Annotated in this window: 34 protein-coding genes, 1 tRNA gene and 1 pseudogene (2 of these 36 only partly in view); 26 read left to right on the top strand and 10 right to left on the bottom strand. The window is 63.9% G+C overall.

All coding sequences use genetic code 11. The features are described from left to right. The 4 genes from LMH93_RS04340 to norR all read right to left on the bottom strand — a co-directional run. A protein-coding gene (locus tag LMH93_RS04340; protein WP_102885859.1) for a type I secretion system permease/ATPase crosses the window boundary here: on the bottom strand, positions 1-1170 show its 5' portion. 999 nt of this gene lie to the left of the window's left edge; only the first 1170 of its 2169 coding nucleotides appear in the window; its start codon is at positions 1168-1170; its stop codon lies off the left edge, out of view. Next, positions 1167-2603 carry a TolC family outer membrane protein gene (locus tag LMH93_RS04345; protein WP_230064859.1) on the bottom strand — a complete coding sequence of 479 codons (1437 nt, stop codon included), beginning with the start codon at positions 2601-2603 and terminating at the stop codon, positions 1167-1169. Before LMH93_RS04345 ends, LMH93_RS04340 begins: the two co-directional genes overlap by 4 nt. Positions 2604-2666: 63 nt before the next feature. Then, the gene (locus LMH93_RS04350) at positions 2667-26747 is read right to left on the bottom strand and encodes a BapA/Bap/LapF family large adhesin (protein WP_230064860.1); all 24081 of its coding nucleotides are present in this window, start codon (positions 26745-26747) and stop codon (positions 2667-2669) included. 190 nt (positions 26748-26937) lie between these two features. Beyond that, positions 26938-28494 (bottom strand): nitric oxide reductase transcriptional regulator NorR, encoded by a 1557-nt coding sequence (gene norR, locus LMH93_RS04355; protein ID WP_003248614.1) that lies wholly within the window; start codon positions 28492-28494, stop codon positions 26938-26940. Between the two features lie 154 nt (positions 28495-28648). Here norR and hmpA point away from each other — a divergent pair, with 154 nt between their 5' ends. The 16 genes from hmpA (at position 28649) to LMH93_RS04435 (ending at position 45469) form a co-directional block, all read left to right on the top strand. Beyond that, the gene (gene hmpA / locus LMH93_RS04360) at positions 28649-29827 is read left to right on the top strand and encodes an NO-inducible flavohemoprotein (protein ID WP_230064861.1); all 1179 of its coding nucleotides are present in this window, start codon (positions 28649-28651) and stop codon (positions 29825-29827) included. Between the two features lie 450 nt (positions 29828-30277). After that, positions 30278-30784: a disulfide bond formation protein B gene (locus LMH93_RS04365; protein WP_003248609.1), complete on the top strand. Its 507-nt coding sequence runs from the start codon at positions 30278-30280 to the stop codon at positions 30782-30784. A gap of 559 nt (positions 30785-31343) precedes the next feature. Then, positions 31344-32285, top strand: coding sequence for a ubiquinol oxidase subunit II (cyoA, locus tag LMH93_RS04370; protein WP_003248605.1), 942 nt, complete (start codon positions 31344-31346; stop codon positions 32283-32285). Positions 32286-32288: 3 nt separating this feature from the next. After that, entirely contained in the window at positions 32289-34307 is a 2019-nt protein-coding gene (gene cyoB / locus LMH93_RS04375) for a cytochrome o ubiquinol oxidase subunit I (RefSeq protein ID WP_003248603.1), read from the top strand. Positions 34308-34310: 3 nt separating this feature from the next. Next, entirely contained in the window at positions 34311-34937 is a 627-nt protein-coding gene (gene cyoC, locus LMH93_RS04380) for a cytochrome o ubiquinol oxidase subunit III (protein WP_012051225.1), read from the top strand. Continuing rightward, positions 34937-35269, top strand: coding sequence for a cytochrome o ubiquinol oxidase subunit IV (gene cyoD / locus LMH93_RS04385; protein WP_003248599.1), 333 nt, complete (start codon positions 34937-34939; stop codon positions 35267-35269). The genes cyoC and cyoD overlap by 1 nt, the downstream gene beginning before the upstream one ends. An 11-nt stretch (positions 35270-35280) precedes the next feature. Further along, positions 35281-36168, top strand: a complete 888-nt coding sequence (gene cyoE, locus LMH93_RS04390) for a heme o synthase (protein WP_003248596.1) — start codon at positions 35281-35283, stop codon at positions 36166-36168. 309 nt (positions 36169-36477) lie between these two features. Further along, positions 36478-37686, top strand: a complete 1209-nt coding sequence (gene alaC, locus LMH93_RS04395; protein WP_014861452.1) for an alanine transaminase — start codon at positions 36478-36480, stop codon at positions 37684-37686. Between the two features lie 114 nt (positions 37687-37800). Continuing rightward, positions 37801-38928, top strand: coding sequence for a hypothetical protein (locus LMH93_RS04400; protein ID WP_230064862.1), 1128 nt, complete (start codon positions 37801-37803; stop codon positions 38926-38928). Between the two features lie 160 nt (positions 38929-39088). Further along, positions 39089-39472, top strand: coding sequence for a YkgJ family cysteine cluster protein (locus tag LMH93_RS04405; protein WP_180688831.1), 384 nt, complete (start codon positions 39089-39091; stop codon positions 39470-39472). A gap of 265 nt (positions 39473-39737) precedes the next feature. Continuing rightward, positions 39738-40301: a GNAT family N-acetyltransferase gene (locus LMH93_RS04410; RefSeq protein ID WP_003248588.1), complete on the top strand. Its 564-nt coding sequence runs from the start codon at positions 39738-39740 to the stop codon at positions 40299-40301. Positions 40302-40357: 56 nt separating this feature from the next. Continuing rightward, entirely contained in the window at positions 40358-40885 is a 528-nt protein-coding gene (locus LMH93_RS04415) for a sigma-70 family RNA polymerase sigma factor (protein ID WP_180688830.1), read from the top strand. Beyond that, positions 40882-41853, top strand: coding sequence for a FecR family protein (locus LMH93_RS04420; protein WP_230064863.1), 972 nt, complete (start codon positions 40882-40884; stop codon positions 41851-41853). Before LMH93_RS04415 ends, LMH93_RS04420 begins: the two co-directional genes overlap by 4 nt. Before the next feature lie 76 nt (positions 41854-41929). Continuing rightward, a complete protein-coding gene (locus tag LMH93_RS04425) occupies positions 41930-44455 on the top strand; it encodes a TonB-dependent siderophore receptor (protein WP_230064864.1) in 2526 nt (841 codons plus the stop codon). A 67-nt stretch (positions 44456-44522) separates the two neighbouring features. Further along, positions 44523-45062, top strand: coding sequence for a hypothetical protein (locus tag LMH93_RS04430; RefSeq protein ID WP_004576355.1), 540 nt, complete (start codon positions 44523-44525; stop codon positions 45060-45062). Between the two features lie 20 nt (positions 45063-45082). After that, a complete protein-coding gene (locus LMH93_RS04435) occupies positions 45083-45469 on the top strand; it encodes a lysozyme inhibitor LprI family protein (RefSeq protein WP_230064865.1) in 387 nt (128 codons plus the stop codon). A gap of 135 nt (positions 45470-45604) precedes the next feature. Here LMH93_RS04435 and mnmH read toward each other — a convergent pair whose 3' ends face one another. Further along, a complete protein-coding gene (mnmH, locus tag LMH93_RS04440) occupies positions 45605-46717 on the bottom strand; it encodes a tRNA 2-selenouridine(34) synthase MnmH (RefSeq protein ID WP_019750484.1) in 1113 nt (370 codons plus the stop codon). Beyond that, a complete protein-coding gene (gene selD / locus LMH93_RS04445; RefSeq protein WP_003248580.1) occupies positions 46717-47751 on the bottom strand; it encodes a selenide, water dikinase SelD in 1035 nt (344 codons plus the stop codon). The genes mnmH and selD overlap by 1 nt, the downstream gene beginning before the upstream one ends. Positions 47752-47877: 126 nt before the next feature. On the opposite strand from selD, the gene LMH93_RS04450 reads away from it, so the two are divergent. From LMH93_RS04450 to phnE, 4 genes are read left to right on the top strand one after another with little or no spacing between them, the layout of a single operon-like run. Further along, entirely contained in the window at positions 47878-48732 is an 855-nt protein-coding gene (locus LMH93_RS04450) for a putative selenate ABC transporter substrate-binding protein (RefSeq protein WP_012051233.1), read from the top strand. Next, positions 48729-49538 (top strand): phosphonate ABC transporter ATP-binding protein, encoded by an 810-nt coding sequence (locus LMH93_RS04455; protein WP_230064866.1) that lies wholly within the window; start codon positions 48729-48731, stop codon positions 49536-49538. Before LMH93_RS04450 ends, LMH93_RS04455 begins: the two co-directional genes overlap by 4 nt. After that, a complete protein-coding gene (locus LMH93_RS04460) occupies positions 49532-50359 on the top strand; it encodes a PhnE/PtxC family ABC transporter permease (protein WP_004576350.1) in 828 nt (275 codons plus the stop codon). Before LMH93_RS04455 ends, LMH93_RS04460 begins: the two co-directional genes overlap by 7 nt. Continuing rightward, complete coding sequence (gene phnE, locus LMH93_RS04465) at positions 50356-51123, top strand: phosphonate ABC transporter, permease protein PhnE (protein ID WP_060546155.1); 768 nt, start codon at positions 50356-50358, stop codon at positions 51121-51123. Before LMH93_RS04460 ends, phnE begins: the two co-directional genes overlap by 4 nt. 36 nt (positions 51124-51159) lie before the next feature. Here the strand turns inward: phnE and LMH93_RS04470 are convergent, their stop codons facing one another. Further along, on the bottom strand, positions 51160-52053 hold the full coding sequence (locus LMH93_RS04470; RefSeq protein ID WP_003248571.1) for a bestrophin family protein: 894 nt from the start codon (positions 52051-52053) through the stop codon (positions 51160-51162). A 223-nt stretch (positions 52054-52276) separates the two neighbouring features. Between LMH93_RS04470 and LMH93_RS04475 the strand changes: the two are divergent. Further along, positions 52277-52569: pseudogene (locus LMH93_RS04475) on the top strand (type II toxin-antitoxin system RelE/ParE family toxin). Next, complete coding sequence (locus LMH93_RS04480) at positions 52566-52862, top strand: addiction module antidote protein (RefSeq protein ID WP_102885857.1); 297 nt, start codon at positions 52566-52568, stop codon at positions 52860-52862. Before LMH93_RS04475 ends, LMH93_RS04480 begins: the two are co-directional and overlap by 4 nt. A gap of 10 nt (positions 52863-52872) precedes the next feature. On the opposite strand, the gene LMH93_RS04485 is transcribed toward LMH93_RS04480, so the two are convergent. The 3 genes from LMH93_RS04485 to LMH93_RS04495 all read right to left on the bottom strand — a co-directional run bounded on the left by LMH93_RS04485 (position 52873) and on the right by LMH93_RS04495 (position 54517). Continuing rightward, positions 52873-53352, bottom strand: a complete 480-nt coding sequence (locus tag LMH93_RS04485) for a GNAT family N-acetyltransferase (protein ID WP_060538648.1) — start codon at positions 53350-53352, stop codon at positions 52873-52875. A gap of 170 nt (positions 53353-53522) precedes the next feature. Beyond that, positions 53523-54170, bottom strand: coding sequence for a trypsin-like peptidase domain-containing protein (locus tag LMH93_RS04490; RefSeq protein ID WP_060538649.1), 648 nt, complete (start codon positions 54168-54170; stop codon positions 53523-53525). A gap of 262 nt (positions 54171-54432) precedes the next feature. Beyond that, positions 54433-54517, bottom strand: a tRNA-Leu gene (locus LMH93_RS04495). 105 nt (positions 54518-54622) lie between these two features. On the opposite strand from LMH93_RS04495, the gene queA reads away from it, so the two are divergent. The 4 genes from queA to secD all read left to right on the top strand — a co-directional run. Continuing rightward, positions 54623-55672 (top strand): tRNA preQ1(34) S-adenosylmethionine ribosyltransferase-isomerase QueA, encoded by a 1050-nt coding sequence (gene queA, locus LMH93_RS04500; protein ID WP_004576301.1) that lies wholly within the window; start codon positions 54623-54625, stop codon positions 55670-55672. Positions 55673-55686: 14 nt separating this feature from the next. Beyond that, positions 55687-56802 carry a tRNA guanosine(34) transglycosylase Tgt gene (gene tgt, locus LMH93_RS04505; protein ID WP_003248558.1) on the top strand — a complete coding sequence of 372 codons (1116 nt, stop codon included), beginning with the start codon at positions 55687-55689 and terminating at the stop codon, positions 56800-56802. A 42-nt stretch (positions 56803-56844) separates the two neighbouring features. Continuing rightward, positions 56845-57180 (top strand): preprotein translocase subunit YajC, encoded by a 336-nt coding sequence (yajC, locus tag LMH93_RS04510; RefSeq protein WP_003248556.1) that lies wholly within the window; start codon positions 56845-56847, stop codon positions 57178-57180. Positions 57181-57243: 63 nt separating this feature from the next. After that, positions 57244-57671, top strand: the 5' end (the start) of a protein-coding gene (gene secD, locus LMH93_RS04515; RefSeq protein ID WP_003248555.1) for a protein translocase subunit SecD. Its footprint extends 1435 nt past the window's final position; the window shows 428 of its 1863 coding nt (coding positions 1-428); the start codon lies at positions 57244-57246; the stop codon falls past the right edge of the window.

The following is a 57671-nucleotide window of genomic DNA, read 5'->3' on the forward strand; positions in this document are numbered from 1 at the left end:
GCGCAGGTTGGTGTGCGCGCAGGCCGCGTTGTACTGGTTCCACTGCCGTTCGAAGCGAGCCTCCGCCTGCAGTGCCTTGATCTCGTCCAGGCCTTGGATACTTTCCACCAGCATGGCGTTGCGCAGCGCCGACTCACGCATCGAGGCATTGGCCAACCGTGCCAGGCGCCGTTGTGCAAGCAACCCGGGCAACACCATGGCCAGCAGCGCGACCAGCGGGATGAACACCAGTACGCCGCCGATCAGCCAGAACACGAACAGGAACAGCAGGAAGAACGGCAGGTCGGCCAGCACCGTGGCGGTGCTGGACGTGATCAGGTCGCGGATCGACTCCAGCTCGCGCAACTGCGAGATGAACGAGCCGGTGGACTTCGGCCGCACCGAGTTGCGCAGGCGCAGGGCATGGCCGTAGACCAGGTCGCTCACCCGCAGGTCGGCGCGCTTGCCGAGCAGATCGGTCACCTTTAGCCGCAGCAGGCGCATGCTGAAGTCGAACACCAGTGCCAACACCACACCGCCAAACAGGACGTAGAGGGTGGGCAGGGATTCAGCCGGTATCACTCGGTCGTACACCTGCATCGAGAACAGCACGCCGGCCAGCGCCAGCACGTTGGCCACCAGTGAAGCGACCATCACCTGCCCATAAGGGCGCAGGTCACGCAGTACGATGCGGGCGAACCAGTGGCGGTCGTAAGGCGCGGTGTAGTCGTCGGTGCGCACATCGCGCAGTGGCCGGGCCGGGCGCAGCAGGGCCACGCGGTTGATACGGCCTTTGAGGGTGTCGCGGGGCAGACGCGAAGTCAGGCCCTGGTCACCGGCGAACACCACTGCCAGGTCGTCCTCTTCGGTCACCGAATCGACCACCGCCAGCTGCCCATCGTCCAGCTCCAGCACCAGCGGCGTGCGCCATTGCCGCAGGCCCTTGGCATCGAAGTGCACGAAGCGCAATGCCAGCCCCGCCTGACGTGCCATGTGGCGGAGGATTTCATTCAACGGGCGGGCATCCTCCGCAGCGGCCAGGCGAATACGCTGGGGTGATACGTCCAGGCGGTAGTGGTGTGCCACCTGCAACATCACCTCAAGCCAGGGGCCAAGGTCTGGCCGGTGGACGGCGGCCTGCTCCGGCGCGGGCGCCTGGTTGGGCAGGGTCACATCGATCGAATCACTCATGGCTGGATCTCCACACCTTGCAGGTTGCGCCCCTCAAGGCCAAAGGCCGTGCGCAGGGCGCCGGTGTTGTACAGGCAGTCGACATCCAGGCGCAGCAGATCGGAGCGGGTGCCGGCAAGTTCGAAGCGTGACTGGTAGATCTCCTGCTCGGCGTTGAGCAGGTCGAGCAGTGGCCGTGTCCCCAGGTCCAGGTACTGACGCCCGTAGAGCATGCGTGCCTCCTGGATGCTGACCTGGCGTGCTTCCAGCGAGGTTAGCCGGCGGCCCAGCCCGGAGGTTTGCGCCATGGCCTCGGCCAGGCCTCGACGCGCTTGCAGGCGTGCGGCGTCTTCGGCGGCGTCGGCGGCGGTCAGCGCGTGGCCGGCGGCGCGGGTACGGGCGCTGATGGAGCCCCCTTGGTAGATGGGGACTTCGACGTTCAGGTAGATGCCCGCCTGGGTGCGGTCCAGCCGTGCGTTATCGCGGTTGTAGTCGTCGTCCAGGTAATGATTGACCTGCGGTTGCAACGACAGGGTAGGGTAGGCCTCCGCCTTTGCCTGGGCCAGCTCGGCCTGGCCCTGTGCGCGCTGGGCCAGGGCCATCAGCACGGCGGGCAGGCGGTCATCACCCTGTGCAGGGCGCTTGCAGGCCTGGTTCAGCTCGGCGGGTGAGCCTTCGGCCAGTGCCGGTGGGATAACGCGGCCCATCAGCGCCGCCAGGGTCGAGCGCCAGCGCTCGTACTGCGACTGGTACTCTTCCAGGGTGGCACGGGCGCTTTCCACGCGGGACTCGGCCTGCACCACGTCGGAACGGGTACTGGCGCCCATGTCGCTGCGCTGGCGCGCCATGCCGGCAATGTCGCCCACGCCGCGAATCTGGTCGCGGGCAATCGTCATCAGTTGCTCGTAGCGGCGGGTTTCGATCCAGGCATAGGCTGTGTCGCGGGCCAGGTCGTCGACCACCAGCAGGATATTGGCCTGGGCGCGGGCGGCGGCAGCCTGGGCCGCGTTGACGGCGCTGTCGACCTTGCCGAAGTCATAGAGCATTTGCTTGAGCGACAGGTTCAGGGCCTGGCTATTGCGGTCGCCGCCATAGCCGGTGTCATAACCGGTGCGCAGGCCACCGGAAATCTGTGGGTAATACCCCGCACGGGCGACGTTGATGCCTTCGCCCTGCTTGTAAAGGTTGCCGATGGCCTCAGCGATGCTCGGGTGCCATTGCGCTGCCTGCAGCACCGCGTCGGTAAGGCTCAGCCGTTCGCCACTGGCGACCGGGGCCATGCCGATGGGGGGCCGGGCGGGCACCGCTTCGGGCGCATCGCGTAGCAGCGACGGCCCGATCTGGCGCAGGTGGGGGTCTATATCATCGGCTGCCTGGGCAACCGGGTGGAAGTTCAGGGCCAGGAGCCCGAAGGCTCCCAGCAACAGCGGTGACAGCGGACTGCTTCGCTTCACATAGTTCCCTTACTGCTGGTCGTCCATGCCGCCGGGTATTTACCCGACGGGTTTACAGCGGCCTCAAACCACATGGATACCGTTCTGTACCCACAGGTGATGGCTTGGATCCTCCTGGGCCGTGTACTGGTTATAGTCGATGCCGTCGGCAGTTTGGTTCCCGACCAGCGTCCAGTTGTCCGTCATGTGAACCGAGTCTTTGTCGTCCCCCTTGATGATCAGTGTGTCGGTACCGGTTTCGGTGATGGCCACCACATCCGCCAGGTTGAGGGTGAGCGCCACCGAACTGGTGTCGTTGAGGTCGAGGATTTCGATGTCGTGTACGCGCCCGGCCAGGTTGCCCAGGTCAATGCTGGCATCACCGCCGCCCCACAGCAGGGTGTCGGTTCCCGAGCCACCGTCGACGCTGGCGAAGTTCTGGTCGACCACCACCAGTGTGTCGTCACCCGCACCACCCTGCAGGGTGATGTGGCCACCCTGGCTGCCATCGAGGTGGTCGTTGCCGTCAGTGCCGGCGATCACATCGGTGGCCGCTGCCAGGCTGGCGAGTGCCGCGGATTCGTTGCCAGTATCGGCCAGCAGCGATGTGGTGGCGGTGAGGCCGGCGGCGCTGTCCACGTTGATGGTGAGGGTTGCGGTGTCGGTCGTGCCGTTCGGGTGGCTTAGCTCGTAGGTGAAGGTGTCGTGCTGGCCCACCACCGCCGAGGTGAGCCCTGCGTTCAGGGTGTAGGTGTAGCTGCCGTCGGCATGCACCAGCAACGTGCCGTAGGTGCCGGCCACGCTTACCCCGTTGTAGCCCGGGATGGTGTAGGTGTTGGCCGCTGTCAGCACGCTCAGCACGGTCAAGGCCGAACCGACATTGTCGTCAGCCAGCAGGTTGCCGGTGGCGGCTGTCGCGCCACTGACCACGAACTCGGTCAGGTACGTTGTAGTGGTGTTCAGGCTGGTGGTGATGGAGCTGAGCAAGCCGATGCCGCCGGCGGTGACACGTACGTGGTAGGTACCGGCGCCCTGGTTCTCGAAGGTATACCCGGCGCCGCCGCCCAGTATGCTGACCAGCGAACCACCTGGCACCGACTGCACCAGCACGTACTGGCCGGTGGCCGGGTTGAGCTTGAGCAGCTCGATGGTGGTGCCGTTGAGCAGGCTCAACAGGTTGGTGGAGTTGACCACCACCTGCAGGTCGGCCGTGGTATTGGCGGCAACCGTGGTGGTGTAGGTGGCCTGGCGGGTACCGATCACTGGCAGGTTCAGCGAGCCTAGCGTACTGCTGCTGGAGTCCACGCGGTTGTCCAGGGTGACCTGGCTGGTACCAACGTCGTTGACTGCGTCGACCACCGTGGCCGGAGCACCGTAGTTGGTGTCGCTCCAGACCTCCGTGGCTTGCGGGCTGTCGATGCGCACGTACAGGTTGGCGGCATCGGACAGGCCGTTAGGGTGCACCAGTTGGTAGCTGAACACGTCCACCTTGCCGACACTGTTCGGGCTGCCGTTCGGCGTGTAGGTGTAGCTGCCGTCCGCACGGATCACCAGGGTGCCGTACTGGCCCTGAACCGTCGTGGCGGTCCCGGCCGAGACGTAGCTGCCGTTTTTGAGCACTTGCAGCACGGCGGCGCTGTCCGGGCCACGAGCATCCACTGCGCCATCGGTACCCACGTCGGTAATGACGTTGCCAGAGGTGGCAATGCCGGTGCCGGTGAATTGGGTCAGGCTGGTGGAGACGATGTCCAGCGTGGTGCTCACTTCGGTGATCAGGCCGATGCCGCCACTGCCCACGGTCAGTCGGTAATCACCGGCTTGCAGCACGCCGATGTCCACCTGCAAGCCGATTGGCAACACGATCAGGTCGAGCAGGCCCTGAGTGTTACCGGTGGCGATGGTCACCCAGTTGCCGCTGGCGTCTTTCACCTGCAGGGTGAAGCTGGTGTTGTTGAGCAATGCCAGCACGCTGTTGGTGGTCAGTGTGAGGGTAGGGTCAGCCGTGGTGCCTGCTGCCACCGTCCAGGTGTAGGTCTTGGAGAACCCCGACAACAGCGTGGTGAAGCTGTCGGTGTAGGTCTTCGTGGCGCTGACCGCTGCCAGGTTGACCGTGGCCGTGGCCAGGTTGTCGCTGGCGATGACCGGCGCGTTGGCATCCACATCCGGTGCAGTGACGTTGACGTTGCCCGACACGTTGCCGCGCGGGTCGCTGAGGGTCACCGAAAGGATCTGGCCGTTGTCCTGAGGCGGGCTCAGGGTCACGGTGAAGGTGCCGTCCGCCTGCACCGTCGCGGTCTGCAGCACGGTACCGCCGGCGCTGCGTACGGTGACGGTGGCACCCACTTCGCCAGTACCGGTGAGGGTACTGCCGTCGGCACTGAACAGCAGGTTGCCGGCAGCCGCAGGCGGGGTCAGGTCCGGTGCGGTCAGTGCAGTGCCCGTGGACACGTTACCGGCGCTGTCGGTGAGGGTGACGCTGAGCGCCTGGTTGTCGATCTGCGCCGCAGTCAGGCTGACCACGAACAGGCCGTTGCTGCCCACCGTTGCGGTACCCAGTACGGTACCGGCGCTGTTGCGCACGGTGACCGTGCTGCCAACCTGGCCAGCACCACTGACCGAGGTGCCGTTGGCGTTGATGGTGGCCAGCGGGGCGGCTGGCGGGGTGGTGTCCGGCGCAGTCAGGCTGGTGCTGGCGGACAGGTTGCCGGCAGCATCGGCCTGGCGTACCACCAGCAGTTGCCCGTCGTTCTGTGGCGAGGTCAAGGTAATGCTGAAGGTGCCGTTGGCTTGTACCACACCGGTACCCACCTGGCCGTTCGGGCCTTGGACGGTAATGGTAGCGCCCGCCTCACCGCTACCGGTAAGCACGGTACCGGTGCCGTTGATGGCGACGTTGGTGGGGGCTGCAGGTGGCTGCAGGTCTGCGGCGGTGTAGCTTGTGCTGCCGGACACATTGCCTGCAGTGTCAGCCTGGCTCACGCCCAGTACCTGGCCGTTGAGCTGCGCGGCGTTCAGGTTGACGGTGAACACGCCACCGCCATTCACCACCGCCGTGCCGAGCACGTTGTTGCCGGCATCACGCACTGTCACCGTGGCACCGGCTTCACCCGTGCCGGTCAGCACCAGGCCATTGACAGACAGGCTGGTCACCACCGGGTTGGTCGGTGGCGTGATGTCGGCCGCTTGCAGGAAGGTCGGCTGCGATTCGCCGCCTATCAGCGCCACCGCTGTCACCGAAATGTGTTCGCCATTGAGCTGGGCTGCGTCCAGCGTCAGGGTGAAGGAGCCGTTCAGGCTTGCGACCCCTGTACCGATCAGGTTGCCTGCAGCGTCGTACACGCGAATGCCCACACCGCTGGGTGCACTGCCTGTCAGGGTCAGGCCGTCGCTGCCCAAGGTCACGTCGGTGGGCGGCACGGGTGGTGCGATCAAGGGTGTGAGGTAGGTCGCGACCGCAGACGTATTGATGCCGTCGGACTGTGTCACTTCCAGGGTTGCGAGCGAGCCCGCCGCCGGCACCAGCGTTATCTGGAAGTTGCCAGCGGCATCCACCACGCCGGTACCGATCACGTCTCCGTCGAGGCTGACGGTAACCGTGGCATTGGCTTCGCCCTTGCCGGTCAGCACGTTGAAGGTGTTGTTGATCGCCAGGTTGGTCACCAGGTCGGGTGGCGAGGTGTCGTTGGTCTGGTAAGGGACAGCCACCGAAGCGTTGCCAGCATCATCCATGGACACCACCGTCAGCAACTGGCCGTTGTTCTGTGCCGGGCTGATCGGCACAGTGAACTGGCCGTTCTCACCCACTTCCACCGTGCCCACGATGTTGTTGTTCGGGCCGCGCACCGTGATGGTGCTGCCGGCTTCTGCCGTACCCGTCATCGACGTACCGGCTGCGTTGAGCAGCAGGTCGGTCGGCTGCACCGGTGGCGTCAGGTCTGGCGCAGTCACTGCCAGCGGTACCGACGGGTTGCCAGTGGCGTCCTGAGCGATGATGGTCAGCGTTTCGCCGTTGATTTGCGGGCGGTTCAGGTCAAGGACGAAGGTGCCGTCCGGCTCCACCGTTACCTGGCCCAGCAGGTCGCCGTTGTTGTTGACCACCGTGACGCGGGTGCCGGCTTCGGCAGTACCGATCACCTGGGTACCGCTGTCGTTGATGATGGCGACCACGGCGGCCGGTGGTGTGGTGTCCACCGCCGTGACCGAACTGATTGGCGAGATGTTGCCAGCTGCATCGGTCAGGGTGACCTGCAGCACCTGGCCATCGAGCTGCGCTGCATCCAGCTCGACGATGAAGTTCCCGTCGGCGCCCACTGTGCCGGTACCCACCTGCGTGATACCGACGTACACGCGCACGGTGGCGCCCACTTCGCCGACACCCCCCAGCTCGTCACCTGCCGCATTGAGCCGCAGCTCGGTTGCTGCCGCTGGCGGTGTGAGGTCCGGCGCTTGCACGTTGACCGGCAGGCTGACGTTGCCGGGGGGATCGGCCTGCAGTACCGACAGTGTCTGGTTGTTGATTTGTGCGGGTGACAGTTCGACGCTGAAGCTGCCATCAGCCAATACGATACCCGTGCCCAGTACGGTACCGGCCGCGTTACTGACGATTACCGTGGCGCCGGCCTCGCCCAGGCCGCTGACCACACTGCCGTCGGCGTTGATCACCACTTGGGTGAGTGGGTCGGGCGGGGTGAAGTCCGGGGTTTGCAGGGTAGCCACTGCCGACACGTTGCCGGCCGCATCGGCCTGGGTGAAGCTGAGCAGCTCGGCGTTGCCCAGTGCCGGGCTCAGCGTGATGGTGAAGTGGCCACTGGTATCGACGGTGGCGCTGCCGATTTCCTCGCCTGCCGGGTTGGTCACGGTCACCCGCGCGCCCACTTCGCCGCGGCCGGTGAGGGTGACACCATCACCGGAAACGGCCAGTTCGCCGGGTGCCGTTGGCGGTGTGGTATCGGGTGCGGTGATGGCGCTGGCAGCAGACTGGTTGCCGGCCGCATCGGTCAGTACCACCTGCACCTGTTGGCCGTTGGCCTGGGGCGATGCGAGGCTGACCTGGAAAGTCCCGTCGGCGCGCACCGTGGCGCTGCCCAGCACCGAACCATCGGCGGCGAGCACACGCACGGCGGCACCCGCTTCGCCGGTACCGTTCAACAAACTGCCACCCCCGGCGAAGGCCAGGTTGCCGGCAGCATCCGGCGCGACGCGGTCAGGGGCTGTCAGGCTGACGCTGTTGGACTCGTTGCCGGCCACATCGGACTGGCTGGCGCTGAGCTGTTCGCCGTTAATCTGCGCGCTGTTCAGGTTGACATTGAAGTTGCCATTGGCATCGACCACGGCAGTGCCCAGGTCGACACCGCCTTCGCCAATCACGGTAACGGTGGCACCTGCTTCACCGCGGCCACTGAGTACCAGGCCGTCGCTGGACAACGCCAGGTTGGTCAGTGGTTGCGGTGCCGTGGTGTCGGGTGCCTGCAGGGTAGAGGGTAGCGATACGCTGCCATCGGGGCCCGTTGCGCTGACCTGCAGCACTTCGCCATTGGCCTGAGCACTGCCGAGATTGACAGTGAACGTGCCGTCGTTGGCGACCGGGCTGCTGCCCAGCAATACGCCGTTGGGGCCGTACACCTTGATTGTGCTGCCCGCCTCGGCGGTGCCGGTCACCGACAGGCCGTCGGCGGCCAGTATCAGGTTGTCCGGTGTGGCCGGTGCCAGCGCACCCGGCGCCGTCACGCTCTGTGCAGGGGAGACGTTCTGTGCGGCATCGGCCTGAACCACGCTCAGGCTTTCACCTGTGATCGCTGCCGGCGACAGGGACACGCTGAAGTGACCGTCGGCGGCCACTGTAGCGTTGCCCAGCACGGTACCGTCCGGCGCCCGTACGGTCACGGTTGCGCCTGCTTCGCCATCGCCTGTCAGGGTGGCGCCATTGGCGGAGACAGCCAGGTTGGTCACGGCGGCCGGCGGCGTGGTGTCGGCTGCAGTGTAAGGTGCGGCCGGCGACACGTTGCCGGCTGCGTCGGTGGCGGTCACCTGCAGCATCTGGCCATTGGTCTGGGCACTGTTCAAGGTGACCTGGAAGGTGCCGTTGCTGCCGGCTACCGCTGTGCCCAGCACGTTGCCGCTGGCATCGCGCACGGTCACGGTGCTGCCGGCTTCGGCGTTACCGGTCAGTTGCAGCCCGCTACCGGACAGCACGAGTGCTGTCGGTGCCGTAGGCGGGGTGAAGTCTGGCGCGGTGACCGCCACGGCGGTGGAGGTGTTGTTGCCCGCGTCGGTCTGCGTAACGCTCAGGTGCTGGGCGTTGAGCTGGGCGCTGTTCAGGGTGAGGGTAAAGCTGCCATTGGCCGCTACCAGGCCGGTGCCGATGATGGTCCCGTCCTGGCCGTGAACGGTGACCGTGGCACCGGCTTCGCCCAGGCCGGTCAGGGTCAGGCCGTTGTTGTTCAGCACCACGTTGGTCAGCGGCGCGGGTGGGGTCAGGTCCGGGGTTGTCACATTGATTGCCGGCGAGGTGTTGCTGGCGGCATCCACTTGCGTCACGCCGATGACCTGGCCGTTGGTTTGCGGCGTGTCGAATGTCACCGTGAAGCGACCGTCAGCGCCCACCGTGGCGGAGCCGAGCAAGGCACCGGCGGCGTTGCGGACCTGTACCGTGGCGCCCGCTTCACCGCTGCCGGAAAGCTGCCGGCCGTCCTGGCTCAACACCGGGTTACTGATGGCCGCTGGCGGCGTGTGGTCTGGCGTGGCCAGGCTGGCCGGGCCGGACACATTGCCCGCGGCATCACTGAGGGTGACCTGTAGCGGGCTACCGGTCACCTGCGCGCTGGGCAGGGTGATCTGGAACAGGCCGCCCTGGTTGACGGTGCCGGTGGCCAGGATGGCGCCGCTGGCGTCGCGCACGGTGACGCTGGCACCGGCTTCGCCCTGGCCGCTGAGCACGGTGGCTGCGCTATTGAGGCTGAGGTTAGTGGCCGCCAGCGGTGCCTGCAGGTCAGGCGCTTGCAGGGTGGCCGCGAGCGAAACGTTACCTGCAGCATCAGCCTGGGTGACGATCAGGTTTTGCCCATTGGCCACGGCCGGCGAGAAGCTGACGCTGAACAGGCCATTGCTGTCGACCGTTGCAGTCCCCAGCAAGGTGCCTTGTACGTCTGTCACGCGCACGGTTGCACCCACCTCGCCTTGGCCGGTCAGCGTACTGCCGGTGGCGTTGAGGTTTACCTGCGTCGGCGCGTCCGGTGCCGTGGTGTCATTGGCCACGATAATGGCCGGCACCGAAGGCTGGCCATCGACGGTAGCCTTGGCACTGACCTGCAAGATCTGGGCGTTGAGCTGGGCGTTCTGGAGGAACACACGGAAGGTACCGTCGCTGCCGACCGTGGCGCTGCCCAGCGTGGTGCCCCCGGAGGTTACGGTAATCAGCGAGCCGACCGTACCCTGGCCGGTCAGCAGGAAACCGTCGGCGCTGATGGCAAGGGCTGAAGGCGTGGCCACTTCGGTACCGGTCGGGCCAGCCAGTGGTATTTCAGGCGATTCGTTACCGGCAGGGTCGATCACCACCACATCGACGGTTTCACCTGATGCCAGCGGTGGGGCGACCGGGATCACGAAGGTGCCGTCCGGCCCTGTAGTTACAGTGCCGCGCACGGTGTCATCCGGGTTGCGGACTTCCACTGTGCTGCCAGGCTCGGCTGTGCCGCCGACCGTGCTGCCATCCGGGCTTACGGTAAGCCCGGTCGCCGGTTCTGGGTTGGTCGTGTCCGGCGCGGTGACAGAGACCGGCGCCGAGTCGTTGTCGGCTGCGTCGGTCACTACCACGGTTACGGTCTGGCCGTTGTTCTGCGGTGTATCCAGCGGCACGCTGAAACTGCCATCCGGGTTGACCGCAACAGTGATCACATTGCCGGCCCCATCGCTCACGGTCACCGAACTGGCGCCAGGTGCGTTACCGGTCACAGCCGTGCCATCGCTGCTGACTGCAACGTCGGTGGGCAGTGCCGGTGGCGTGATGTCAGGCGCAAGGATCTGGCTGGGCTGCGAAATGTTGCCGGCCGCATCGGTCAGCGTCACATCCAGGGCCTGGCCGTCCAACTGGGCGGGCGATAGTGGGACCGTGAAGCTGCCGCCTGCGGGCACGACGACGGTGCCTACCAACGTGCCGTCGGCAAGCTTCACTTCCACCGTGGCGCCAGCTTCACCGGTACCCTGGATGGCACTGCCGCCCGGGGTGATCGTGAGGCCGGCAGGTGCAGCTGGCGCGGTACTGTCGTCAGCGGTGAAAGTGGCCGACGGCGAGGCATTGCCGCCGCCATCGATCAGCACCACCGACAGCACTTCACCGTTGGTCTGGGCCGGGGAGAGTGCCACTTCGAACGTACCGTCTGCATTCACCGGGATGGTGCCTAGCAGGTTGCCTGCGGCATCACGTACCTCTACGGTGCTGCCTGCCTCGCCCTGCCCGCTGAGCAGTGTGCCGGTAGGATCAAGGCCCAGTCCTTGCGCCGGCAGCGGTGCCTCGAAGTCAGGTGCGGTCACGGTGCCAGCGGGCGAGCCGTTGCCGCTGTTGTCCGCCTGAGTGACAGACAGCGTCTGGCCATTGAGCTGTGGCGGGTCGATGGCCACCTGGAAGGAGCCATCGGGCTGGACCGTTGCGGTGCCCAGTACTGTGCCGCCAGTGCCGGTCACGGTCACCTGCGCACCCGGCTCGCCGCTGCCGCTCAGGCTGCTGCCGTCGCCAGCCAGGACCAGACCGGTGGGGCTATCGGGTGCCTGGGTATCCGGTGCCGACACGTCGACTGCCGCCGACAGGTTGCCGGCCGCGTCGCGTTGCTCCACGGTCAGTGCCTGGCCGTTGGTTTGCGGCGTGTCGAGGGTGATTTCGAAAGCGCCACCCGCGCCAACCACCGTGCTGCCCAGCACGCTGCCATCCGGCCCGCGCACGGTCACGGTGGCGCCCGGTTCGCCGTTGCCGGTGATCGTGGTACCGGTGCCGTCGATGGCCGGGTTGGTGACCACTTGCGGCGGGGTAGAGTCGGGGGCGGTGAAGTCCACCGGCCCTGCGCTATTGCCCAGGTTGTCGGTCGCTTCGACGGTCAGGCTTTCGCCATTGCGCTGTGGCGCGTTGAGGGTGACGTCGAAACGGCCGTCGCCGCCCACGGAGGCAGTGCCCAGCACATTGCCGTCGGCGTCACGCACGGTGACGATGGAGCCGCTTTGACCCTGGCCGGTAAGGTGAATGCCAGCGGTATCGATAGCCAGCCCGGAGGGTTGCAGCGGGCCGTCGGTATCGGGCGCGACGATGTTGGCGGTCGAGGTGTTGCCAGCGGGGTCGCGCAGGACCACGTCCAGTTCCTGGCCGTCGGTCTGCGCTGGGTTCAGGACCACGCTGATCACACCGTCGGCACCGACCTGGGCGTTGCCCAGCACAGTGCCGTCGGCGCTGATGACCTGCACGGTGGTGCCCGGTTCGCCGCGACCGGTGAGCAGGCCGCCATCGGCACTCAGTTGCAGTTCACTGGCTTCATTGGGCGGGGTGATATCGGGCGCGGTGATCTGGGTCGGCAGTGAACTGTTGCCAGCTTCGTCAACCGCGACGACATCCAGTGCTTCCCCGTTGGCCTGTGCCGGGGTCAGGCCGATGGTGAAGCTGCCATCCGGGCCGGCCTGGGTGCTGCCCAGGACATTGCCCTGCGCGTCACGCACTTGCACCTGCGTATCTGCCGGTGCGGTACCGGAAACACTGGAGCCGTCACCGGCCAGCACCACGCCGCTCGGGCTTTCGGGCAGCGGTGTATCGGCAACGGTCACGCTGACCCCTGCCGAGGTATTGCCAGCGGCATCGGTCTGCACCAGCACGAGGTTCTCACCTGCGGCCAGCGGTGCCTCCAGGTCAATCACGAAGGTGCCATTTGGCGCCACGGTGCCAGTACCGATGACTGCGCCTTGGGCATCACGCACTTCGACTGTGGCACCAGGCTCACCACGGCCAGACACGGCCAGGCTGCCATCGCCTGCCAGCACGTCAGTGACGATCGCCGGTGCAGTAATGTCCGGGGCCACGTAACTCAGCGGCACCGAGGTATTGCCTGCCGCATCGGTCACGGTGATGGACAAGGTTTCGCCATTGGCCTGGGGCGGGTCGAGGGTCAGGCTGAAGCTGCCATCCGGCTCGGCAATGACGCTACCGATCAGGTTGCCCGAGGCATCTTTGACCTCAATCCGTGCGCCCCCTTCTGCAGTACCGACCAGGCTGTCACCATTACTCAGCACCAGGTCGGTGGGTTGCAGCGGTGCTACCTGGTCGGGCGCCGTCAGCGGGCTAGGTGTAGAGACGTTGCCGGCGGCATCGGTCAGGGTCACTTGCAGGGACGAGCCATCCACCACCGGGGTTGGCAGTTGCACATTGAAGCTGCCATCGGGCTGAACGGTGCCGCTCACCAGCACCTGCCCCTGATCGTTGCGCACCTCCACGGTGGCGCCCGCTTCGCCGCGCCCGGAGACTGTGCGGCCATCGTTACTGATGGCCAGCTCGGTAGCGGGCTCCGGCGGTGTGGTGTCGCCGCCGTTGTCCACGATCGGTGCGGTGACGCTGCCGGCCGTGGAGGCGTTGCCTGCGACATCGGTGGCCGTCACCTGCAACTGCTCGCCTGCCACTTGTGGCGGGGTGAGGCCGATGCTGAAGGCACCGCTGGCCCCCACCACGACACTGCCCAGTACAGTGATGCCATCGGCGGCCAGCACACGGACGGTGCTGCCTGCTTCGGCGCGGCCGCTGACAACGGTACCGTCGCCACTGATTGCCAGATCGCTTGGCGCCACAGGCGCGGTGATGTCTGGTGCGGCGACCTGCACCGGCAACGACGAGGTGCCGTTGTTGTCGATCGCCACCACGTCCAGTAATTCGCCATTGGCCTGGGCCGGTGTGAGCACCACGGTGAAGGTGCCCTCGGCACCCACCACGATGCTACCGACCAGCGTGCCGTTGGCATCATGCACTTCCACGCGGCTACCAGCAGGAGCAGAACCGCTGATGCTGCTGCCATCGGCGGCGACGACCAGTTCGCTCGGGCTGGTCGGGATGACCACCAGTGGCACGTCGTAGGTCAGCGCTTCAGAGGCGTTGCCGCTCGGGTCGGTCTGTACCAGGCTCAGGCGTTCACCCGGCAGTGCAGCCGGATCGAGGTCGATCAGGAAAGTACCGTTCGCGGTCACTGTGCCGGTACCGATCAGCGTGCCATTGGCATCGCGCACCTCGACGGTAGCACCGGCTTCGCCGCGACCGCCCAAGGTCAGGCCGTCGGCGCCGACGACAATGTTGCTGACTACGGCAGGCACGGTGATGTCCGGGGCCTCGAACTGCAGGGGTGAAGAGACATTGCCGGCGGCATCGATCAGACGGATGTCGAGGATTTCGCCATTGGCCTGGGCCGGCGACAGGGTGATGCTGAAACTGCCGGTTTCAGTGACCAGGCCAGTGCCGAGCAAGTTGCCCAAGGCATCGCGTACCTGCACGGTCGCGCCTGGCTCGCCGTTGCCGCTCAGGGTCACGCCGTCGGCCAAGGCCACGCCGCTCGGTTGGGCCGGGGCCTGCAAGTCCGGGGTAACCACCGACGCCGGGGCAGAAGCATTGCCGCTGGCATCGGTCAGCACCACTTGCAGGTTGCTGCCATCTTTCACCGGTGGGTCAAGGGTGATCTGGAAGGTGCCGTCCGGGTTGACCGAGCCGTTGGCCAGTACATTGCCCTGGGCATCGCGCACCTGCACGCTGGCCCCGGCTTCGCCGCGGCCATTGAGCTGGGCCCCGGCCAGGCCGACTACCAAGTTGGTTGCGGCATCCGGTGGTGTGGTGTCGCCACCGTCGATGTCCGGCGCGGTGATGTCGCCGGCCGTGGAGGTGTTGCCGGCGGCGTCGGTGGCGGTGATTTGCAGTACCTCGCCGTTTACCTGTGGCGGGTCGAGGGTGATGCTGAAACTGCCAGTGGCGTCGACCACCACACTACCCAGCACGGTGGTGCCATCGGCGGCCAGCACACGCACGGTGCTGCCCACTTCGGCGCGGCCGGTGACCTCGCTGCCGTTGGCACTGATCGCCAGCTCGCTCGGGGTGACCGGCGGGGTGATGTCTGGCGCAGCGATTTGCACCGGCAGGGACGAAGCGCCGGTGCCATCGATGGCCACCACGTCCAGCAGTTCGCCGTTGGCCTGGGCCGGGTTGAGGATGACGGTGAAGGTGCCACCGGCACCTACCACCACACTGCCGACCAGTGTGCCGTTGGCATCGTGTACTTCCACACGGCTGCCCGTCGGGGCCGTACCAGTGATGCTGGCGCCGTTCGCAGCCACCACCAGGTCGCTTGGGCTGGCTGGGGTCGTGGTTGCCGGGACTTCATATTGCAGGGCTTCAGAGGCGTTGCCGCTCGCATCGGTCTGCACCAGGCTCAATTGCTCGCCCGGTTGCGCGGCTGGGGTGAGGTCGACCAAGAAGGTTCCGTTGGCGCCGACTGTGGCGGTGCCTATGACAGAGCCGTTGGCATCACGTACCTGTACGGTAGCACCGGCCTCGCCACGGCCACTGAGCACCAGGCCATTGGCGCCCACCACGACGTTGCTGACGGCAGCTGGCGGCGTGACGTCCGGTGCAGTGAACGCCAGCGGCGTTGAACTGTTGCCGGCGGCGTCTACCACGCGAATGTCCAGGGCCTCACCATTGGCCTGGGCGGGGAACAGCGTGACGCTGAAGGTGCCGTCTTCGTTGACCAAGCCAGTGCCGATCAGGCTGCCGCTGGCATTGCGCACCTGTACGGTGGCACCGGGCTCGCCGCGGCCGGTAAAGGTCACGCCATCAACCAAGGCCAGCTCGGTTGGCTGCGCTGGGGCCAGCAGGTCTGGCGCGGCGACCGAACCGGGTTGCGAGACATTGCCGGCAGTGTCGGTCAGGGTCACTTGCAGGGTACTGCCATCGGTGATGGCCGGGTTCAAGGTGATGGCGAAGGTACCATCGGGATTGACTGTGCCCGTGGCAACTACGGTGCCTGCGTCATCGCGCACCTGAACGCTGGTACCGGCTTCGCCACGACCGCTGAGTTGGCTGCCGGCAGCACTGATCACCAGGTTGGTCGGGGTCTGCGGTGGCGTTGTGTCGCCGCCATCGATGTCCGGCGCGGTAAGGTTACTGGCGGTGGAGGCGTTGCCTGCCGCGTCGGTGGCCGTCACCTGCAGCACTTCACCGTCTATCTGTGGCGGGTCGAGGGTGATGCTGAAGCTGCCGGTAGCGCCAACTACCACGCTACCCAGCACAGTGGTGCCGTCGGCGGCCAGCACGCGTACGGTGCTGCCCGGTTCGGCACGGCCGGTGACCACGCTGCCGTCGGCATTGATCACCAGTTCGGTCGGTGCGGCAGGGGCGGTGATATCCGGTGCGGTGATTTGGGCGGGCAGCGAGGAAACGCCGCCGTCATCAATGGCGATCACGTCCAGCAGTTCGCCGTTGGCCTGGGGCGGGTCGAGGGTGACGGTGAAGCTGCCGTCGGGGCCCGCCACCACAGTGCCAATCAGCGTGCCGTTGGCGTCATGCACTTCCACACGGGTGCCGGCAGGTGCGGTACCGCTGATGCTGCTGCCGTCTTCGGCGAACACCAGGTCGCTGGGACTGGCAGGCGCAGTGGTGGCCGGGACTTCGAATTGCAGTGCCGAGGAAGCGTTGCCGCTTGGGTCGGTCTGCACCAGGCTCAACTGCTCGCCCGGCTGCGCGGCTGGGGCGAGGTCGATCAGGAAGGTGCCGTTGGCACCCACCACACCCGTGCCGATCACGGTGCCATTGGCATCGCGCACTTCCACAGTGGCACCCGGTTCGCCGCGACCGCTCAGGGCCAGGCCGTCAGCACCAACCGTAATATTGGTTACTGCCTCAGGTGGGGTGATGTCCGGCGCATCGAATTGCAGTGGCGCCGAGGCGTTGCCGGCGGCATCCACCAGACGCACATCGAGCGCTTCACCATTGGCCTGGGCAGGCGACAAGGTGAGGCTGAACAGGCCATCGGCACCGACGACACCGGTGCCAATCAGGCTGCCGGCAGCATCGCGCACTTGCACGGTAGCACCAGGCTCGCCGCGACCGGTGAAGGTGACGCCATCGGCCAAGGCTAGGTCAGTCGGTTGTGCGGGCGGCAGCAAGTCGGCCGAGGTGACCGAGCCCGGTTGGGATACGTTGCCGGCGGCGTCGGTGAGGGTGACTTGTAAGGTGCTGCCATCGTTCACGGCAGGGTCCAGGGCGATGACGAAGGTGCCATCTGCAGCGACGGTGCCAGTCGCAAGGATGTTGCCGGCCGTGTCACGCACCTGCACGGTAGAGCCGGCTTCACCTCGACCGCTGAGCTGGCTACCGGCAACGCCGATCACCAGATTGGTCGGTGCTTCAGGCGGGGTGGTATCGCCGCCATCGATGTCCGGCGCGGTGACCGAGCTGGCAACGGAAGTGTTGCCAGCGGCATCGGTCGCGGTGGCCTGCAGCACTTCGCCGTCAACTTGTGGCGGGTTGAGGTTGAGGCTGAACACGCCGGTCGGGCCGACCACGGCAGTGCCCAGTTCGGTGCCGTCGGCAGCCACGATGCGCACGGTGCTGCCCGGTTCGGCACGGCCGGTGATAACGCTGCCGTCCGCGCTGACCGCCAGTTCGGTTGGGGCGGCAGGGGCGGTGATGTCGGGCGCGTTGATCTGTGCGGGCAGCGAGGAAACGCCGCCGTCATCGATGGCGACCACGTCCAGCAGTTCGCCGTTGGCTTGTGCGGGATTCAGTTCGATGCTGAAGCTGCCATCGGCGTTGGCAATGGCACTGCCAATCAGCGTGCCGTTGGCGTCATGCACCTCCACACGGGTGCCGGCCGGCGCGGTACCGGTGAGGGTGGTGCCATCAGCATCGATGGCCAGATTGCTCGGGCTGTCGGGCGCGGTGGTCAATGGTACGTCGTACTCGGTAGCCACCGAAGCATTACCGCTTGGGTCGGTCTGCACCAGGCTCAACTGCTCGCCCGGCTGTGCGGCTGGGGCGAGGTCGATCAGGAAGGTGCCGTTGGCACCCACCACACCCGTGCCGATCACGGTGCCACTGGCATCACGCACTTCGACAGTGGCACCCGGTTCGCCGCGACCGCTCAGGGCCGTGCCACCTGGGCCGACCAGGATGTCGGTGACCGCATCGGGCGGTGTGATATCCGGGGCTGTGAACTCCAGCGGTATCGAACTGTTGCCGGCGGCATCCACCACGCGAATGTCCAGGGCTTCACCATTGGCCTGGGCGGGTAGCAGCGTGACGCTGAAGGTGCCGTCTTCGTTGACCAAGCCAGTGCCAATCAGGTTGCCGGCAGCATCGCGCACCTGCACGGTAGCACCAGGCTCGCCGCGACCGGTGAAGGTGACGCCATCGGCCAAGGCTAGGTCAGTCGGTTGCGCGGGCGGCAGCAAGTCGGCCGAGGTGACCGAGCCCGGTTGGGATACGTTGCCGGCAGCGTCGGTGAGGGTGACTTGCAAGGTGCTGCCGTCGTTCACGGCAGGGGCCAGGGTGACGATGAAGGTGCCATCTGCAGCGACAGTGCCGGTCGCGAGGATGTTGCCTGCCGCGTCACGTACCTGCACGGTGGAGCCGGCTTCGCCTCGACCGCTGAGCTGGCTGCCGGCAAGGCCGATCACCAGATTGGTCGGCGCTTCAGGCGGGGTGGTATCGCCGCCATCGATGTCCGGTGCGGTGACCGAGCTGGCAACGGAAGTGTTGCCAGCGGCATCGGTCGCGGTGGCCTGCAGCACTTCGCCGTCAACTTGTGGCGGGTTGAGGTTGAGGCTGAACACGCCGGTCGGGCCGACCACGGCAGTGCCCAGTTCGGTGCCGTCGGCAGCCACGATGCGCACGGTGCTGCCCGGTTCGCCACGGCCAGTGATAACGCTGCCGTCCGCGCTGACCGCCAGTTCGGTTGGGGCGGCAGGGGCGGTGATGTCGGGCGCGTTGATCTGTGCGGGCAGCGAGGAAACGCCGCCGTCATCGATGGCGACCACGTCCAGCAGTTCGCCGTTGGCCTGTGGCGGGTCGAGAGTGACGGTGAAGCTGCCGTCGGGGCCAGCCACCACACTGCCAATCAGGGTGCCGTTGGCGTCATGTACTTCCACACGGGTGCCGGCAGGTGCGGTACCGGTGAGGGTGGTGCCATCAGCATTGATGGCCAGATTGCTCGGGCTGTCGGGCGCGGTGGTCAATGGTACGTCGTACTCGGTAGCCACCGAAGCATTACCGCTTGGGTCGGTCTGCACCAGGCTCAACTGCTCGCCCGGCTGTGCGGCTGGGGCGAGGTCGATCAGGAAGGTGCCGTTGGCACCCACCACACCCGTGCCGATCACAGTGCCATTGGCATCACGCACTTCGACAGTGGCACCCGGTTCGCCGCGACCACTCAGGGCCGTGCCACCTGGGCCGACCAGGATGTCGGTGACCGCCTCGGGCGGTGTGATATCCGGGGCTGTGAACTCCAGCGGTATCGAACTGTTGCCGGCGGCATCCACCAGACGCACGTCGAGTGCTTCACCATTGGCCTGGGCAGGCGACAGGGTGAGGCTGAACAGGCCGTCGGCACCGACGACACCGGTGCCAATCACGTTGCCGGCAGCATCGCGCACCTGCACGGTGGCACCGGGCTCGCCGCGACCGGTGAAGGTGACGCCATCGGCCAGGGCCAGGTCAGTCGGTTGTGCGGGCGGCAGCAAGTCGGCCGAGGTGACCGAGCCCGGCTGCGATACGTTGCCAGCGGCGTCGGTGAGGGTGACCTGCAAGGTGCTGCCGTCGTTCACGGCGGGGTCCAGGGTAATGACGAAGGTGCCATCTGCAGCGACGGTGCCGGTCGCGAGGATGTTGCCGGCCGCGTCACGCACCTGCACGGTAGAGCCGGCTTCGCCTCGACCACTGAGTTGGCTGCCGGCAAGGCCGATCACCAGATTGGTCGGTGCTTCAGGCGGGGTGGTATCGCCGCCATCAATGTCCGGCGCGGTGACCGAGTTGGCAACGGAAGTGTTGCCAGCCGCATCGGTTGCGGTGGCCTGCAGCACTTCGCCGTCAACTTGTGGCGGATTGAGGTTGAGGCTGAACACGCCGGTCGGACCGACCACGGCAGTGCCCAGTTCGGTGCCGTCGGCAGCCACGATGCGCACGGTGCTGCCCGGCTCGGCGCGGCCGGTGATAACGCTGCCGTCCGCGCTCACGGCCAGTTCGGTCGGTGCGGCAGGGGCGGTGACATCCGGTGCGGTGATCTGTGCGGGCAGCGAGGAAACGCCGCCGTCATCGATGGCCACCACGTCCAGCAGTTCGCCGTTGGCTTGTGCGGGATTCAGTTCGATACTGAAGCTGCCATCGGCGTTGGCAATGGCACTGCCAATCAGCGTGCCGTTGGCGTCATGCACTTCCACACGGGTGCCAGCAGGTGCGGTACCGGTGAGGGTGGTGCCATCAGCATTGATGGCCAGATTGCTCGGGCTGTCGGGCGCGGTGGTCAGTGGTACGTCGTACTCGGTAGCCACCGAAGCATTACCGCTTGGGTCGGTCTGCACCAGGCTCAACTGCTCGCCTGGCTGTGCGGCCGGATTCAGGTCGATCAGGAAGGTGCCGTTGGCACCGACCACACCTGTGCCGATCACAGTGCCATTGGCATCACGCACTTCCACAGTGGCACCTGGTTCGCCGCGACCGCTCAGGGCCAGGCCGTCAGCACCAACTGTAATATTGGTTACTGCCTCAGGTGGGGTGATGTCCGGCGCATCGAATTGCAGCGGCGCAGAGGCGTTGCCGTCAGCATCCACCAAGCGTACGTCGAGGGCTTCGCCGTTGGCCTGGGCAGGTGACAGGGTGAGGCTGAACAGGCCATCGGCACCGACGACACCGGTGCCAATCAGGCTGCCGGCAGCATCGCGCACTTGCACGGTAGCACCAGGCTCGCCGCGACCGGTGAAGGTGACGCCATCGGCCAAGGCTAGGTCAGTCGGTTGCGCGGGCGGCAGCAAGTCGGCCGAGGTGACCGAGCCCGGTTGGGATACGTTGCCGGCAGCGTCGGTGAGGGTGACTTGCAAGGTGCTGCCGTCGTTCACGGCAGGGGCCAGGGTGACGATGAAGGTGCCATCTGCAGCGACAGTGCCGGTCGCGAGGATGTTGCCTGCCGCGTCACGTACCTGCACGGTGGAGCCGGCTTCGCCTCGACCGCTGAGCTGGCTGCCGGCAAGGCCGATCACCAGATTGGTCGGCGCTTCAGGCGGGGTGGTATCGCCGCCATCGATGTCCGGTGCGGTGACCGAGCTGGCAACGGAAGTGTTGCCAGCGGCATCGGTCGCGGTGGCCTGCAGCACTTCGCCGTCAACTTGTGGCGGGTTGAGGTTGAGGCTGAACACGCCGGTCGGGCCGACCACGGCAGTGCCCAGTTCGGTGCCGTCGGCAGCCACGATGCGCACGGTGCTGCCCGGCTCGGCGCGGCCGGTGATAACGCTGCCGTCCGCGCTGACCGCCAGTTCGGTTGGGGCGGCAGGGGCGGTGATATCCGGTGCGGTGATCTGGGTAGGCAGCGAGGAAAGGCCGCCGTCATCGATGGCGACCACGTCCAGCAGTTCGCCATTGGACTGGGCCGGGTCGAGGGTTACGGTGAAGCTGCCGTCGGGGCCAGCCACCACACTGCCAATCAGCGTGCCGTTGGCGTCATGCACTTCCACACGGGTGCCAGCAGGTGCGGTACCGGTGAGGGTGGTGCCATCAGCATTGATGGCCAGATTGCTCGGGCTGTCGGGCGCTGTGGTCAGTGGTACGTCGTACTCGGTAGCCACCGAAGCATTACCGCTTGGGTCGGTCTGCACCAGGCTCAACTGCTCGCCTGGCTGTGCGGCCGGATTCAGGTCGATCAGGAAGGTGCCGTTGGCACCGACCACACCTGTGCCGATCACAGTGCCATTGGCATCACGCACTTCCACAGTGGCACCTGGTTCGCCGCGACCGCTCAGGGCCAGGCCGTCAGCACCAACTGTAATATTGGTTACTGCCTCAGGTGGGGTGATGTCCGGCGCATCGAATTGCAGCGGCGCAGAGGCGTTGCCGTCAGCATCCACCAAGCGCACGTCGAGTGCTTCGCCGTTGGCTTGGGCCGGCGACAGGGTGAGGCTGAACAGGCCGTCGGCACCTACGACACCAGTACCGATGACAGTACCGCCGGCATCGCGCACCTGCACGGTGGCACCGGGCTCGCCGCGACCGGTGAAGGTGACACCATCGGCCAGGGCCAGGTCAGTCGGTTGCGCGGGCGGCAGCAAGTCGGCCGAAGTGACCGAGCCCGGCTGTGATACGTTGCCGGCGGCGTCGGTGAGGGTGACTTGCAAGGTGCTGCCGTCGTTCACGGCAGGGTCCAGGGTGACGGTGAAGGTGCCATCTGCAGCGACGGTGCCAGTCGCGAGGATGTTGCCGGCCGCGTCACGCACCTGCACCGTAGAGCCGGCTTCGCCTCGACCACTGAGTTGGCTGCCAACAAGACCGATCACCAAGTCAGTCGGGGCTGCCGGTGGCGTGGTATCGATCCCGTCGATATCCGGTGCGGTGACTGCGCTGCTTGGCGATGTGTTGCCAGCGGCATCGGTCGCGGTGGCCTGTAGCACTTCGCCGTCAACTTGTGGCGGGTTTAGGTTGAGGCTGAACACGCCGGTCGGGCCGACCACGGCAGTGCCCAGTTCGGTGCCGTCGGCAGCCAGGACACGTACGGTGCTACCCGGTTCGGCACGGCCGGTGATCACGCTGCCGTCCGCGCTCACGGCCAGTTCGGTCGGTGCGGCAGGGGCGGTGATGTCGGGCGCGGTGATTTGGGCGGGCAGCGAGGAAATGCCGCCGTCATCGATGGCCACCACGTCCAGCAGTTCGCCGTTGGCTTGTGCGGGATTCAGTTCGATGCTGAAGCTGCCATCGGCGCTGGCAATGGCACTGCCAATCAACGTGCCGTTGGCGTCATGCACTTCCACACGGGTGCCGGCCGGCGCGGTACCGGTGAGGGTGGTGCCATCAGCATTGATGGCCAGATTGCTCGGGCTGTCGGGCGCGGTGGTCAATGGTACGTCGTACTCGGTAGCCACCGAAGCATTACCGCTTGGGTCGGTCTGCACCAGGCTCAACTGCTCGCCCGGCTGTGCGGCTGGGGCGAGGTCGATCAGGAAGGTGCCGTTGGCACCCACCACACCCGTGCCGATCACAGTGCCATTGGCATCACGCACTTCGACAGTGGCACCCGGTTCGCCGCGACCGCTCAGGGCCGTGCCACCTGGGCCGACCAGAATGTCGGTGACCGCCTCGGGCGGTGTGATATCCGGGGCTGTGAACTCCAGCGGTATCGAACTGTTGCCGGCGGCATCCACCAGACGCACGTCGAGTGCTTCACCATTGGCCTGGGCAGGCGACAGGGTGAGGCTGAACAGGCCGTCGGCACCGACGACACCGGTGCCAATCAGGTTGCCGGCAGCATCGCGCACCTGCACGGTGGCACCGGGCTCGCCGCGACCGGTGAAGGTGACGCCATCGGCCAGGGCCAGGTCAGTCGGTTGTGCGGGCGGCAGCAAGTCGGCCGAAGTGACCGAGCCCGGCTGGGATACGTTGCCGGCGGCGTCGGTGAGGGTGACTTGCAAGGTGCTGCCGTCGTTCACGGCAGGGTCCAGGGTAATGACGAAGGTGCCATCTGCAGCGACGGTGCCGGTCGCGAGGATGTTGCCGGCCGCGTCACGCACCTGGACGGTGGTGCCCACTTCGCCTCGACCACTGAGCTGGCTGCCGGCAAAGCCGATCACCAGATTGGTCGGGGCTTCAGGCGGGGTGGTGTCGCCGCCATCGATGTCTGGGGCGGTGACCGAGCTGGCAACGGAAGTATTGCCAGCGGCATCGGTCGCCGTGGCTTGCAGCACTTCGCCGTCAACTTGTGGCGGGTTGAGGTTGAGGCTGAACACGCCGGTCGGGCCGACCACGGCAGTGCCCAGTTCGGTGCCGTCGGCAGCCACGATGCGCACGGTGCTGCCCGGTTCGGCACGGCCGGTGATAACGCTGCCGTCCGCGCTCACGGCCAGTTCGGTTGGTGCGGCAGGGGCGGTGATGTCGGGTGCGGTGATCTGTGCGGGCAGCGAGGAAACGCCGCCGTCATCAATGGCGACCACGTCCAGCAGTTCGCCGTTGGCTTGTGCGGGATTCAGTTCGATGCTGAAGCTGCCATCGGCGTTGGCAATGGCACTGCCAATCAGCGTGCCGTTGGCGTCATGCACTTCCACACGGGTGCCGGCAGGTGCGGTACCGGTGAGGGTGGTGCCATCAGCATTGATGGCCAGGTTGCTCGGGCTGTCGGGCGCGGTGGTCAATGGTACGTCGTACTCGGTAGCCACCGAAGCATTACCGCTTGGGTCGGTCTGCACCAGGCTCAACTGCTCGCCCGGCTGTGCGGCTGGGGCGAGGTCGATCAGGAAGGTGCCGTTGGCACCCACCACACCCGTGCCGATCACGGTGCCACTGGCATCACGCACTTCGACAGTGGCACCCGGTTCGCCGCGACCACTCAGGGCCGTGCCACCTGGGCCGACCAGGATGTCGGTGACCGCCTCGGGCGGTGTGATATCCGGGGCTGTGAACTCCAGCGGTATCGAACTGTTGCCGGCGGCATCCACCAGACGCACGTCGAGTGCTTCACCATTGGCCTGGGCAGGCGACAGGGTGAGGCTGAACAGGCCGTCGGCACCGACGACACCGGTGCCAATCAGGTTGCCGGCAGCATCGCGCACCTGCACGGTGGCACCGGGCTCGCCGCGACCGGTGAAGGTGACGCCATCGGCCAGGGCCAGGTCAGTCGGTTGTGCGGGCGGCAGCAAGTCGGCCGAAGTGACCGAGCCCGGCTGGGATACGTTGCCGGCGGCGTCGGTGAGGGTGACTTGCAAGGTGCTGCCGTCGTTCACGGCAGGGTCCAGGGTAATGACGAAGGTGCCATCTGCAGCGACGGTGCCGGTCGCGAGGATGTTGCCGGCCGCGTCACGCACCTGGACGGTGGTGCCCACTTCGCCTCGACCACTGAGCTGGCTGCCGGCAAAGCCGATCACCAGATTGGTCGGGGCTTCAGGCGGGGTGGTGTCGCCGCCATCGATGTCTGGGGCGGTGACCGAGCTGGCAACGGAAGTATTGCCAGCGGCATCGGTCGCCGTGGCTTGCAGCACTTCGCCGTCAACTTGTGGCGGGTTGAGGTTGAGGCTGAACACGCCGGTCGGGCCGACCACGGCAGTGCCCAGTTCGGTGCCGTCGGCAGCCACGATGCGCACGGTGCTGCCCGGTTCGGCACGGCCGGTGATAACGCTGCCGTCCGCGCTCACGGCCAGTTCGGTTGGTGCGGCAGGGGCGGTGATGTCGGGTGCGGTGATCTGTGCGGGCAGCGAGGAAACGCCGCCGTCATCAATGGCGACCACGTCCAGCAGTTCGCCGTTGGCTTGTGCGGGATTCAGTTCGATGCTGAAGCTGCCATCGGCGTTGGCAATGGCACTGCCAATCAGCGTGCCGTTGGCGTCATGCACTTCCACACGGGTGCCGGCAGGTGCGGTACCGGTGAGGGTGGTGCCATCAGCATTGATGGCCAGGTTGCTCGGGCTGTCGGGCGCGGTGGTCAATGGTACGTCGTACTCGGTAGCCACCGAAGCATTACCGCTTGGGTCGGTCTGCACCAGGCTCAACTGCTCGCCCGGCTGTGCGGCTGGGGCGAGGTCGATCAGGAAGGTGCCGTTGGCACCCACCACACCCGTGCCGATCACGGTGCCACTGGCATCACGCACTTCGACAGTGGCACCCGGTTCGCCGCGACCACTCAGGGCCGTGCCACCTGGGCCGACCAGGATGTCGGTGACCGCCTCGGGCGGTGTGATATCCGGGGCTGTGAACTCCAGCGGTATCGAACTGTTGCCGGCGGCATCCACCAGACGCACGTCGAGTGCTTCACCATTGGCCTGGGCAGGCGACAGGGTGAGGCTGAACAGGCCGTCGGCACCGACGACACCGGTGCCAATCAGGTTGCCGGCAGCATCGCGCACCTGCACGGTAGCACCAGGCTCACCGCGTCCGGTGAAAGTGATGCCATCGGCCAAGGCCAGGTCAGTCGGTTGTTCAGGGGCTGTGGTATCTGGGTTGTCGACGTCCGGCGCCGTGATGCTGGCAACTGGCGAGATATTGCCAGCCGCGTCTACGGCGCTGATCTCCAGGGCCTGGCCGTCGATTTGTGGCGGTTGCAGAGTGATGCTGAACTGGCCGTCCGCACCGGCCACCGCAGTGCCCAGCAATACGCCACCTGTGCCTCGCACGGAAACCGTCGAGCCGGGCTCGGCACGACCGGTGAGGGTGTTACCTTGCTCATTGATAGCCAGGTCGGTCGGCGCCAGTGGTGCAGTTGCGTCCGGCGCAGTGACAGTGCCAGGCGCCGAGACATTGCCGGCGGCGTCGGTCAGGGTGACATCAAGGTTTTCGCTGTTGATCTGCGGCGCATTCAGCGTCACGTTGAAACTGCCGTCGGCACCCACTGTGCCGCTGCCGATCAGGTTGCCGGCGGCGTCGCGGATGTTCACCGTGGTGCCTGCTTCGCCACGGCCGGTCAGACGCAAGCCATCCGGCGAAACCAGCAGGTCGATCGGCGTGGCCGGTGCGCTGGTGTCGGGGTCGGAACCGCCGCTGCTGCTGCTGCCGCCGCCGTTGTTCGCCGCCGCTGCTGCGCCGCCCACACCGAGCAGGCTGAGCCCGGCTATCGCCCACGTTGGCATGGCGCTACCGGCGGTGCCGATACCCGCGACCAGTTCGTCCAACGAGGCCACGTCTTCAAAGGTGAAGCCGGTGAACGCAGCTGCATCGTACTGGGCATGCCACAGGGTGCCATCGTCGCCGACGAAGACCATATCGCTGCCGACCCCGGCCTGGTCTACGGCGAAGAAGTTACCGATGGTGACCTTTTCGCCTGACTTCAGGGTGATGATCAGGTCCTGCCCGCGCTGGGTGACCGTGGCCACTTTGTCTGGAGAAACCGGTACCTGCACGACGCTTGGTGCTTTGAGATTGATATTGCCCCAGGTGCTCTGAGTGGCGACTTCGGATTGCTTATCGGCGACGACGATGTTGTCCATGGATGCTCCCTGCTGATATCCGGATCCCCCGGCCCGAGTGTTCGGGCCACAACCGACGTAACAGAGCCCTTTCAGGGGTCTTACGCACAGCCTCGACCAGGCAGTCGACAAACGGGTGGTTAGGGAGATATAGCAGCCGGTGCGGAAGCAACCAGATGGCTTTCTGGGTTAATCCTTTGGTAGAAAAGCCTCAGCGAAGCCCTAGCCTGCGGGCCAAACGGCTCAGGTTTGCGCGGTCCAGACCGAGTTCGCGGGCCGCTGCTGCCCAGTTGTCCTGATGCCGCTGCAGGCAGGCTTCGATCACCTGTCGCTGGTAAATATCGACGGCTTCACGCAAGCCGCCTTCCGGCGGGGTGACCACTTGCAGCGGTGCAGCGGGGGAGGGCAGCGTGCCTGGCGTGGTTGCCGACACACGCAGGTCCAGGTCGATGGCTTCGAGGGTGAGGATACGTGGCCGATCAGGGTGCTGGCCCAGCGCCTTGAGTGCCGAGCGGCCGATCAGGTGTTCCAGTTCGCGCACGTTGCCTGGCCAGTCGTAGGCGATCAACGCGGCTTGGGCCTCATGGCTCAGGCGCAGGCTGTTCAGGCCCAGCCGTGAACGGTTCTGTTCGAGGAAGTAGCCCGCCAATAGCAGCACGTCTCGCCCACGTTCGCGCAAAGGTGGTACGTGCAGCGGGTAAACGCTGAGGCGGTGATAGAAGTCGGCGCGAAAGTTGCCCGTACGCACCTCGGCAGCGAGGTCGCGGTTGGTAGCGGCGATCAGGCGCACGTCCACCCGGTGCTCGCGGTCCGAACCCAGGCGCTGCAGCTGGCCGCTTTGCAGCACGCGTAGCAGTTTCGCCTGCACCGTCAGCGGCAGTTCGCCAACTTCGTCGAGGAACAGCGTGCCGCCGTTGGCCAGTTCGAACTTGCCGCGGCGCTCGCCATGCGCGCCGGTGAAGGCGCCGCGCACATGACCGAACAGTTCGCTTTCCACCAAGGTGTCGGGCAGGGCGGCGCAGTTGAGGCTGACCAGCGGCTTGTCGGCGCGGTTACTGGCCTGGTGCAGGGCCTGGGCCACCAGCTCCTTGCCAACCCCGGTTTCGCCGGTGATCAGCACGGTCAGGTCGCTGCTGCCGACCAGACGAATTTCCTCCACCAGGCGTTTGTGCGCGGGGCTCTGGCCAATCAGCTCTCTATCCTGGCCGCTGGCCTGACGGTAGAGCTCGGCGCGATGGTGTTCGTCTTCGGCGCGCAGGGCCAGGTGCTCGATACGCTCGGCCACGGTAACGGTGGCGGCAGCCAGGCTGGCAAAGGCCTGCAGGGCATCCAGCTCCAGGCTCTGGAACTGCCCGGGGGTGAGGGCGTCGAGGGTGACCAGGCCCCATGGGCGCTCATCGACCATCAACGGGCAGCCCATGCAGTCGTGCACTTCAAGGTCGGCATCGGGGGCATTGACCAAACCATCGTAGGGGTCGGGCAGTTCGGAATCGCTGGCGAATCGGGTGGGTTCCGGGCGGCTGAGCAGTATCTGGAAACGCGGGTGCTCGCTGACCCGAAAGCGCCGGCCGAGGGTGTCGGGGCTAAGGCCATCCACTGCCAGCGGCACCAGCCATTCACCATCCAGTCGCAGCAGTGCTGCAGCATCGCACGGCAGCAGGCCACGCATGGCTTGCAACAGGCGGCGGTAGCGTTCCTGGTCGGGCAAATCGCGGGACAGGTCGCTGACCAGGGGCAGGAGGGTGGTGAGCAGTGGCTGTGTAGTCATATGGACTCCTATGGGTCGATATGACTATACGCAGAGGTGGGTCGTTTTGACATGACCTGCATCAAACCCCTGATTTTGCTGGCGATAAAAGTTGGCACGATTGCTGTAATGGCACGGGCAGTCATTTGAAGCCACAGGCTCAGGAGTTGTTGCAATGCTCAATGCCGAACAACGTGCAATCATCAAGGCCACTGTACCTCTGCTGGAAAGCGGCGGCGAAGCGCTGACCACCCACTTCTACAAGATGATGCTCAGCGAATACCCCGAGGTACGGCCGCTGTTCAACCAGGCCCACCAGGCCAGTGGCGATCAGCCGCGTGCGCTGGCTAGCGGCGTGTTGATGTATGCCCGCCATATCGACCAGCTGGAGCAACTGGGCGGCCTGGTCGGGCAGATCATCAACAAGCATGTTGCCCTGCAGATTCTGCCGGAGCACTACCCGATTGTCGGAAGCTGCCTGCTGCGCGCCATCGAGGAAGTGCTGGGCAAGGACATTGCCACCCCTGCGGTGATCGACGCGTGGGGCGCGGCCTATGGCCAGCTGGCCGACATTCTGATTGGCGCTGAAGAAAACCTCTATAAAGAGAAGGAAGAGGCCGAGGGTGGCTGGCGCGGTACCCGTGAATTCCGCCTGGTACGCCGCGAGCAGGAAAGCAGCGAGATCGTTTCGTTCTACTTCGCCCCGGTGGATGGCATGCCGGTGCTCAAGGCAGAACCTGGCCAGTACATCGGTCTGAAACTTGACATTGACGGTGCCGAGCAGCGCCGCAACTATTCCCTGTCGGCGCTGTGCGACGGCAAGGAATACCGCATTAGCGTCAAGCGCGAGGCGGGCGGCAAGGTCTCCAACTACCTGCACGATGAGCTGGTGGTGGGCGATACCCTGCAACTGTTCCCGCCTGCGGGTGACTTCACCCTGGCAGCCAGCGACAAGCCGCTGGTGCTGATCAGCGGAGGGGTGGGCATTACCCCGACCCTGGCGATGCTGCAGGCAGCACTGCAAACCCGGCGCGAGGTGCATTTCATCCACTGTGCGCGTAACGGCGCGGTGCATGCCTTCCGGGACTGGATCGATGGCCTGGCGGCGCGCCATCCACAGCTCAAGCGCTTCTACTGCTATGCCGAGCCGGAAGGTGGCGCAGCGGCCGACGCCGTGGGCTTGCTCAGTGAAGACCTGCTTGCCGAGTGGCTGCCGCAGGAGCGTGACGTGGACGCCTACTTCCTCGGCCCCAAGGGCTTCATGGCGGCGGTCAAGCGCCAGCTGAAGGGCCTGGGTGTGCCGGAGCAGCAGAGCCGCTACGAGTTCTTCGGGCCGGCGGCAGCGCTGGAGTGATGTAGCACCTGCGCCGGCCTCTTCGCGGGCAAGCCCGCTCCCACAGGTATTGCACCGGTCTTGAATGTGGTGCAGTAGGAGCGGGTTTACCCGCGAAGGGGCCGGTACAGGCTTATAAAGTACTCGTCCCCCCGCTGCAGCACACCGTTCTGCCTATATATAAAGGAAAGATGAAACCGGGCGCTGCGCTTTCATCCTTAATCATCCTTTAATCACGGTATCCTTCACTCCCGGGTGTCGAGGGGCTTGCCCCTGCGCGGCACCTGGGCAGCCGTTTTTTTGCCGCCCGGCGTTGAACCGACGTCGTTGCGGCCGGTCTCAGTCACACTGGATAGCCCTGCGCAGTGCTTCCGCGACGCTCCCTCGGCATGCTCACAGGCCATGCCCAGCGTGTAGACTTGCGCCCAGGCAGGCGGACCACGCTGCCACTATCCATCGAAGGAACCGGCAATGAACGAACAAACATCGCGCCTGAATCGGGAACGGCGCTTTCTGGTGCTGTTGGGGCTGATCTGCCTTTCACTGATCGGCGGCGCCCTCTACATGCAGGTGGTGCTAGGCGAGGCACCTTGCCCGTTGTGCATCCTGCAGCGTTATGCGTTGCTGTTCATTGCCGTGTTTGCCTTCATCGCTGCGGCGATGCCTGGGCGCCGCAGCCTGACCTTCTTCGAGGCATTGGTGGTGCTCAGTGCAATTGGCGGAATCGTTGCGGCTGGCAACCATGTGTATATACTCGCCAACCCCATGGTCAGTTGCGGTATCGATACCCTGCAGCCGATCGTGGATGACCTGCCACTGGCAAAGCTGTGGCCACTGGCGTTTCAGGTCGACGGCTTCTGCAGCACGCCGTATCCGCCGATCCTCGGCCTGTCGCTGGCGCAATGGGCACTTGTGGCGTTCGTGCTGACCGCCGTCCTCGTCCCGCTCGGTATCTACCGCAATCGACGCCAGGCTTAGACAAAAGTCCCGAATTGCATGGGGTCTTTTGCACCGCATGAGAAGAGGGAAAAGTTGCGCACCGCTTGATCCAGATCAACCCACAGGCCTTGCAGAATGCGGCTTTGAGGCCTAGCAAGCGGGGTGCGACAAACTGTCGCGAAGTTGAATTATTGAGCAGCATTGTTACGGATTCTGTAAAAGACTGTTGCTCAATAAGTCATAGTCAAGGGTTGGCGACCTATCTACAATCGCCCCCAATTTCCGTTCGGCACTGCTTGCGAGTCGCAGGATTGAAGGAAGCCCCAGCGCTCCTTTTTGCTGACTTCGTCAAGTTTCGCCCAACGGCGATACCGGGCGGACACCCCTCCGCGTTTTCCCGCACCAAATGGACTTGGTCTGAAGTACAGGCCTGTTGCCTACGAAACCATAAGCACCGCTAACCCGCTTGAAGCCAAGGTCCTGCAGTCGGACCCCAGGCAGGAGCGAGTACGGGCGCGAAATGCCTCACTTGGCAGGACGAAGTGTTGGCTACCAAAACACAAATTGCATTGAAGCAAGCTGATCTAGAGGTCGTGAGATGAGTAAAAAGCGTTACCCCAGACTGTTTGGCATATTGCCCTTTTTAGGCATGCTTTTACTCAGTGGGTGCAACTGGACCCTGCTCGACCCGAAGGGCCAGGTCGGCATTGAGCAAAAGAACCTGATCCTGATCGCTACCGGCCTGATGCTGCTGGTGGTAATCCCTGTGATCATCATGACCCTGGCGTTCGCCTGGAAGTACCGTGCTTCCAACAAGGCAGCCACTTACACCCCTGACTGGTCGCACTCGACCAAGATCGAGGCCGCGGTATGGATCATCCCGATCCTGATCATCATCGCCCTGGGTTACGTCACCTACCACTCCACCCACAAGCTGGACCCTTATCGTCCGCTGGATTCGGACGTTAAGCCGATTCAGATCGACGTGGTCGCGCTGGACTGGAAGTGGCTGTTCATCTACCCGGAGCAGGGCATTGCCACGGTCAACAAGATCGTCTTCCCGGCTAACACTCCGGTCAACTTCCGCGTCACTTCCGATGCCGTGATGAACTCGTTCTTCATCCCGGGCCTGGGCGGCCAGATCTACGCCATGGCCGGCATGACCACCAAGCTGCACCTGATCGCCAACGAAAATGGCGAGTTCGACGGTATCAGCGCCAACTACAGCGGTGCTGGCTTCACCGGCATGAAATTCAAGGCTACTGCCACCTCTCAGGAAGACTTCGACAAGTGGGTCGCTGAGGTCAAGCAGTCGCCGAAGAAGCTGGACAAGGCCGAATACGACGCCTTGGCCAAACCAAGCGAAAACAACCCGGTCGCGCTGTATAGCGAGGCTTCGCCTGAGCAGTTCCAGCTGATCGTCGACAAGTACGAAGGCATGAACCGCGGTCGTAGCCACGAAGAAGCAGGCAGCAAAGATCTGGCCACAACCAAGGGTGTGGAATCGAGTATGCAACCAGCTGCCGGTGCAGAGGAGTAAGAGATGTTCGGTAAATTAAGCCTGGAGGCGATACCCTATCACGAGCCGATAGTCATGGTGACGCTTGCCATGATCGCGCTCGGCGGTATCGCTGTCGTCGGTCTTATCACCTATTTCCGCAAGTGGACCTACTTGTGGAGCGAGTGGCTGACTACTGTCGACCACAAAAAGATCGGCGTGATGTACATCATCGTCGCGATGGTCATGCTGCTGCGTGGCTTTGCCGACGCCATCATGATGCGTACCCAGCTGGCTGCCGCAACCGGCGGCTCCGAAGGCTATCTGCCGCCTGAACACTATGACCAGATCTTCACCGCTCACGGTGTGATCATGATCATCTTCATGGCGATGCCGTTCTTCACCGGCCTGATGAACCTGGCGGTTCCTCTGCAGATCGGTGCACGTGACGTTGCCTTCCCGTTCCTGAACTCCCTGAGCTTCTACCTGCTGCTGGCAGGCGTGCTGCTGGTCAACATCTCGCTGGGTGTTGGTGAATTCGCCAAGACCGGCTGGGTTGCCTATCCGCCGCTCGCGGGCATTCAGTACAGCCCTGGGGTGGGTGTCGACTACTACATCTGGGCGCTACAGCTATCCGGATTGGGTACGACGCTTACCGGCGTGAACTTCCTCGTCACCGTGATGAAGATGCGCGCACCTGGCATGAAACTGATGGACATGCCGATCTTCACCTGGACCTGCACCTGGGCCAACGTACTGATCGTCGCTTCGTTCCCGATCCTGACTGCTGCACTCGCTCTGCTGACTGTTGACCGTTATCTGGACTTCCACATCTTCACCAACGAGCTTGGTGGGAACCCGATGATGTACGTCAACCTGTTCTGGGCGTGGGGTCACCCTGAGGTTTACATCCTGATCCTGCCGGCCTTCGGCGTGTTCTCGGAAGTCACTTCGACGTTCTCTGGCAAACGCCTGTTCGGCCACCACTCGATGATTTACGCATCGGGCGCGATCGCCATCCTCGGCTTTGCTGTATGGCTGCACCACTTCTTCACCATGGGTGCCGGCGCCAGCGTCAACACCTTCTTCGGCCTGGCGACGATGCTGATCTCCATTCCGACCGGTGTGAAGCTGTTCAACTGGCTGTTCACCATGTACCAAGGCCGTGTGCGCTTCACCGCACCGATGCTCTGGACCCTGGGCTTCATGGTCACCTTCTCCATCGGTGGCATGACCGGCGTACTGCTGGCCGTTCCGGGTGCTGACTTCGTCCTGCACAACAGCCTGTTCGTAATTGCGCACTTCCACAACGTGATCATCGGTGGCGCGGTATTCGGCTACATCGCCGGTTTCGCCTTCTGGTTCCCGAAAGCCTTCGGCTTCACCCTGAACGAGAAGTGGGGCAAAGCTGCCTTCTGGTTCTGGCTGTCGGGCTTCTACGTTGCGTTCATGCCGCTGTACGCCCTGGGCTTCATGGGCATGACCCGTCGTCTGAACCACTCCGACAACCCACTGTGGGAACCCTACCTGTACGTAGCCGTTGTCGGCGCCGTGCTGATCCTGTTCGGTATCGCTTGCCAGCTGATCCAGATCTTCGTTTCGGTCCGCGACCGCAACCAGAACCTGGACGTGACCGGCGACCCATGGGGCGGCCGTACCCTGGAATGGTCGACTTCTTCGCCACCTCCGTTCTACAACTTCGCTCACATGCCTGAGAAAGTTGGCCTGGACTGCTGGCACGAAGCCAAGGAAGCGGGCGTTGCGTACAAGGCCCCGGCCAAGTACGAAGCCATCCACATGCCGAGCAACACTGCTACCGGTCTGTTCATGGGCCTGTTCCTGACCGTCTTCGGCTTCGCCTTCATCTGGCACATCTGGTGGCTGGTGGGCGCGAGCCTGGTTGCAACCATCGCTGTCTTCGTTCGCCACGCTGCACGTGACGACCAGGGCTACATGGTTCCGGCCGAAGAAGTGGCGCGCATCGAAGGCGAGCGTATGAAAGCGCTGGCCAAAGCAGGTGCTCTGCCTGCCGGCGCACGTGTCGAATCGTTTGAGCGGGTGTAATCAATGTCCAGTCAAGTAATGCACGGCGGCGCTGCTCATGGTCACGACCATGGGCATGACGACCACCACCACGACTCGGGCCAGATGACCGTACTGGGCTTCTGGCTGTACCTGATGACCGACTGCATCCTGTTTGCGTCGCTCTTCGCCACCTACGCGGTGCTGTCCGGCAGTTTTGCCGGCGGCCCGTCGGGTCATGACATCTTCCAGCTCGATTTCGTAGCTGTTGAAACGCTGTTCCTGCTGCTGTCCTCGATCACCTTCGGCTTCGCCATGCTGAAGATGTTCGATGGCAAGAAAGCAGGTGTACTGGGCTGGTTGGCTGTGACCTTCCTGTTCGGTGCAGGCTTCATCGCGATGGAAATCTATGAGTTCCATCACCTGATCAGCGAGGGCTTCGGCCCGCAGCGCAGTGGCTTCCTGTCGGGCTTCTTCGCCCTGGTAGGTACCCACGGTCTGCACGTGACTGCTGGTCTGATCTGGATGGCAATCATGATGTACCAGATCAACAAGCACGGCATCACGCCGACCGCCAAGACCCGCATGAGCTGCCTGAGCCTGTTCTGGCACTTCCTGGACGTGGTCTGGATCTGCGTATTCACCGTCGTTTACCTGCTGGGGGTTCTGTAATGGCTAACGCACACGACACTCATCACGAAGGTAATCACGGCAGCGTCAAGTCGTACATGATCGGTTTTGTACTGTCGATCATCCTGACTGCGATCCCGTTCGGCCTGGCCATGACTGCCAGCCTGCCGAAGAACCTGACCGTTCTGATCATTGTTGCCATGGCCGTGATCCAGGTAGTTGTTCACCTGGTTTACTTCCTGCACATGGACCGCTCGAAAGAGCAACGCAACAACGTTTCGACGTTCCTGTTCACCACCCTGGTGATCGCTCTGCTTGTCGGCCTGTCGCTGTGGATCATGTTCAGCATCCACTTCGAAATGTTGGCCAAGTGAGGTAAGACTGCATGTCCGTTAAGCACTTTATCCAAATCACCAAACCGGGGATCATTTTCGGTAACGTGCTTTCCGTGGCAGGCGGTTTCTTCCTTGCCTCGAAGGGCCATGTGGATTTCGCCCTGTTCCTGGCGGTGGTGATCGGTACTTCGCTGGTGGTTGCGTCCGGATGCGTGTTCAACAACTGCATCGACCGTGACATCGACCATAAGATGGAGCGCACCAAGAACCGTGTCATGGTTCAGGGCGGCATGTCGCTGCCCCTCGCGCTGATCTACGCCACCCTGCTCGGGGTGGCGGGTTTCAGCCTGCTGTATGTCCAGGCCAACCCGCTGTCTGCGTTCTGCGCACTGATTGGCTTTGTCGTCTACGTCGGCTTCTACAGCCTGTGGCTGAAGCGTAAATCGGTGCACGGCACCTTGGTCGGCAGCCTGTCCGGTGCCATGCCTCCGGTGATCGGCTACTGCGCCGTGAGCAACAGCTTCGACCTGGCTGCGGTAACCCTGCTGGTGATGTTCAGCCTTTGGCAAATGCCGCACAGCTTTGCCATCGCGATCTTCCGCTTCAAGGATTACAGCGCTGCCAACATTCCGGTCCTGCCGGTGGCACGTGGCATCCTCGCGGCGAAGAAGCAGATCGTGCTGTACGTGCTGGCCTTTGTGCTCGCCACCTTGATGCTTACCCTCGGCGGTTACGCCGGCCTCGGCTACCTGGCTGTGGCAGCTGCCATGGGCCTGTACTGGCTGTACATGGCCTGGGGTGGTTACAAGGCCGAGGACGACAGCAAGTGGGCCCGCAAGGTGTTCGGCTTCTCCATCCTTACCGTCACTGCCCTGAGCGTGATGATGGGTGTGGACAGCCAGACCGCTGCGGATGTGCTGATGACCTACGCACGCTGAAACTGCTGCCTGTTTCACGAAAACCCCGGCCACTGTGCCGGGTTTTTTTTTGGGTATTTTTCCTGTGCCGGCCTCTTCGCGGGTAAACCCGCTCCTACAAGGTTCCTGTAGGAGCGGGTTTACCCGCGAAGAGGCCAGCACAGGAAAATATAAATCTCTGATTTTCAAACAATAGATCTGAAAAGTTTTAACAAAACAGGAAATTATCCTTTACAAGGATCCTGTTTCGGCACTATCTTCTGATTCAGGCCGCCACATCGGCCAACGTCGCTCGGACGGTTCCGGGCGCTTACGTCCTCAGAGGAAGCCATGGCCAACCCAGGTTCGCCGCGCCGCTTTGCGCGCATCGATCGTCTCCCCCCTTACGTCTTCAACATCACTGCCGAGCTCAAGATGGCCGCCCGCCGCCGTGGCGAGGACATCATCGACCTGAGCATGGGCAACCCCGATGGCGCCACCCCGCCGCACATCGTCGAGAAGCTGGTACAGGTCGCCCAACGTGAAGACACCCACGGCTACTCCACCTCGCGCGGCATCCCGCGCCTGCGCCGGGCCATCTCCAACTGGTACAAGGACCGCTACGAGGTCGACATCGACCCGGAAAGCGAAGCCATCGTTACCATCGGCTCGAAAGAGGGCCTGGCCCACCTGATGCTGGCCACCCTCGACCAGGGCGATACGGTGCTGGTGCCCAACCCCAGCTACCCGATCCACATCTACGGCGCAGTGATCGCCGGTGCCCAGGTGCGTTCGGTGCCGCTGGTGCCGGGTGTGGACTTCTTCAACGAGCTTGAGCGGGCCATTCGCGAGTCCATCCCCAAGCCGAAGATGATGATCCTGGGCTTCCCGTCCAACCCGACCGCGCAGTGCGTGGAGCTGGACTTCTTCGAGCGCGTGGTGGCCCTGGCCAAGCAGTACAACGTACTGGTGGTGCATGACCTGGCCTATGCCGATATCGTCTACGACGGCTGGAAAGCCCCGTCGATCATGCAGGTGCCGGGTGCCAAGGACATTGCGGTGGAATTCTTCACCCTGTCCAAGAGCTACAACATGGCCGGCTGGCGCATCGGCTTCATGGTCGGCAACCCCGAGCTGGTCAACGCCCTTGCGCGGATCAAGAGCTACCACGACTATGGCACCTTCACCCCGCTACAGGTTGCAGCCATTGCCGCGCTGGAAGGCGACCAACAGTGCGTGCGCGACATTGCCGAGCAGTATCGCCAGCGTCGCAACCTGCTGGTCAAAGGGCTGCACGAACTGGGCTGGATGGTCGAGAACCCCAAGGCGTCGATGTACGTGTGGGCAAAGATCCCGCCGGAGTATGCGCACCTGGGTTCGCTGGAGTTCTCCAAGAAGCTGTTGGCCGAGGCCAAGGTCTGCGTGTCGCCGGGGATCGGTTTTGGTGACTATGGGGACGACCATGTGCGCTTTGCGTTGATCGAGAACCAGGACCGTATTCGCCAGGCCATCCGCGGGATCCGGCAAATGTTCCGGGCTGATGGCTTGGCTCGCAAGTAAGCCCATTGGGGCTGCGAAGCAGCCCCAACTGCCTCTTGGGTGAGCTTTCCGCCTGCCTTCTGGTTACCCCTACGCCTACCGTCAGCACTCATTTCTCACCAAAGAGATCCCCCCATGAGTGTCTTCACCGCCTACTTCTGCGGCACTGGCTCGCACCGTTTCGACGACGCCAATCCCAACTTCTGGAATGGCGAGCTGGTCTCGACCCTGGCCAGCAACGACCAGAGCCGGGAATTTGCCCACTGGATCGCCGTCGACGGCCCAGGCAGCGGCAACCTTCAGGATGACAACCTGTTCGTCGAACCCGGCGGCTATTTCAACTGGACCGGCCAGCTGTTTGGTCGCGGCTGGGAGGAGAACGTCAACCATGTGCTGCAGGTCATCAAAGGCGAAAGCAGTTGGCGGCGCACCAAACTCAGTGAGCAAGAATACGAGCGGCTGAAAGCTGCCGGCGTGCCCATTCCGGACGTGTCTTCCTCCGCCTCATGGTTATGGCGAACCTACGACTATGGCGATCGCCACCCGACCCCGCAGGAACTGCAGGAGCGCATCATCAGCATGTTCCGCAAACCGCGCCTGCCAACCCAGGTCAACCTGGTGGGCTGGAGCAGGGGAGGGATCAGCTGCCACATGCTGGCCAATGCCATGGCGCAAGACCCGGTATTGCGGGGCATACCGGTGAACATATTTGCCATCGACCCGGTGCCTGGCGTCGGTAACGTGCAAGCCGAACGCGTAACGCTGGCGGATAACGTCAAAGAGTACGTAGGCTTCTACTCGAGGGATGAACGCTCCAAAGGTTTTGCCTGCGTGATCCCTTCGGTCGCCAAAGGGACACGGATATGCGTTTACCCGATGCCGGGCCGCCATGCCACGCTGGTGGGCAACGCCTCGGCTGATGGCGCAGGCGATGGCAAGGTGCTGATCGAACCTGGGCTGATCGTTCGCCACTTTGCCGAGGTTTGCCTGACCCGCTGGGGCGTGCGCCTGGACAAACGTCTGGCCTTGAGCAGCAGCCAGTTGATGAAGTATCACCAGGTCATGGCGGCTGCCGACAGGCAGTATCAGGCCATGCGCAGTAAGTCCTACACGGTAGTCACCGAGGGCGATAAGAATGATCGTCTGGTGCATTGTGGGGAGGTGCATACGCAGTTCAGCAAGGTACAGGGAGGTAACTACAAGCCGAGCGCAGGCCTGGGTTTACAACGCTGGGACGCTGAAACCTACCAGCCCATCTGCTAGCTGAAAGGGGGCGGCCGGTGAAGGCACTGGTCGCCCTTGTTCAGTGGCCGGATCAGCGGCAATTTTTTTTGCATTCCCCCTCTATCCAGCGGCCCCTGGTTGGATTAAAAATGGCGCCGCGGGCCAGCCCCGATAACAACCACCTTCCCTCCGTGACATCATGTCTGAATATAACCCTTGCCTTGACTGCGGCGCCTGCTGCGGGTACTTCCGTGTGTCCTTCTTCTGGGGCGAATGCCAGTCTGCCGGGGGCGTAGTGCCGGACGACCTGGTGGTACAGATCAACCCCACGCGCGTTGCCATGATCGGCACCGATGCCAAGCCCTGCCGCTGCGTCAGCCTTGAGGGCGAGATCGGTAAAGAGGTGGCTTGTACGATTTACGCCAACCGTTCCAGCCCGTGCCGCGAGTTTGATGCGTCGTGGGAGGGTGGGGTGCATAACCCGAGCTGTGATGATGCGCGGGCGGCGTATGGTTTGCCGCCGCTGACCCCGCCAGAGGCCAACGAGCCGCATTGGCCGGATGATGGGGCTGAGGTGGCCTGAGGTATCAATCAGCCTGACTCGGTCGATGTGGAGCCTTGCGTCGCGAAAGGGCCGCACAGCGGCCCCAGGCATCAGCGGCACCGCGAGAATTGCCAGGGCTGCTTTGCAGCCCTTTCGCGACGCAAGGCCGCTCCCACAGGTAGCGTGCAAGGCTCCTGGCCTGTGGTGAACCTGCCGGCGACGGGCTGCAAAGCAGCCCGAGATGCCTGAACCCTGCACTTGACGTTAAACTGTCATCTCCCCAGCAATGGACAGGAGATCCGGCGTGACCCCACCCCGCAGTTTCCCCAGTGACCTCTGCCTCGACAGCCCACGCCTGCAACTGCGCCCCATGCGCCATGCCGATGCCGCGCAGTGGCTGGCGATCATGGCCGACCCCGAGGTCATGCGCTATTGGCACCATGCACCCTGGCAAGACCTGGCCGAGGCCGAAAGCGCTCTGGCCGCCGACCGCGAAGCCTATGCCAATGGCGACCAACTCAAGCTCGGCATGTACCGCCGCGACAACGGCGAACTGATCGGCATGGTCCAGCTGTTCAACATCGACGACATTTCCCGCCGTGGCGAAATCGGCTACTGCCTGGCTAGCGCCGTGCAGGGCAGGGGCTACATGGACGAAGCACTCACCTGCTTCATCGACTACCTCGCCCACACCCTGCACATGCGCCGTCTGGAAGGCGAAATCGATCCGCGCAACCAAGGCTCGGCACGCACCCTGGAGCGCCAGGGTTTTGTGCTGGAAGGCACCTTGCGGGCGCGCTGGTGCGTGGCGGGTGAGCTGTCCGACTCTGGCATCTACGGCTTGTTGCTCGAACCACCTGTTGCATAGTCTTACGGCGAATAGCTACTATTCGGGAACAATTCTCACTTGTGTCCCGGTGCCCCATGCCCGTAGCCGACTCACCGAGCCCGTACCCGCTTGAACAGCTGTACAGCGAGCACCATGGCTGGCTTTTCAGCTGGCTACGTCGCAAGCTGCGTTGTTCGCACAGCGCAGCCGATCTGGCCCAGGACACCTTCGTGCGCATTCTGGCCTCGCGTGATGCCTTGCTGGGCATGCGCGAGCCACGCGCCTACCTCAGTACCACTGCACGCCGCCTGTTGATCGACCGGGTGCGCCGACAGCAAATCGAAGAGGCCTACCTCAGCGAACTTGCCTTGGCTGCCGAGGTGCTGGAGGGGCACCAGTCGCCCGAAAGCATCCTCATCACCCTCGAAGCGCTGGAGCAGATCGCTTTTCTGCTGGAAGGCCTGCACGTGAATGCCCGCGAGGCCTTCGTCGGTTACTACCTGGACGACCTGACCCAGCCTCAGATTGCCAAACGCCTGCACATTTCCCCGCGGATGGTGCGCAAGTACCTGGCCCAGGCCCTGATCCATTGCCACCGCACGCTGGACATTGCCGAACCGTGAATCCCTCGCGTATCGAACAGGAAGCTGCCGAATGGGCCCTGTGCCTGGGCGAGGGTGAACTGGATGCCGACGAGGCGCGTGAGTTCGACGCCTGGCTGCAGGCCGACCCACGCCACGGCGCCACCTTGCGCCGCATGCAAGGGGTGATCAGCCAGGTGCAGGCACTGCGCGAGCAACGCGGGTCGGTGGGCGCGGGGCTGCGCGCCGGCGTACAGGTTTCGGCTCCAGGCTCGGGCGCACGGCGCACTTTGCTCGGTTTGGCCCTGGCAATCTCCTTGCTGGGCACACTGAGCCTTTCCGGTGGAACGCCGCGCGACTGGCTGGCCGACTTGCATACCGCGCCGGCGGAGTGGCGCAGCCAAACCCTGGCAGATGGCTCGCAGCTGACCTTGGCCGGCAACTCTGCAGTGGATGTCGAGTTCAGCACTGGCGAGCGGCGCATCCGCCTGCTGCATGGCCAGGTGCTGGTGGATGTCAGCCATGACCCAACGCGACCCTTCGTGATACAGACCGACGAAGGCAGCTTCAAGGCCCTGGGTACGCGCTTCGTGGTCAGCCAAGGCCACGCTCGCAGCGAGCTGACCATGCTTGAGTCCCGGGTCGAGGCGCGCACTGCCGTGTCCGGCGATCAGTTGGTCGTGGGCCCGGGCGAGCGGGCATGGGTGGCGCGTGACGGGCTTGGCCCGTTGCCGGCCATCGACCCGGCGCGGGTCGATCGGGCCTGGCAGCATCACCAGTTGGTGGCCGACGGCGTACCGCTCGACCAGGTGCTCGATGCCTTGGCCGAGCAACGCCGTGGCGTGCTGCGCTTCGACCGCCAGGCAATGCAGGCGATCAAGGTGTCGGCGGTACTGCCGCTGGATGACAGCGAAAGAGCCCTGCGCCTGCTGGCCGAGGCGCTGCCGATTCGTATCGGCGGCGTTGGCCGCTGGTGGACCACGGTCGAGCCCGTCTCACGAGAAAATTGATCCAGGTGGTTCCGCTTCTGCGCAGTGGCCCGTCAGACAAGAGGCCAACCGATCAAGAACAAGGAGCCGATCCACCATGCGCCGATTCCCTGGCCACCCCGTCCTCAGCCCGCTAGCCCTGGCCCTGCGCCTTTCCTGGGCCGGGCTGGCCCTGTCCGTTGCGGCCCTGCCGGCCGTCGCCGAGGAGGCCGCCCGCCGCAGCTTCGAAGTGCCCGCCGGCAACCTCGCCCAGGCGCTTGGCAGCTATGCCCAGCAAGCCGCCGTGTCGCTGGCCTTCACCCCTGAAGCACTGGCCGGCCTGCAAAGCAACGGCTTGCATGGCCTGTATTCGGTGGACAGCGGTTTCGCCGTGCTGCTGGCCGGCAGTGGCTACCGGGTAGAGCGTAGCGATAACGGCTACCGGCTGGTGGCCGAGCCGCAAGCGGCGGTGAGCAGTGAGGCGATGGAACTTGGCGTGACCACAGTAGCCGGGCAGGGCATGGGCCAGAGTACCGAGAACACCGGCTCCTACGCACCGGGCCTGATCAGCGTTGGCTCCAAGACCCCGACCAGCTTGCGCCAGACGCCGCAATCGGTGTCGACCGTGACTCGCCAGCTGATTGAAGACCAGCAACTGACCGACATCAACCAGGCGATGAAAGTGACGCCGGGCATCGTCACCCAGAGCACCACCTTCCGCACCCAGGACTTCCTCTCGCGTGGTTTCAGTATCCAGAACCTGCAGATCGACGGCGCCGCACCGCAGGCGCTGGGCACCGCCATGGGTTCGTTCTATTCGTCGAACATCTTCGAACTGGCCGAGTTCGACCACATCGAGGTACTGCGTGGTACTGCTGCGTTGTATGGTGGCTCGGGTGACCCGGGTGGCATCATCAACATGGTGCGCAAGCGGCCGACTTCCTTTAACCAGCTGAAGCTGACCCTGTCGGCCGGTAGCTGGGACAACTATCGCCAGGAGTTCGACCTGTCCGGCCCGCTGGGCTGGGATGGCCGCGTGCGCGGTCGCCTGGTGATGTCCAACACCGATCGCCAGTATTTCACCGACAACCGCGCCACCGAGCGGCCGTTGGTGTATGGCGTGCTGGAGGCGGACGTTACGGACGACACCATGCTCACCTTCGGCGCTCGCTACAACAAATCCCACGAAACTGGCAGCAACAGTGCGGTGCCGCGCTACAGCAATGGTGCTGACCTGAACCTGCCACGGCATACCGGCCTGACCAAGAATTGGGCCTACCTCGACGCCACCGCGCGCGAGTACTTCGCCAAGGTGGACCACCGATTCAACGACGACTGGAAGCTTAACCTCAGCTACACCAACACTTGGGACCTTGGGCTGTTCAAGACGGCGACCACCCTGAATGCAGTAGACCCGGTGACCAATACCGGGGCGACCTGGTACGGCACCTCGACCCGCCAGGAGAACGAGCAGCACCTGTATGACGGTAACGTCTCTGGCCACTTCCAGGCCTTTGGTCTGGACCATGAAGTGGTCTTCGGCGCCGACTACCAGAAGATCGACAGCCGGTGGCTGGGCACTGCGCCTTATGCCGCCTCGGGCGCGCCGGCCAACGTGTTCGACCCCGACAGCTCGGCATTCGACGACCCCGGCAACGGGCGTGACTACAAGCGCGACTACAGCCCCAACTCGCAACGTCAGTACGGCCTGTACGGCAGCCTGCGTTTGCAGCTGGCCGAACCCCTGCACCTGATTGTCGGTGCGCGTGCACAGCGTTTCCACTTTTGGCAGACCTACACCAACAACCTGACCTCGCCAGCAAGTATCTCCAGCCCGGAGCAGCGTATAGGCACGAAGGTCACCCCGTTCGGTGGCCTGGTCTACGACCTTGACGATCAATGGTCGACATACGTCAGCTATTCGGAAATCTACAAACCGCAGTCCAGCCGAATCAGCGGCCCTGCGCAAAGCGGTTCGCCGCTTGAGCCCATGACCGGCAAAACCTACGAAACCGGCCTCAAGGGTGAGTTGTTCAACGGCGCACTCAACGCCAGCGTGGCGCTGTACTACAGCACCCGCGAAAACGAAGCGGTGCAAGACCCGAACTTCCTGGCCACCAACGCCGGCTTCTCGGGCAGCTGCTGCTATGTGTCCAACGGTAAGGTGGTGAGCAAGGGCATCGACATGGAGCTGTCTGGCGAGCTGCTGCCGGACTGGATGCTGGTGGGGGGCTACACCTTCAACCTGAACCGCAACCGCAGCGCCGATGCACCGCTGAGCACGGTGATGCCAAAGCACCTGTTCAAGCTGTACAGCACCTACCGGCTGCCGGGTATCCTCAGCGACTTCAAGGTCGGCGGCGGCGTGCAGGTGCAAAGCGCCACGTACATGAGCGGTACAGTGAATCGCTACGACAGCAGCGGCGCGCTGGTTGAGCGAAACGTACCGTTCGACTTCGACCAGAGCGGCTATGCGATCTGGAACGCGTTGGTCGAATACCGTGTCGATGATCACTGGAACGTCACGCTCAACGGCAACAACCTGTTCGACAAGAAGTACTACGAAACTGTGGGTACTTCGACCTATGGCAACTACTATGGTGAACCACGCAACTTCATGGTGACCCTGCGCGGCACCTATTGAGGGTTTGGAAGCGGGGCAGGGCCTGGGTTAAGGTCGTAGGCTGTCCCGTTTCTCTCAGGAATCCCCTTTGCCCGCTTTCTACCTGAGTATCAGCCTGCTGCTGTATTTGCTCGCCCTGTTCTTCGATGGCGCGCTGATGAGCGGCGAGCGTCATATGCCGGCCCTGCAGATGCTGCTGTACGGGCCATGGGGCATGCCGTTCGGCTTGTACCAATGGTTTGCCAATCCGCTGCTGGCACTGGCCATCCTGGCTCATCGGCGGTTTCGCCGGCTGGCCTTGCTGGCCGGGCTTGGTGCGGCGTATCTGGCTGCCAGCAGTTTTGGCATCGACCGCTTGCCGGATAACCGCAGCTATGAGTTTCATGACCTTACCGGTTTTGGTGCTGGCTTCTACCTGTGGCTGGTAGCGATGGTAGTGTTTTGCCTGGGGCAAGCCTGGTTTTGCTGGAAGGCGCGAAGGGCTGACGACATGCCAGGCTGGAACTGGCTTGATGTCGCCTTGATTGCTGCCCTGGGGGTAACGTTGTATGCAGCGACGCAAATGCCCTCGCTGCGCTTCGAGCCAGGCAAGGTGCTGATGCCTCCGGAGCAGCCGCAGACGCTTTGATACCCACAAGGAGGGTTAGCATGATCAAGCATTACCTGGCAGGCCTGGCACTGGCCTGCGTGCTACCGGTAGCGTTGGCGGACGATTACACGGCGGCCTACGGGCAGTGCATGGACAAGGCCTCCAGCACCGTGGCCATGAGCGCGTGCATCGGGGCCGAAACGCAAGTGCAGGACCAGCGCTTGAACCGGGTGTACAAGCAGCTGATGGGCAAGCTGGATGCCGGGCAACAGAAGAGCCTGCGGGATGTGCAGCGCAAGTGGCTGGCCTACCGTGATGGCAATTGCCAGTTCCATGTACAGGCCAGTGGTGGGACCCTGGCGCAGCTGGAAGGTGGCAGCTGCATGATGGACATGACCCGCGACCGAGCTGCGGAGCTGGAGCGGGTGCTTAGCCCTGGGCAGTAGCGCCTGTTCAGGCATGATTGGCCCACATTTGCAGGCGCGGGTTCAGCCGCGAACACCGGCTTTGCCGGTGTCATGCTCCGCGTTGCCTTCTTCGCGGGTGAACCCGCTCCTACAGGGCACTGCAGGGTGCTGGTTCTATTTACGCGGTTGGCGCAGCGCCCGGGCCTTGAGGTACTCGCGCACCTCCACGGCATCCCCGGCAAACTCGATGCGCTCGGCCTTGGCTGCGCGCTGGTAGGCATACATCGGGTCGTAGTACTCGTTCAGCAAGCCTTCGATCCAGCCCCGGTGCAGGTCTACTGCGCCGCTGCGCTGCTGCTCTTGCAGGGCTTCGCGCAGCATCTCGGACAAGCGCTGATGGCGCTCTCCACCCAAACGCTTGTAGATGTTGGCCATGCTCTGCAGCATGCGCTCGGCAAACAGCCGGGGACCGTCTTCTTCGCCATGCACGGCCTTGAACTCGGCGCTCAGGTTGACCACGTAGTCGCGCAGGATGCGCTCCACGCGGTTGGTGAAGCTGTCTTCAAGCCACACCAGCGGGTAATGCTGCATGCCTTGGTACAACTCCAGCGGCACCGTGCAGCTGCCAACAATGCGGCCTTCATCTTCCAGCACAAACTGCCCGATACCGCGGGCGCGCTTTTTCAGCACGTCGATTGCCAGCTGGTTTTCAAAGTCGATCTGCGCCGGTTGCGCCGTGGCGCGCTTGCCGAAACTGGAGCCGCGATGGTTGGCGTGGCCTTCAAGGTCCAGCACGTTGTCCAACTGGTGCAGCACATCGGTCTTGCCGGTACCGGTCAGTCCACCGACCAGTACGAAATCACATTGCTCTACCGCTTGCTGGGTAGTCTCCAGCAAGAAGGTACGCATGGCCTTGTAGCCGCCTTTGACACGCGGGTACTGAATACCCGCCTCATCGCGCAGCCAGCCCTGCACGATCTGCGAACGCAGGCCGCCACGGAAGCAGTACAGGTAACCGTCAGGGTGCGCCTTGGCAAACGCTGCCCAGGCCTCCAGGCGGGCTTGCTTGGTGGTGCCACTGACCAGCTGGTGGCCCAGGGCGATGGCGGCGGCCTGGCCCTGCTGCTTGTAGCAGGTGCCGACCTTCTGCCGCTCCTGGTCGTTCATCAGCGGCAGGTTTACTACGCCAGGGAAGGCGCCTTTGGCGAATTCGACGGGGGCGCGCATGTCCATCATCGGCACGTCGTCGAGGAACAGCTGACGGAAGTCGGTGCAGTCGGGGCGCATCAGATCACCTCGACCGCATGGCTCTGTCGCTCGACCAGCTTGCCGATCGGAGACAGTTTCAGGCCCAGTTCGGCAGCCACGGCGAGGAACTCGGTTTCACCCTCCGGGGCAACAGCAACCAGCAAGCCACCGCTGGTCTGCGGATCGCACAGCAGGTGCTTCTGGTCGTCGCTGAGGGCGCCGATCTTGTGCCCGTAGCTGTCGTAGTTGCGCAGGGTTCCACCGGGGATGCAGCCTTCGGCCAGGTAGTGGTCGACGCTAGGCAGGCGTGGCACGGCGGCGTAGTTCAGGTGCGCGGTGAGGCCGCTGCCTTCGGCCAGCTCGACCAGGTGGCCGAGCAGGCCGAAGCCGGTGACGTCGGTCATGGCCTTGACCCCGTCCAGCTTGCCGAAGCGGCTGCCGGGCGTGTTGAGGGTGCACATCCAGTCACGGGCCAGGCCTTGGTCTTGCACGCGCAGCTTGGCCTTCTTTTCGGCGGTGGTGAGGATGCCGATGCCCAGGGGCTTGGTCAGGTACAGCTGGCAGCCCGCGCTGGCAGTGTCGTTGCGTTTGAGGTGGCGTTTATTGACCACGCCGGTGACGGCCAGGCCAAAGATCGGCTCAGGCGCGTCGATCGAGTGGCCGCCGGCCAGCGGGATACCCGCTTCGGCACACACTGCGCGGCCGCCGCGGATGACTTCGCGGGCGACTTCCGGCGGCAGCACGTTGACCGGCCAGCCGAGGATGGCAATGGCCATCAGCGGGTCGCCGCCCATGGCATAGATGTCGCTGATGGCGTTGGTGGCGGCAATGCGACCGAAGTCGTAAGGGTCATCGACGATCGGCATGAAAAAGTCGGTGGTCGAAACCACGCCGCGCTCGTCGTCCAGCGCGTACACTGCTGCATCGTCGCGCGAGGCATTGCCGACCCACAGTTTCGGGTCCAGGGCCTGGGTGCCGCTTTCGGCGAGGATCACGTCCAGCACCTTGGGGGAGATCTTGCAGCCACAGCCGGCGCCATGGCTGTACTGGGTCAGGCGAATCGGCTCGCTCATATGCACCTCTGCAGGTCAAATTGTTGCGCGATTGTAGCAAAGCTGGCCTTTAGGCCCTTGCCTCTTATAATTCCCGGTGTCGGCAAATGTGTCGGCACTTCCCCGCTATTGAACCGGAGAACACCCATGCTCAACCGCCCCCTGGCGCTTGCCGCCGGCCTCGTGCTGTCTTGCTGTGCCGCTGTCGTTCAGGCCGCCGAAACCCTGCGTGTCAGCGCCATCCCCGACGAAGCGCCGACCGAGCTGCAGCGCAAGTTCAAGCCTTTGGGTGAATACCTGGCCAAGCAACTGGGCATGGAGGTGAAGTTCGTACCCGTGGCCGACTACCCGGCGGTGGTGGAGTCGCTGGCCGCAGACCGTCTCGACCTGGCCTGGCTGGGGGGCTTCACGTTCGTTCAGGTGCACCTGAAGGACCCGACCGCCACGCCACTGGTACAGCGTGAGCAGGACGCTCAGTTCACGTCCAAGTTCATCACCGCCAACCCCGACGTGAAAAGCCTGACCGACCTGAAGGGCAAGTCGTTTGCCTTCGGTTCCATTTCGTCCACCTCGGGCAGCCTGATGCCGCGTTACTTCATGCTCAAGCAGGACAATATCAAGCCTGAAGAGTACTTCAGCCGCGTGGCCTATTCTGGCGCCCATGATGCCACCGTGGCCTGGGTACAGGCTGGCAAGGTCGAGGGTGGCGTGCTGAACGCCAGCGTGTGGCAAAAGCTGGTGGATGCCGGCAAGGTCGACACCACCAAGGTGAAGGTGTTCGCCACCACCCCGACCTACTTCGACTACAACTGGACCGTGCGCGGCAACATGGACCCGGCGTTGAAACAGAAAATCAAGAAAGCCTTCCTGGACCTTGACCCGAGCAACCCGGAGCACAAGGCGATCCTGGACCTGCAGGCCGCCAGCCGCTTCATCGAGACCAAGCCTGAGAACTACAAGGGCACCGAACAAGCTGCACGCGAGGCCGGCCTGCTCAAGTGACAGCTTCGAATGCGGCAATCCATCTTCACGGTGCCAGCCTGCGCCATGGCCAGGTACGCGCGCTTGACGCGGTGAGCCTGCGGATCGCGCAGGGCGAGCGTGTCGCCATCATCGGGCCGTCGGGGGCGGGCAAGTCCAGCTTGCTGCACCTGATGGCCACGGCCGTTCAGCCCACCAGTGGGCGCCTGGAGTTGCTTGGCGAGCAGCCTTGGGCGCTGTCGGCAAGGGCACGCCAGCGACTGCGCGCGCAGGTTGGCCTGGTGCATCAGGCGCCGCCTTTGCCACCGCGTCAGCGGGTAGTGACCGCAGTGCTGGCGGGTCGCCTGGGGCAGTGGGGTACGCTGCGCGGCTTGCTCAACCTGCTGTACCCCAGCGATGTACCGGGGGCGCGCCAGGTGTTGGCCGAACTGGGCCTGGCCGACAAGCTGTTCGTGCAGTGTGGGCAGTTGTCCGGTGGCCAGTTGCAGCGGGTGGGCATTGCTCGGGCGTTGTACCAGCGCCCGCAGGTGCTGCTGACCGACGAACCGGTGTCGGCCATGGACCCGGTGTTGGCCGACCACAGCCTGGCCTTGCTCAATCGCCATGCCCAAGCGACTGGCGTGACGTTGGTGGCGAGCCTGCACGCCGTAGAGCTCGCGCTGGCGCATTTTCCGCGGGTGATTGGCATTCGGGAAGGGCAGGTTGTGTTCGACTGCCCGGCCGAAGCGGTCACCGAGCAACTGCTGGACGCGCTATACGCCAACGAACAACTGGCTCCGCCGCCCACCCAGGGGACGACCCTGACTGTGCAGATTCCGCGATGCTGAAGGCCGACGCCCGCGACCCGGCGCTGCTGCCGCGGTTGCTGCTGGCCCTGTTGGCGGTGGCAGTACTGTGGCCGGCTATCCAGACAAGCGAACTGAACCCCGGGGTGCTGTTGCAGGCGGACAACCGTCAGCAGATTGCCAGCTTTACCAGCGCCTTCTGGCCGCCGGCACATGATGCCGATTTTCTTGCACTGCTGTATGAAGCCACCTTGCAGACCCTGGCCGTGGCGACTGCCGGCATGGCGCTGGCGTTGTTGTTGGCGATCCCGGCTGGCTTGCTGGCCAGCCGTGCCTTGTCCTTGCGTGCTGCTTCACGCGGCGGGCGGGCCGGGTTGTGGTCGCGACTGTTGCGCCTGCCGGTGCGTGGGCTGCTGATTTTCCTGCGTAGCGTGCCGGAGATCGTCTGGGCGTTGCTGTTCGTGCGCGCCGTGGGGCTGGGGCCGACGGCGGGCGTACTGGCTATCGCCATCACCTACAGTGGCATGCTCGGCAAGGTCTATGCCGAAATCTTCGAGTCGGTCGACCAGCGCCCGGCGCATGCCTTGTTGCAGGCGGGCAGTGGCCGGCTGGCGGCGTTTTTCTACGGCATCCTGCCCAATGCTGCCTCCGAAGTGGTGTCGTACACCGTGTACCGCTGGGAGTGCGCGGTGCGGGCTTCGGTGGTGATGGGCTTTGTCGGTGCTGGCGGGCTGGGCCAGCAGATCGACCTGTCGATGCGCATGTTTGCGGGTGCGCAAGTAGCGAGCATGCTGTTGACGTTCTTGCTGCTGGTGATCCTGGCCGACCTGCTCAGCCGCCTGCTGCGCTGGAGGCTGGCATGAACCGGGTGATCAATTGGGTGTTGCTGAGCGCCATCGTGGCAGCGGTGGTGGCCTCGTTCGCGTATCTGGAGCTGGACCTGCACGCACTGGTCGGCAATGGCGGGCTGGGGCAGATGGGCGAGTACGCCGGGCGCTTCCTGCAGCCGGATCTGTCTGCCGGGCACCTCAAGGCGGTGTGGCGCGGGGCGCTGGAAACCCTGGCCATGTCTGGCATGGGCACCTTGTTGGCAATGGTAGTGGGGATGTTGCTGGCACTGCCGGCGGCGGGCCGCTTCGGTTGGCCGTTGCAAGGGGCCGCGCGTTTGCTGCTCAATGCCTTGCGTGCCATTCCTGAACTGGTGTGGGCAGCGCTGACTGTGCTGGCGGCTGGGCTGGGGCCGAATGCCGGTACCCTGGCTTTGGCGTTGCACACTGCTGGGGTGCTGGGGCGGTTGTTTGCCGAGGCGCTTGAGAACGCCCCGCCCGAGCCGGCGGCGGCGATCCGTTTGCAGGGGGGCAGCCAAGTGGCGGCGTTCTGCTTTGGTACCCTGCCCAACCTGTGGCCGCAGTTGCTGGCCTACAGCTTGTACCGCTGGGAGAACAACATCCGCATGGCCAGCGTGCTCGGGTTCGTCGGGGCGGGCGGGTTGGGGCAGATGCTGTACACCACCTTGAGCCTGTTCCAGGAGGCCCAGGCCAGCACGGTGATCATCGGTATGCTGGTGTTGGTGTTGCTGGTGGATGTGTCGAGTGATGTGTTGCGTCAGCGCTATGTGCGGGCCTGACGGAAAGCCCGGGCTGCAAAGCAGCCCTGACATCTCTCAGGCGTCTACAGCCTCGGCACACTGCGCCTCCCGCTGCATCGACTCCAGGTTACGCTCGATCGTCTCGCATATGGTATCCATCTGGATCTGATGCTCGCTGAACCTGAACGGGCTCTGCAAGTCCGTGCCGATCCGCTCGATGGCCAGCAACATGAACCCTACCACCGTCGACGCCAGCGGCGTGAACCAGCCCAACGACTCCACCAGCCCCACCGGCACGATCAGGCAGAACAGGGTGATGAACAGCCGTGGGAAATACACATAGGGGTAGGGCAATGGCGTATTGGCAATCCGCTCCATGCCGCCCTGGGCGTTAGACAGGTCTACCAGCGTCGACTCCAGCCGCGCCAGGCGAATGCTGTCCAGTCGCCCGGCCTGGTATTCCCGCGCCAGCAAGGCTGCCGAGCCGCCGAGAATGTCATTGGCGAAATTGTTCGAGCGGTTGCGCCGTTCGAACTCACCTGGCGGGATGAAGGCCATCAGCTCCTCCGGGCAGGGCTCACCTTTCAGGTGCGCCGCCAGGCAGTTCACATAGGCGATATGCCGGCGCAGCAGGGTGGCCTTGACCGGGTTCAAGCTGTCATCCGGGTCATCGATCAGCGTCAGCGTCTGCCGGGCGAAGCTGCGCGAACTGTTCACCAGCGCGCCCCACAGGGTGCGAGCCTCCCACCAGCGGTTGTAGGCGCTGCTGTTGCGAAAACTCACCAGCACCACCAAGGCTGAGCCCAGCAGGGTCAGCGGGATCAGTGGCAGGGTGAACTTGCTGTTCAAGAACAGCATGAAATCGATGGTGACCAGCACATCCCAGATCAGCAGCCAGAACAGCGACCAACCGATATAGCCGATGGTCTTCACCACCAGGCGGTACTTGCGGGCGATGACGTCTTTCACGCGGGGGTACCTCGAAACGCGGGGGATGCAGGATGGGACGCCAAGGCTCGTCGAAGGTTCGAGGGTTGAATGTTGCAAGGGATTTTGTAGCTGAAACGAAGGGAAAACTCCGACCAGCCTATCAGACGTGCCTGAATTCCTGATTCAGCTCAAAAACGACAGAGTGGGTCGCTTCAATCCTTGAAGGGGTGTATCCATAAGGATACGATTGGGTGACCACTTGATGTTTCTCGTTGAACAGACGGAAAGCTTTGCCGCTTGGCTATCGAGCTTGAGAGATTTGAGGGCCAGGCTGCGATAGGTCGTAGGCTGGAGCGAGCAGCGGCGGGCAATCTTGGTGACTTCAAGTGGCTTGGAGGCGGTATTGGTGAGCTTCGCATCGACGTAGCTGCCGGTTATCGCGTCTATTTCACGCAAAAGGGGCAGAGGTTGGTTTTACTGCTGGTCGGCGGCGACAAGTCCACCCAAGCCGCCGAGATCCTCAACGCCAGAAAGCTGCTGAAGGAGATGAAATGAGCAAAAAATTGATCCCGTTTGATATGGCAGCCTTGTTGAGCAGCGATGAGGCAATCAGTGAATACCTTAGCCAGGTGCTATCAAATGGCGATACCGAGGAAATCATTCGAGCACTTGGCCATATCGCTCGTGCACGGGGCATGACACATATTGCTACGGAGAGTGGGCTGGGTAGAGAAAGCCTGTACAAGGCGCTGAGCCCTGGCGCGAAGCCTCGTTTTGACACTGTATTGAGGGTCATTCGTGCTCTGGGGGTGGACCTTCTCGTTCAGCCACATGCAATGACCCGCTGATCCAGCTCGGTTAAGTCAATATTTGCTTCATCTGCACCAACGCTACCCGCGTGCCGTCCCACGCCTGCCGCTCCTCGATGCCGAACGGTGTGAAGCCCAGCTGTGGATAAAGCAGCAAGCCTGCGGTGTTGTGATTGAAGCATGACACCCAGACCTCCCGGGCGCTGTACTGCTGGCGGGCGAGGTCGATCATGGCCGTTACCAGATAACGCGCTACACCAAGGCCGCGGGCGCTGGGGGCCACCACTACGTTGCCCAGGGCACATAGGCCGCCATGTTCGGCTTTGTAGAAATTGGCGAAGGCCAGGACAGTGCCGTTACCTTCCACTACCGTGGAGCCGCTGCGTTGGGCTATGGCGTCGCTCAGCTGGTTGGGGGTGAGGGGGTAGGTGGCTTTGGGGAACATGTAGAACAGTTCGTCCGGGCTCTGCGGGAAGCTGCAGATAACGGGGATGTCTTCAGGCCGGATTGGGCGGTGGGTCAGGTGCATGGCAGGTCCTTCTCGCGTTGGCTGGCAGGGCCTCTTCGCGGGTAACCCCGCTCTCACAGGTACTGCACAAGGCTCAAATCCTGTGCAGGCCCTGTAGGAGCGGGTTTACCCGCGAAGAGGCCATCAGGCTCACATCATAGGCCGCTTTCCATCCAACACCGCGCCCCGATTCACGGCTTGGCGGCCACCGCCACGTAGCCTTTGACCGCAGCCGGCGCCCTCGGCTTGGCCTTGTGTGCCAACAGGTACTGATAGCGCCGCCATTCCTTGTCGATCTCGCTAAACGACATGAACACGCTGATGCGATCTTTACCGGCCAGGTCCGGGCGCTTGCCGGCGTCGATCTCGCTGGTGGGAATGATGGCGACGTTGATGCCTACCACCGTGCCGTCATCGGCGAACACTGGCCCGCCCGACATGCCCTTGGTGATCGGGCCGTCATGCACCGAGTAGAAAACACTGCCAGGCGTACCTTCAAGCCGTACCAGTGACGGCAGGGCATGGCCCTTGCCCTGCATCGGCATCATGAAACTGTTGAAGCCCACCGCCGTCACGGCTTCCCCTGGCACGTACTGGCGCCAGTGCGGCACGCTGCTGGCTTTGTGCTTGAAGAACACTACGTCACCGAGGCCCTCGTGGACCACGTTGCGCAGGAAGGGGGTGTGTTTGGCGGTTACAGCGTAATCCTCGTTCCACTGGATGGCGCTGGCCATCAGCAACATCGGCAGTGGGGCACCTGAGGTGACCACGAACGCCTGGTTGTAGACGGGATCTGAAACGTACGACGTTGGCACTCCATTGCACCCACTGAGCAGCATCATTGCCGCCATGCAGGGCGCGATTGTTTTCATGGGATACACAGTGCGTGGAGAAAAGGGAGCGCTACTATGGCTAAGTGCCATTACGCTAACAATACTTTCGGAATATATCTGACGAATGACAGCTTAAGTGCCAGTGCACAGCGCGGCCAATAGAATGCAGGTATGGGGGGAGGCGCGGGAGTCAGGGGGGCGGCGTCAATGACGGGCATAAATCGCAAGCAAAAAAAAACCGACCGTAAGGTCGGTTTTTTCCGGATTTTGGTGCCCCGAGGGAGACTCGAACTCCCACTCCTTTCGAAAACGGATTTTGAATCCGCCGCGTCTACCAATTCCGCCATCAGGGCGTGGCGCGCAGTATAAAGAGGTGCCGCTGGTCGGTCAATTGGCTTTCATGGTCAATTTTCACACATTGGGCTAAACTTCCCGGCCCTGCCGAACCGAACATCATCATGCGCGTCGCCGATTTTTCCTTCGAACTCCCTGATTCCCTGATCGCCCGCCACCCGTTGGCCGAGCGCCATGGCAGCCGTCTGCTGGTGCTCGATGGGCCTACCGGCGCGCTGGCGCACCGGCAATTCCCCGACTTGCTCGACTATCTGCGCCCCGGCGACTTGATGGTGTTCAACAACACCCGAGTGATCCCGGCGCGGTTGTTCGGCCAGAAAGCCTCCGGCGGCAAGCTGGAGGTACTGGTCGAACGCGTGCTCGACAGCCACCGGGTGCTGGCCCATGTGCGCGCCAGCAAGGCGCCCAAGGTAGGCGCGGTCATCCTCATCGATGGCGGTGGCGAGGCCGAAATGGTCGCGCGCCATGACACGCTGTTCGAACTTCGCTTCACCGAAGAGGTGCTGCCGTTGCTCGACCGTGTCGGCCACATGCCGCTGCCGCCCTATATCGACCGCCCGGACGAGGGCGCCGACCGTGAGCGCTACCAGACCGTGTACGCCCAGCGCGCCGGCGCGGTTGCCGCGCCTACCGCAGGCCTGCACTTCGACGAGGCGCTGCTGGAAAAGATCGCCGACAAGGGCGTCGAGCGCGCCTTCGTCACCCTGCATGTGGGCGCCGGCACCTTCCAGCCGGTGCGGGTCGACAAGATCGAAGACCACCACATGCATAAAGAGTGGCTCGAAGTGGGCCAGGATGTGGTCGATGCCATCGAGGCCTGCCGGGCCCGTGGTGGTCGGGTGATCGCGGTTGGCACCACCAGTGTGCGTTCGCTGGAAAGCGCCGCGCGTGATGGCGTGCTCAAGGCCTTCAGTGGCGACACCGACATCTTCATCTACCCGGGCCGGCCGTTCCATGTGGTCGATGCCCTGGTCACCAACTTCCATCTGCCGGAGTCCACGCTGCTGATGCTGGTCTCGGCTTTCGCCGGCTACCCCGAGACCATGGCTGCCTACGCAGCGGCGGTCGAGCATGGGTACCGCTTCTTCAGTTACGGTGATGCCATGTTCATCACCCGCAATCCGGCGCCACGCGGGCCCGAGGATCAAGCATGAGTCGCACCTGTCGAATGTCCTTCGAACTGCTGGCCACCGACGGCAAGGCCCGTCGGGGTCGCATCACCTTCCCACGTGGCACCGTGGAAACCCCGGCATTCATGCCAGTGGGGACCTATGGCACGGTCAAGGGCATGCTGCCACGCGACATCGAGGCCATCGGCGCCGAGATGATCCTCGGCAACACCTTCCACCTGTGGCTGCGTCCGGGCACCGAGGTGATCAAGAAGCACAACGGCCTGCACGATTTCATGCAGTGGAAAGGCCCGATTCTCACCGACTCCGGTGGTTTCCAGGTATTCAGCCTGGGTGCCATGCGCAAGATCAAGGAAGAGGGCGTGACCTTCGCTTCGCCGGTCGATGGTTCCAAGGTGTTCATGGGCCCGGAAGAGTCGATGCAGGTTCAGCGTGACCTGGGGTCGGACGTGGTAATGATCTTCGACGAGTGCACCCCGTACCCGGCCGAGCACGATGTGGCACGCACTTCCATGGAGCTGTCGCTGCGCTGGGCCCAGCGCTCGAAGAACGCCCATGCCGACAACACCGCAGCGTTGTTCGGCATTGTTCAGGGTGGCATGTACCAGGACCTGCGCATGCGCTCGCTGGAAGGCCTGGAAAACATCGGTTTCGACGGCCTGGCCATTGGCGGCCTGTCGGTGGGCGAGCCCAAGCACGAAATGATCAAGGTGCTGGATTACCTGCCGGACCAGATGCCTGCTGACAAACCTCGTTACCTTATGGGGGTAGGCAAACCGGAAGATCTCGTTGAGGGTGTGCGCCGCGGCGTCGACATGTTCGACTGCGTGATGCCGACGCGTAACGCGCGCAACGGTCATCTGTTCGTTGATACAGGGGTGATCAAGATCCGCAATGCGTTCCATCGTCACGATGAATCGCCGCTGGATCCGACCTGTGACTGCTATACCTGCACCAACTTCTCGCGCGCCTATCTCCATCATCTGGACAAATGCGGCGAAATGCTGAGCAGCATGCTGAATACCATCCACAACTTGCGCCATTATCAGCGCTTGATGGCCGGTTTACGCGAGGCTATTCAACAGGGTAAATTGGCCGCCTTTGTCGACGCCTTCTACGCCAAGCGCGGGCTTCCTGTACCGCCCTTGGACTGACTGTCCGCATCCATTATTAGAAAATTACATTAGGAGTGCCCAATGAGCTTCTTCATCCCCGCCGCATACGCGGACGCTGCAGCACCTGCCGCTGGCCCAGCCGGTACCGGCTTCGAGTGGATTTTCCTGGTCGGTTTCCTGGTCATCTTCTACCTGATGATCTGGCGCCCGCAGGCCAAGCGCGCGAAAGAGCAGAAGAACCTGCTGAGCAACTTGCAGAAAGGTGACGAAGTTGTCACCAACGGCGGCATCGCCGGCAAGATCGTCAAGGTTTCCGATGACTTCGTGGTGCTGGAAGTATCCGACACTGTCGAGCTGAAGTTCCAGAAGGGTGCCATTGCTGCCACCCTGCCAAAAGGTACGCTCAAGGCTATCTGAGTTACCGGTTTTATTTTCCAGTCGGGGCGCGCAACGCGCCCCGCGTCTTGAACGGGCGGCGTGATGCTGAACAAATATCCTCTGTGGAAATATGCACTGATCGTGCTGGTACTGGTGGTCGGTTTCATTTATTCCGCTCCCAACCTCTACCCGGATGACCCGGCGGTACAGATCAGCGGTGCCAGCTCGGCGCTGCAGGTGAATCAGGCCGACCTTGATCGCGTCAGCAAGGCGCTGGTCGATGCCAAGATCGCTGTCAAGGGCGCAAGCCTGGGTGAAAAGGGCAGCGGGCTGATCCGCCTGACCAATCAGGAAGACCAGCTGCCAGCCAAGGATGTAGTGCGCAAGGCACTGGGCGATGATTACGTCGTGGCCCTGAACCTGGCCCAGACTACCCCGCAATGGCTGCGCAACCTGGGCGCAAGCCCGATGAAACTGGGCCTGGACCTGTCTGGTGGTGTGCACTTCCTGCTGGAAGTGGACATGGACAA

Source organism: Pseudomonas sp. CIP-10, from assembly GCF_020911845.1.
Lineage (GTDB): Bacteria > Pseudomonadota > Gammaproteobacteria > Pseudomonadales > Pseudomonadaceae > Aquipseudomonas > Aquipseudomonas alloputida.

Bases quoted from the DNA above. Each gene is read 5' to 3' on its own strand.
- phnE (WP_060546155.1), top strand. From the start codon at position 50,356: ATGAACCGGGTGATCAATTGGGTGTTGCTGAGCGCCATCGTGGCAGCG.
- alaC (WP_014861452.1), top strand. From the start codon at position 36,478: ATGGCCAACCCAGGTTCGCCGCGCCGCTTTGCGCGCATCGATCGTCTC.
- LMH93_RS04485 (WP_060538648.1), bottom strand. From the start codon at position 53,352: ATGCACCTGACCCACCGCCCAATCCGGCCTGAAGACATCCCCGTTATC.
- norR (WP_003248614.1), bottom strand. From the start codon at position 28,494: ATGACTACACAGCCACTGCTCACCACCCTCCTGCCCCTGGTCAGCGAC.
- LMH93_RS04450 (WP_012051233.1), top strand. From the start codon at position 47,878: ATGCTCAACCGCCCCCTGGCGCTTGCCGCCGGCCTCGTGCTGTCTTGC.
- LMH93_RS04490 (WP_060538649.1), bottom strand. From the start codon at position 54,170: ATGCTGCTCAGTGGGTGCAATGGAGTGCCAACGTCGTACGTTTCAGAT.
- cyoE (WP_003248596.1), top strand. From the start codon at position 35,281: ATGTCCGTTAAGCACTTTATCCAAATCACCAAACCGGGGATCATTTTC.
- LMH93_RS04425 (WP_230064864.1), top strand. From the start codon at position 41,930: ATGCGCCGATTCCCTGGCCACCCCGTCCTCAGCCCGCTAGCCCTGGCC.
- queA (WP_004576301.1), top strand. From the start codon at position 54,623: ATGCGCGTCGCCGATTTTTCCTTCGAACTCCCTGATTCCCTGATCGCC.
- LMH93_RS04460 (WP_004576350.1), top strand. From the start codon at position 49,532: ATGCTGAAGGCCGACGCCCGCGACCCGGCGCTGCTGCCGCGGTTGCTG.
- selD (WP_003248580.1), bottom strand. From the start codon at position 47,751: ATGAGCGAGCCGATTCGCCTGACCCAGTACAGCCATGGCGCCGGCTGT.
- cyoA (WP_003248605.1), top strand. From the start codon at position 31,344: ATGAGTAAAAAGCGTTACCCCAGACTGTTTGGCATATTGCCCTTTTTA.
- yajC (WP_003248556.1), top strand. From the start codon at position 56,845: ATGAGCTTCTTCATCCCCGCCGCATACGCGGACGCTGCAGCACCTGCC.
- cyoB (WP_003248603.1), top strand. From the start codon at position 32,289: ATGTTCGGTAAATTAAGCCTGGAGGCGATACCCTATCACGAGCCGATA.
- LMH93_RS04435 (WP_230064865.1), top strand. From the start codon at position 45,083: ATGATCAAGCATTACCTGGCAGGCCTGGCACTGGCCTGCGTGCTACCG.
- mnmH (WP_019750484.1), bottom strand. From the start codon at position 46,717: ATGCGCCCCGACTGCACCGACTTCCGTCAGCTGTTCCTCGACGACGTG.
- LMH93_RS04350 (WP_230064860.1), bottom strand. From the start codon at position 26,747: ATGGACAACATCGTCGTCGCCGATAAGCAATCCGAAGTCGCCACTCAG.
- cyoD (WP_003248599.1), top strand. From the start codon at position 34,937: ATGGCTAACGCACACGACACTCATCACGAAGGTAATCACGGCAGCGTC.
- LMH93_RS04415 (WP_180688830.1), top strand. From the start codon at position 40,358: ATGCCCGTAGCCGACTCACCGAGCCCGTACCCGCTTGAACAGCTGTAC.
- hmpA (WP_230064861.1), top strand. From the start codon at position 28,649: ATGCTCAATGCCGAACAACGTGCAATCATCAAGGCCACTGTACCTCTG.
- LMH93_RS04405 (WP_180688831.1), top strand. From the start codon at position 39,089: ATGTCTGAATATAACCCTTGCCTTGACTGCGGCGCCTGCTGCGGGTAC.
- tgt (WP_003248558.1), top strand. From the start codon at position 55,687: ATGTCCTTCGAACTGCTGGCCACCGACGGCAAGGCCCGTCGGGGTCGC.
- LMH93_RS04480 (WP_102885857.1), top strand. From the start codon at position 52,566: ATGAGCAAAAAATTGATCCCGTTTGATATGGCAGCCTTGTTGAGCAGC.
- LMH93_RS04365 (WP_003248609.1), top strand. From the start codon at position 30,278: ATGAACGAACAAACATCGCGCCTGAATCGGGAACGGCGCTTTCTGGTG.
- LMH93_RS04400 (WP_230064862.1), top strand. From the start codon at position 37,801: ATGAGTGTCTTCACCGCCTACTTCTGCGGCACTGGCTCGCACCGTTTC.
- cyoC (WP_012051225.1), top strand. From the start codon at position 34,311: ATGTCCAGTCAAGTAATGCACGGCGGCGCTGCTCATGGTCACGACCAT.